Source organism: Bradyrhizobium sp. 164 (assembly GCF_023073715.1).
Classification (GTDB): domain Bacteria; phylum Pseudomonadota; class Alphaproteobacteria; order Rhizobiales; family Xanthobacteraceae; genus Bradyrhizobium.
This window is the reverse complement of sequence record NZ_JADPKA010000017.1, coordinates 1-55,675: the sequence shown is the minus strand read 5'-3', so window position 1 is coordinate 55,675 and position 55,675 is coordinate 1. Positions and strand designations below refer to the sequence as shown.

General features: G+C 65.0%; 54 protein-coding genes, 1 tRNA gene and 2 pseudogenes (1 of these 57 cut by a window edge). 27 read left to right on the top strand and 30 right to left on the bottom strand.

Annotated features, from left to right (window positions below; all coding sequences use genetic code 11):
• The 7 genes from IVB01_RS06005 to rsmI form a co-directional block, all read right to left on the bottom strand.
• Positions 1–1,264 carry the 5' portion of an AAA family ATPase gene (locus IVB01_RS06005; RefSeq protein ID WP_247276586.1) on the bottom strand. It extends 26 nt beyond the left edge of the window, so the window shows 1,264 of its 1,290 coding nt (coding positions 1–1,264); the start codon lies at positions 1,262–1,264; its stop codon lies off the left edge, out of view.
• Positions 1,261–1,995 (bottom strand): CpaD family pilus assembly protein, encoded by a 735-nt coding sequence (locus tag IVB01_RS06000; protein WP_247276585.1) that lies wholly within the window; start codon positions 1,993–1,995, stop codon positions 1,261–1,263. Before IVB01_RS06000 ends, IVB01_RS06005 begins: the two co-directional genes overlap by 4 nt.
• A 57-nt stretch (positions 1,996–2,052) precedes the next feature.
• Positions 2,053–3,570, bottom strand: a complete 1,518-nt coding sequence (locus tag IVB01_RS05995; protein WP_247276584.1) for a type II and III secretion system protein family protein — start codon at positions 3,568–3,570, stop codon at positions 2,053–2,055.
• Between the two features lie 13 nt (positions 3,571–3,583).
• A complete protein-coding gene (cpaB, locus tag IVB01_RS05990) occupies positions 3,584–4,396 on the bottom strand; it encodes a Flp pilus assembly protein CpaB (RefSeq protein ID WP_247276583.1) in 813 nt (270 codons plus the stop codon).
• A gap of 364 nt (positions 4,397–4,760) precedes the next feature.
• Positions 4,761–5,705: a glutathione synthase gene (gene gshB / locus IVB01_RS05985; RefSeq protein WP_247276582.1), complete on the bottom strand. Its 945-nt coding sequence runs from the start codon at positions 5,703–5,705 to the stop codon at positions 4,761–4,763.
• Positions 5,706–5,715: 10 nt separating this feature from the next.
• On the bottom strand, positions 5,716–6,117 hold the full coding sequence (locus tag IVB01_RS05980; RefSeq protein ID WP_247276581.1) for a YraN family protein: 402 nt from the start codon (positions 6,115–6,117) through the stop codon (positions 5,716–5,718).
• Positions 6,104–7,054, bottom strand: a complete 951-nt coding sequence (gene rsmI, locus IVB01_RS05975; RefSeq protein WP_247276580.1) for a 16S rRNA (cytidine(1402)-2'-O)-methyltransferase — start codon at positions 7,052–7,054, stop codon at positions 6,104–6,106. The genes IVB01_RS05980 and rsmI overlap by 14 nt, the downstream gene beginning before the upstream one ends.
• A 338-nt stretch (positions 7,055–7,392) precedes the next feature.
• Between rsmI and IVB01_RS05970 the strand changes: the two genes are divergently transcribed.
• Entirely contained in the window at positions 7,393–8,613 is a 1,221-nt protein-coding gene (locus tag IVB01_RS05970; protein WP_247276579.1) for a penicillin-binding protein activator, read from the top strand.
• A gap of 3 nt (positions 8,614–8,616) precedes the next feature.
• Here IVB01_RS05970 and hemW read toward each other — a convergent pair whose 3' ends face one another.
• Genes hemW through rph form a run of 3 tightly spaced genes read right to left on the bottom strand, consistent with a single transcriptional unit; the run spans position 8,617 to position 11,117 of the window.
• A complete protein-coding gene (hemW, locus tag IVB01_RS05965; protein ID WP_247276578.1) occupies positions 8,617–9,771 on the bottom strand; it encodes a radical SAM family heme chaperone HemW in 1,155 nt (384 codons plus the stop codon).
• The gene (rdgB, locus tag IVB01_RS05960; protein WP_247276577.1) at positions 9,758–10,393 is read right to left on the bottom strand and encodes an RdgB/HAM1 family non-canonical purine NTP pyrophosphatase; all 636 of its coding nucleotides are present in this window, start codon (positions 10,391–10,393) and stop codon (positions 9,758–9,760) included. The genes hemW and rdgB overlap by 14 nt, the downstream gene beginning before the upstream one ends.
• Before the next feature lie 10 nt (positions 10,394–10,403).
• Entirely contained in the window at positions 10,404–11,117 is a 714-nt protein-coding gene (rph, locus tag IVB01_RS05955) for a ribonuclease PH (RefSeq protein ID WP_247276576.1), read from the bottom strand.
• Positions 11,118–11,284: 167 nt separating this feature from the next.
• Between rph and hrcA the strand changes: the two genes are divergently transcribed.
• Together hrcA and grpE are read left to right on the top strand one after the other, a co-directional pair.
• Positions 11,285–12,373 (top strand): heat-inducible transcriptional repressor HrcA, encoded by a 1,089-nt coding sequence (gene hrcA / locus IVB01_RS05950; protein ID WP_247276575.1) that lies wholly within the window; start codon positions 11,285–11,287, stop codon positions 12,371–12,373.
• Between the two features lie 93 nt (positions 12,374–12,466).
• Entirely contained in the window at positions 12,467–13,084 is a 618-nt protein-coding gene (gene grpE / locus IVB01_RS05945; RefSeq protein WP_247276574.1) for a nucleotide exchange factor GrpE, read from the top strand.
• A gap of 60 nt (positions 13,085–13,144) precedes the next feature.
• Here grpE and pncA read toward each other — a convergent pair whose 3' ends face one another.
• Both pncA and IVB01_RS05935 read right to left on the bottom strand, forming a co-directional pair.
• Positions 13,145–13,867: a bifunctional nicotinamidase/pyrazinamidase gene (gene pncA, locus IVB01_RS05940; protein ID WP_247276573.1), complete on the bottom strand. Its 723-nt coding sequence runs from the start codon at positions 13,865–13,867 to the stop codon at positions 13,145–13,147.
• Between the two features lie 143 nt (positions 13,868–14,010).
• A complete protein-coding gene (locus tag IVB01_RS05935) occupies positions 14,011–14,952 on the bottom strand; it encodes a hypothetical protein (RefSeq protein WP_247276572.1) in 942 nt (313 codons plus the stop codon).
• A 395-nt stretch (positions 14,953–15,347) separates the two neighbouring features.
• Here IVB01_RS05935 and dnaK point away from each other — a divergent pair, with 395 nt between their 5' ends.
• The 8 genes from dnaK to IVB01_RS05895 all read left to right on the top strand — a co-directional run bounded on the left by dnaK (position 15,348) and on the right by IVB01_RS05895 (position 22,646).
• Positions 15,348–17,249 (top strand): molecular chaperone DnaK, encoded by a 1,902-nt coding sequence (gene dnaK / locus IVB01_RS05930; protein ID WP_247276571.1) that lies wholly within the window; start codon positions 15,348–15,350, stop codon positions 17,247–17,249.
• A 245-nt stretch (positions 17,250–17,494) separates the two neighbouring features.
• Positions 17,495–18,634 carry a molecular chaperone DnaJ gene (gene dnaJ / locus IVB01_RS05925; RefSeq protein WP_247276570.1) on the top strand — a complete coding sequence of 380 codons (1,140 nt, stop codon included), beginning with the start codon at positions 17,495–17,497 and terminating at the stop codon, positions 18,632–18,634.
• 87 nt (positions 18,635–18,721) lie between these two features.
• Positions 18,722–19,321 (top strand): rRNA adenine N-6-methyltransferase family protein, encoded by a 600-nt coding sequence (locus tag IVB01_RS05920; RefSeq protein ID WP_247276569.1) that lies wholly within the window; start codon positions 18,722–18,724, stop codon positions 19,319–19,321.
• Between the two features lie 57 nt (positions 19,322–19,378).
• Positions 19,379–19,957, top strand: coding sequence for an NAD(P)H-dependent oxidoreductase (locus IVB01_RS05915; RefSeq protein ID WP_247276568.1), 579 nt, complete (start codon positions 19,379–19,381; stop codon positions 19,955–19,957).
• 6 nt (positions 19,958–19,963) lie between these two features.
• The gene (gene pyrF, locus IVB01_RS05910; RefSeq protein WP_247276567.1) at positions 19,964–20,674 is read left to right on the top strand and encodes an orotidine-5'-phosphate decarboxylase; all 711 of its coding nucleotides are present in this window, start codon (positions 19,964–19,966) and stop codon (positions 20,672–20,674) included.
• Positions 20,675–20,695: 21 nt separating this feature from the next.
• Positions 20,696–21,007 (top strand): DUF1330 domain-containing protein, encoded by a 312-nt coding sequence (locus IVB01_RS05905; protein WP_247276566.1) that lies wholly within the window; start codon positions 20,696–20,698, stop codon positions 21,005–21,007.
• A 180-nt stretch (positions 21,008–21,187) separates the two neighbouring features.
• On the top strand, positions 21,188–22,003 hold the full coding sequence (gene dapB, locus IVB01_RS05900; RefSeq protein WP_247276565.1) for a 4-hydroxy-tetrahydrodipicolinate reductase: 816 nt from the start codon (positions 21,188–21,190) through the stop codon (positions 22,001–22,003).
• 19 nt (positions 22,004–22,022) lie between these two features.
• Complete coding sequence (locus IVB01_RS05895; RefSeq protein WP_247276564.1) at positions 22,023–22,646, top strand: 2,3-bisphosphoglycerate-dependent phosphoglycerate mutase; 624 nt, start codon at positions 22,023–22,025, stop codon at positions 22,644–22,646.
• A gap of 93 nt (positions 22,647–22,739) precedes the next feature.
• On the opposite strand, the gene IVB01_RS05890 is transcribed toward IVB01_RS05895, so the two are convergent.
• Both IVB01_RS05890 and IVB01_RS05885 read right to left on the bottom strand, forming a co-directional pair.
• The gene (locus IVB01_RS05890) at positions 22,740–23,636 is read right to left on the bottom strand and encodes a bifunctional helix-turn-helix domain-containing protein/methylated-DNA--[protein]-cysteine S-methyltransferase (RefSeq protein ID WP_247276563.1); all 897 of its coding nucleotides are present in this window, start codon (positions 23,634–23,636) and stop codon (positions 22,740–22,742) included.
• 54 nt (positions 23,637–23,690) lie between these two features.
• On the bottom strand, positions 23,691–24,224 hold the full coding sequence (locus IVB01_RS05885) for a DUF2244 domain-containing protein (protein ID WP_247276562.1): 534 nt from the start codon (positions 24,222–24,224) through the stop codon (positions 23,691–23,693).
• 22 nt (positions 24,225–24,246) lie between these two features.
• Here IVB01_RS05885 and nth point away from each other — a divergent pair, with 22 nt between their 5' ends.
• Positions 24,247–24,999, top strand: a complete 753-nt coding sequence (gene nth, locus IVB01_RS05880) for an endonuclease III (protein WP_247276561.1) — start codon at positions 24,247–24,249, stop codon at positions 24,997–24,999.
• A gap of 17 nt (positions 25,000–25,016) precedes the next feature.
• On the opposite strand, the gene IVB01_RS05875 is transcribed toward nth, so the two are convergent.
• The 3 genes from IVB01_RS05875 to IVB01_RS05865 all read right to left on the bottom strand — a co-directional run bounded on the left by IVB01_RS05875 (position 25,017) and on the right by IVB01_RS05865 (position 28,986).
• On the bottom strand, positions 25,017–25,757 hold the full coding sequence (locus tag IVB01_RS05875; RefSeq protein ID WP_247276560.1) for a sulfate transporter family protein: 741 nt from the start codon (positions 25,755–25,757) through the stop codon (positions 25,017–25,019).
• Positions 25,758–26,003: 246 nt separating this feature from the next.
• The gene (gene nikR, locus IVB01_RS05870; protein WP_247276559.1) at positions 26,004–26,456 is read right to left on the bottom strand and encodes a nickel-responsive transcriptional regulator NikR; all 453 of its coding nucleotides are present in this window, start codon (positions 26,454–26,456) and stop codon (positions 26,004–26,006) included.
• 70 nt (positions 26,457–26,526) lie between these two features.
• Complete coding sequence (locus IVB01_RS05865) at positions 26,527–28,986, bottom strand: heavy metal translocating P-type ATPase (RefSeq protein WP_247494314.1); 2,460 nt, start codon at positions 28,984–28,986, stop codon at positions 26,527–26,529.
• Positions 28,987–29,036: 50 nt separating this feature from the next.
• Here IVB01_RS05865 and IVB01_RS05860 point away from each other — a divergent pair, with 50 nt between their 5' ends.
• Positions 29,037–29,312 (top strand): metal-sensitive transcriptional regulator, encoded by a 276-nt coding sequence (locus tag IVB01_RS05860; protein ID WP_247276557.1) that lies wholly within the window; start codon positions 29,037–29,039, stop codon positions 29,310–29,312.
• 309 nt (positions 29,313–29,621) lie between these two features.
• Here the strand turns inward: IVB01_RS05860 and IVB01_RS05855 are convergent, their stop codons facing one another.
• Complete coding sequence (locus tag IVB01_RS05855) at positions 29,622–30,599, bottom strand: YiiX/YebB-like N1pC/P60 family cysteine hydrolase (RefSeq protein ID WP_247276556.1); 978 nt, start codon at positions 30,597–30,599, stop codon at positions 29,622–29,624.
• A 192-nt stretch (positions 30,600–30,791) separates the two neighbouring features.
• Between IVB01_RS05855 and IVB01_RS05850 the strand changes: the two genes are divergently transcribed.
• Entirely contained in the window at positions 30,792–32,180 is a 1,389-nt protein-coding gene (locus tag IVB01_RS05850) for an NAD(P)/FAD-dependent oxidoreductase (protein ID WP_247421446.1), read from the top strand.
• Positions 32,181–32,358: 178 nt separating this feature from the next.
• On the opposite strand, the gene IVB01_RS05845 is transcribed toward IVB01_RS05850, so the two are convergent.
• The 6 genes from IVB01_RS05845 to rpmI form a co-directional block, all read right to left on the bottom strand.
• Positions 32,359–33,129, bottom strand: a complete 771-nt coding sequence (locus IVB01_RS05845; protein WP_247276554.1) for a sulfite exporter TauE/SafE family protein — start codon at positions 33,127–33,129, stop codon at positions 32,359–32,361.
• Complete coding sequence (gene pheT, locus IVB01_RS05840) at positions 33,126–35,534, bottom strand: phenylalanine--tRNA ligase subunit beta (RefSeq protein ID WP_247494313.1); 2,409 nt, start codon at positions 35,532–35,534, stop codon at positions 33,126–33,128. Before pheT ends, IVB01_RS05845 begins: the two co-directional genes overlap by 4 nt.
• Entirely contained in the window at positions 35,531–36,001 is a 471-nt protein-coding gene (locus tag IVB01_RS05835) for an endonuclease domain-containing protein (protein ID WP_247421450.1), read from the bottom strand. The genes pheT and IVB01_RS05835 overlap by 4 nt, the downstream gene beginning before the upstream one ends.
• A gap of 86 nt (positions 36,002–36,087) precedes the next feature.
• Positions 36,088–37,170 carry a phenylalanine--tRNA ligase subunit alpha gene (gene pheS / locus IVB01_RS05830; RefSeq protein WP_247276551.1) on the bottom strand — a complete coding sequence of 361 codons (1,083 nt, stop codon included), beginning with the start codon at positions 37,168–37,170 and terminating at the stop codon, positions 36,088–36,090.
• 215 nt (positions 37,171–37,385) lie between these two features.
• A complete protein-coding gene (gene rplT / locus IVB01_RS05825; protein ID WP_247276550.1) occupies positions 37,386–37,745 on the bottom strand; it encodes a 50S ribosomal protein L20 in 360 nt (119 codons plus the stop codon).
• Positions 37,746–37,825: 80 nt separating this feature from the next.
• Complete coding sequence (gene rpmI / locus IVB01_RS05820; protein WP_008539890.1) at positions 37,826–38,026, bottom strand: 50S ribosomal protein L35; 201 nt, start codon at positions 38,024–38,026, stop codon at positions 37,826–37,828.
• A gap of 273 nt (positions 38,027–38,299) precedes the next feature.
• Between rpmI and IVB01_RS05815 the strand changes: the two genes are divergently transcribed.
• A complete protein-coding gene (locus IVB01_RS05815) occupies positions 38,300–38,704 on the top strand; it encodes a hypothetical protein (protein ID WP_247276549.1) in 405 nt (134 codons plus the stop codon).
• Positions 38,705–38,768: 64 nt separating this feature from the next.
• Here the strand turns inward: IVB01_RS05815 and infC are convergent, their stop codons facing one another.
• Positions 38,769–39,308: a translation initiation factor IF-3 gene (infC, locus tag IVB01_RS05810; protein ID WP_247276617.1), complete on the bottom strand. Its 540-nt coding sequence runs from the start codon at positions 39,306–39,308 to the stop codon at positions 38,769–38,771.
• Between the two features lie 250 nt (positions 39,309–39,558).
• On the opposite strand from infC, the gene IVB01_RS05805 reads away from it, so the two are divergent.
• Both IVB01_RS05805 and IVB01_RS05800 read left to right on the top strand, forming a co-directional pair.
• Entirely contained in the window at positions 39,559–40,359 is an 801-nt protein-coding gene (locus tag IVB01_RS05805) for an alpha/beta hydrolase (protein ID WP_247276548.1), read from the top strand.
• Positions 40,360–40,507: 148 nt separating this feature from the next.
• Complete coding sequence (locus IVB01_RS05800; RefSeq protein ID WP_247421607.1) at positions 40,508–40,975, top strand: nuclear transport factor 2 family protein; 468 nt, start codon at positions 40,508–40,510, stop codon at positions 40,973–40,975.
• A 67-nt stretch (positions 40,976–41,042) separates the two neighbouring features.
• Here IVB01_RS05800 and IVB01_RS05795 read toward each other — a convergent pair whose 3' ends face one another.
• The 3 genes from IVB01_RS05795 to IVB01_RS05785 all read right to left on the bottom strand — a co-directional run bounded on the left by IVB01_RS05795 (position 41,043) and on the right by IVB01_RS05785 (position 43,817).
• A complete protein-coding gene (locus tag IVB01_RS05795; protein ID WP_247276547.1) occupies positions 41,043–41,840 on the bottom strand; it encodes an acyl-CoA thioesterase domain-containing protein in 798 nt (265 codons plus the stop codon).
• Between the two features lie 142 nt (positions 41,841–41,982).
• Positions 41,983–43,176, bottom strand: coding sequence for a tRNA epoxyqueuosine(34) reductase QueG (queG, locus tag IVB01_RS05790; protein ID WP_247276546.1), 1,194 nt, complete (start codon positions 43,174–43,176; stop codon positions 41,983–41,985).
• Positions 43,125–43,817 carry a glutathione S-transferase family protein gene (locus tag IVB01_RS05785; protein WP_247276545.1) on the bottom strand — a complete coding sequence of 231 codons (693 nt, stop codon included), beginning with the start codon at positions 43,815–43,817 and terminating at the stop codon, positions 43,125–43,127. Before IVB01_RS05785 ends, queG begins: the two co-directional genes overlap by 52 nt.
• 168 nt (positions 43,818–43,985) lie before the next feature.
• On the opposite strand from IVB01_RS05785, the gene IVB01_RS05780 reads away from it, so the two are divergent.
• The 3 genes from IVB01_RS05780 (at position 43,986) to IVB01_RS05770 (ending at position 47,038) form a co-directional block, all read left to right on the top strand.
• Entirely contained in the window at positions 43,986–44,792 is an 807-nt protein-coding gene (locus tag IVB01_RS05780) for an undecaprenyl-diphosphate phosphatase (RefSeq protein ID WP_247276544.1), read from the top strand.
• Positions 44,793–44,968: 176 nt separating this feature from the next.
• Positions 44,969–46,294, top strand: coding sequence for an FAD-binding oxidoreductase (locus IVB01_RS05775; RefSeq protein ID WP_247276543.1), 1,326 nt, complete (start codon positions 44,969–44,971; stop codon positions 46,292–46,294).
• Positions 46,295–46,297: 3 nt separating this feature from the next.
• Positions 46,298–47,038, top strand: coding sequence for an SDR family oxidoreductase (locus IVB01_RS05770; protein WP_247276542.1), 741 nt, complete (start codon positions 46,298–46,300; stop codon positions 47,036–47,038).
• Positions 47,039–47,220: 182 nt separating this feature from the next.
• On the opposite strand, the gene IVB01_RS05765 is transcribed toward IVB01_RS05770, so the two are convergent.
• A complete protein-coding gene (locus IVB01_RS05765) occupies positions 47,221–48,186 on the bottom strand; it encodes a complex I NDUFA9 subunit family protein (RefSeq protein WP_247276541.1) in 966 nt (321 codons plus the stop codon).
• A 150-nt stretch (positions 48,187–48,336) separates the two neighbouring features.
• Between IVB01_RS05765 and IVB01_RS05760 the strand changes: the two genes are divergently transcribed.
• Positions 48,337–48,423 (top strand) — tRNA-Leu (locus IVB01_RS05760).
• Positions 48,424–48,537: 114 nt separating this feature from the next.
• Here IVB01_RS05760 and IVB01_RS05755 read toward each other — a convergent pair.
• A pseudogene (locus IVB01_RS05755) lies at positions 48,538–49,808 on the bottom strand (MFS transporter).
• Between the two features lie 350 nt (positions 49,809–50,158).
• On the opposite strand from IVB01_RS05755, the gene IVB01_RS05745 reads away from it, so the two are divergent.
• From IVB01_RS05745 to IVB01_RS05720, 6 genes and pseudogenes are all read left to right on the top strand, one after another.
• Positions 50,159–51,409 (top strand): UbiA family prenyltransferase, encoded by a 1,251-nt coding sequence (locus IVB01_RS05745; protein WP_247276538.1) that lies wholly within the window; start codon positions 50,159–50,161, stop codon positions 51,407–51,409.
• Between the two features lie 111 nt (positions 51,410–51,520).
• Positions 51,521–52,135: a ribonuclease D gene (locus IVB01_RS05740; RefSeq protein ID WP_247276537.1), complete on the top strand. Its 615-nt coding sequence runs from the start codon at positions 51,521–51,523 to the stop codon at positions 52,133–52,135.
• 157 nt (positions 52,136–52,292) lie between these two features.
• Complete coding sequence (gene lptC, locus IVB01_RS05735) at positions 52,293–53,030, top strand: LPS export ABC transporter periplasmic protein LptC (RefSeq protein ID WP_247276536.1); 738 nt, start codon at positions 52,293–52,295, stop codon at positions 53,028–53,030.
• Between the two features lie 5 nt (positions 53,031–53,035).
• Entirely contained in the window at positions 53,036–53,749 is a 714-nt protein-coding gene (locus IVB01_RS05730; protein ID WP_247276535.1) for an LptA/OstA family protein, read from the top strand.
• Between the two features lie 247 nt (positions 53,750–53,996).
• On the top strand, positions 53,997–55,016 hold the full coding sequence (gene lptB / locus IVB01_RS05725) for an LPS export ABC transporter ATP-binding protein (protein WP_247276534.1): 1,020 nt from the start codon (positions 53,997–53,999) through the stop codon (positions 55,014–55,016).
• Positions 55,017–55,105: 89 nt separating this feature from the next.
• Positions 55,106–55,675, top strand: a pseudogene (locus IVB01_RS05720) (RNA polymerase sigma-54 factor); the annotation flags it as partial.

Here is a 55,675-nt window from a genome sequence, read left to right as displayed (position 1 = left end):
ATCCGCGGCCCGACCTGCCCTTCAGCTTCTTCAGCAGCGGGCCGAGCAGCGAGCGCTTCGGCTTCTTCACCTCGCCGCGGCCGGCGAGGCGGTTGGCCATGTTCTGGAACAGAAGGGTGGTGCGGTGGCTCTTGGAGACCTCCGCGATCATCTGGCCGTTGTTGGCGGCGGTCGAGAACAGCTTCGAATCGAACGGGATCACCGCGAGCGGCTGGCTCTCCATGGTCTTGGCGAAAGCTTTGACCTCGATCTCCGCGCGCTTGTGCATGCCGACCTGGTTGAGACAATACAGCGGCGGCCGGTCGTTCGGGCGCGCCGCCTTGAGCACGCTCAGCATGTTCTTGGTGTTGCGCAAATTGGCGAGATCGGGCTCGGCCACGATCACGATGTCGTCGGCGTTGACCAGCGCCCGCCGCGTCCAGCCCGACCATTGGTGGGGTACGTCGAGCACGATGCAGGGCGTGGTCATGCGCAGCGTGTCGAACACCGCATCAAAAGCTTCGGCGCCGAAATCGTAGACGCGGTCGAGCGTCGCGGGGGCGGCCAGCAGGCTGAGGCGCTCGGTGCATTTGGCAAGCAGGCGCTCCATCAGCGCCGTGTCCGGCCGGTCCTGCGATAGCACCGCGTTGGCGATGCCCTGCAGCGGATCCTGATTGTAGTCGAGGCTCGCAGTACCGAAGGCGAGGTCGAGATCGATCACGACGGAATCGAGCGCGAGGTCGCGGGCGATGGTCCAGGCCACATTGTGCGCGACGGTGGACGCGCCGACGCCGCCCTTGGCGCCGACCACCGCGATGACGCGGCCGGTGATGATGGCTTCGGATGCCGAGAACAGGCTACAGATCGAGCGGACGACGTCGAGGGTTTCGACTGGCCCGACCACGTAGTCGTTGACGCCGCGGCGGACCAGCTCGCGATAGGGCGCGGTGTCGTTGGGATTGCCGATCACCACGACGCGGGTGCCGGGGTCGCAGACGCCGGCGAGGTCGTCGAGCCCCTCCAGGATGTCACGCGTGCCGTCGGATTCGATCACGATCACGTTCGGCGTCGGCATCGTTTCATAGACTTCGATTGCCGCAGCGAGACCACCGTCCCTGGCAGTGAGATGCGCCTTGGCGAGCCGCCGATCCTCCCCCGCCGCGGTCACCGCGGCGAGCGTCTGCTCGGTCTCGCAAAAAGCCTGCACCGAGATGCGAGGAACCGGTGCAATGTGTTCGTCGGGGTGCCGCGGATCGTCCGCTTCTTCGTCGTGGATGCCAGTCATTTGCCGGTGTCGCTGAGTTTGGCCTTGTCGGCCTCGGGATAGGAGGTCGCGGTCGTCGAGCCCTTGCGATAGCGGTCGAAGGCGATGTCGCGCCGTGCGGTGTAGGCGGGCGTCTCGGCGCGCGGCTGCTCGAGGTCGGCCGGATTGTCGATCATGGCCGCGAGGTTGCGCTGGCTGGCGCAGCCCAGATTGAAATACGGCCGGTTCTCATTGTAGCCGGGGTCGAGGATGTTCGGACCAACGTCTTCCGGCCACAACCCGCAGGGTCCGGCCACTGCGCTGAGTTTGGAATAGCTCAGCCGGATCGTCGGCAGGAGGCCGGGGTCTTCGGGACGATAGGGATGCTGGAGGATGGCGCGCGAGGGCACGTCGCCGGATGCGAGCACGGAACGGATTTCTCGATAAGTCGCCGCCGCGGCACGCGAATTCGCGGTGTCGACGGGCACGTCGACGACGACGGAGCCGGTGCCTTCGCGCATCCAGTCCCGGGCAATGCCTGCGACATCCGCGTGCTGCGCGGCCGAGAGGCCGCCGCGCGCCTTGCCGACGAAGATCACGATCGAGCGCCTACCCTCCTGCACCGCGATCGGGTGGCGCTGGCGATAGTCGGTCGGCACTGTCTGAGTGACGATTTCACCGGTGGTGTTGCACGCGCCCAGCATGACGGACAGCCCCGTCAGCACCAGCGCGACGCTCAAAGGGCGGCGTCGGTCGGCTATCGTCCTCGTCATCGCTTGATTCCCCTCTTGCCCCGTTTCTGCTCCGGTCCCCAGGCCGTCCGCTCGTCGTCAATCGATGATGAAGCCGAAATCGCCGGGCGTGCCGTTGATGGGATCGACGCGGCGCGTGATGCCATAAAGGCGGTTCATGCGGCCGAGCAGCGCCGTCTGCGCGTCGGAGGCCGGCGCGAAACCGTCGTCGGGCCGCGACAATTCCTTCTGGGCGACGGCGCGCACCACATAGGGCGTCACGATCACCATCAACTCGGTTTCGTTGTTGACGAAGTCCTGGCTGCGGAACAGCGCGCCGATGATCGGCACCTGGTCGACGCCGGGCAGGCCGTTGATCGCCTGCTTGGTCTGCTGCTGGATCAGGCCGGCCATCGCCATCGAGCCGCCGGAGGGAATTTCCAGTGTCGTTTCGGCTCGGCGGGTCTGAACCGAGGGGATGGTGATCGAGTTGCTCGAGGTCGAGGACACCGCCTGCGTCAGTGTGATCGCGTTCGTATTCGACAGCTCCGAGACCTCGGTCATGACGCGCAGGCTGATGCGGCCTTCGCTGAGCACGACCGGCGTGAAGTTCAGGGAGATGCCGAACTTCTTGTAGGTGACCTGGGTGGTACAGACGTGGGTGACCGGATCGCAGGAATAGCCGGCCGGAATCGGGAATTCGCCGCCGGCGATGAAGGTGGCGGATTCGCCCGAGATCGCGGTCAGGCTCGGCTCGGCGAGCGTACGCATGACGCCGGCGCTTTCCATCGCACGCATCGTGGCGCTGACGGTGGCGACGCCCTTGGCGAGACCGGCGACTCCAAGTCCGTTGCTCGCGACGATCGGTCCGCCAGACACCGAGAACGGGTTGGAATTGTTGAAATTCACCACCGCGGTGCCGGCGTTCAGGCTGGCGCTGAGATCCACGCCCAGCTGCTTGACGATATCGCGGCGCACTTCGCCGACCACGACCTTGAGCATCACCTGGTCGCGGCCGCGAACGACGATGTTGTTGACGACCTTGTCCGAGCCGCCGACGAGCTTTGCGGCGACGTCGCCCGCCTGCTGTGCCTCGACCGGGCTCGAGACCGAGCCGGTCAGCATCACGCTGTCGCCGATGCCTTCGATCTGCACGCCCGGCAGCGACTGGCGCAGCGCGGCGCGCATGCCGTTGAGGTCGCGCTTCACCGCGATGTCGTAGGAGGCGACCTGCTGGCCGTCGGCGGTGAAGAACACCACGTTGGTCTGGCCGACTTGGCCGCCGATGATATAGGCGCGCTGCGCCGAGCGGATTATGGCATTGGCGATCTTGGGATCGGCCACCAGCACGTCCTTGACCTCGCGCGGCAGGTCGATGACGACGGACTTGCCGACGCCGAGCGACAGAAAGCGCGTCCGCGCCGGCGCGATCGTCGCGACCGAGGACACACCGAGATCAGGCGCCTGCATCGGTGCCTGATCGCCGACCGGGGCATCCGCGGCACTGAGCCGGTCGGAGGCTGCGAGCAGCCCCAGCAGCAGCATCGTCCCCGCCAAGACCGAGCGCGCGCGCTTCCCCCGAATGCGCAGGCCCGTCCGATCATCCCCGTAGTTCATACTGTCCCCATCATCACTTCTGTGACGTCAGTTGGCGCGCCTGCACGCCATAACGAATTACGTTCACGCCACCGGGACGCTTGACCGCCTGGTCCTCGGGCGACCCGTCGACTGCGTTGGCATCGACGATGCTCCGCAGCGCGAGCTGGAGCGTGCCGCCCTGGCGCGCAGCCGACAGCGTGGCGACCTGGTCGGGCTTGAGCTCGAGCGTGACGGTCTTGCCGATCACGGCGGTCTGGCCGTCCTTTTCCTTCGGCGCCTGGTCGATCGCGAGCACGCGGATGTTGGTCAGAATGACCTCGGACACGATGAGGTCGTTGCCGCCGGTCGATGCGTTGGTATCGGGATTCTTCAGGCGGCGGGTCAGCACGATGTCGACGCGGTCGTTCGGCAGGATGAAGCCGCCGGCGCCGGTCTCGGCTGAAATTTCGGTGGACACGGCCCGCATGCCGGAGGGCAGGATGGCAGCCATGAAGCCGGAGCCTTCGGCCCTGACCAGCTTCTGCTCGCGGATCGGCTCGCCCTGCATCAACGGCACGCGCGCGATCGAGCCGGCGATCTGGGTCTGCGCCTCGGGCCTGCTGTCGCGGCGAATGAACGCGTTGCTTGCCGTCGCCGCCGGCCAGACCTGCCATTGCAGATCCTCGGGCTTCACGGCCTGGCCGAGCCCGATGTCGGTTTTCGCGACGAGAACCTCGACGGTCGGCAGTTTCTCGGTGACGGGCAGAACGGGCGCGGGCCCATTCTGATAGCCGCTCGCCAGATACGCAGCGACGCCCCCGGCGGCGAGCGCGATGACGAGAACGACAAGGCGTGCGGTATTCATACGCTTCTACTCATACGCGGGGCACTCGAACCGCACGTGGCGGGTCCCCCGTGTCGATGAGTAGGGAGGAAAAGTATAAGGGGTGTTGCGAGGCCGGATGTGATGGCCAGTGACGGTGGTGGTTTTCGGCTGATGGTGAACGCGGCGTTATTCAACCGGCCAACGGCCCCGTAGATTTACGCAAGCCAGCCTATTCGTTCGCATGACAGGCGCGGCGTCATGGTGAACGGGTGGTTAGTGATGTGGGGGCGTGCAGCGGCGGGGCTGCCTACGAGATGGGCCGCGCACAACACCAAAGGATGTCGTCCGTCCTTCCGGGACGAGCTGGGAGAGATTGCGCGTCCTCTAAATTTCCGCAGCGCCCTTACTTCGCCCGCTTCTGCTCGATCGCGTCCCAGATCTTCGCCGCCACGTCGGGCCCGCCGAGCCGCGCGATGGCGCGGATGCCGGTCGGCGAGGTGACGTTGATCTCGGTGAGATTGCCGTTGATGACGTCGATGCCGACGAACAGGAGGCCGCGCTCGCGCAGCGCCGGGCCGACGGCGGCGCAGATCTCGCGCTCGCGCGGGGTGAGCTCGGTCTCCTGCGCCGCGCCGCCGCGTACCATGTTGGAGCGGAGGTCGTCCGCGGCCGGCACCCGGTTTACGGCGGCGGCGAACTCGCCGTTGACGAGGATGATGCGCTTGTCGCCGTGCTTCACCTCGGGAATGAACTGCTGGATCACCCAGGGCTCTTTGAACGTCACCGAGAACATGTCGAACAGCGAGCCGAAATTCATGTCCTGCGGCATCACGCGGAACACCGCGGCGCCGCCATGGCCGTGCAGCGGCTTCATCACGACGGCGCCGTGCCTGTCGCGAAAGGCGTTGATCTCATCTAATTCGCGCGAGATCAGGGTCGGCGGCATCAGCTGCGGAAAGTTCATCACGAACAGCTTTTCCGGCGCGTTCCGTACCGAGGCGGGATCGTTGACCACCAGCGTCTTCGGATGAATGCGCTCCAAAAAATGCGTCGAGGTGATGTAGGCGAGATCGAACGGCGGGTCCTGGCGGAGCAGCACCACGTCAAAGCCGTTGAGCGCTTCGCGCCTGGGCTCGCCGAGCGTGAAATGGTCACCCGGCTCGTCGCGCACGGTGAGGAGCTGAACCGGAGCGACGATCTCGTCGCCGACCATCGAGAGCTTGTCGGGGGTGTAATAGGACAGGCCGTGGCCGCGCTTCTGTGCCTCCAGGAGCAGCGCAAAGGTGGAATCGCCCTTGATGTTGATGCGGGCGATGGGGTCCATCTGGACGGCGACGTTGAGTTTCATGGTCTGCCTTTCAGGTCGAGGCGTCGAATGCCGCCAACACATGGCGTGGAAGTGATCGCGGCGCAATCAGCATGGCGTCGAATCGCAATTCGAATTCGGCATGCTCGGGATGCGCCACGAGCCAGCCTTGCGCGGCGTCGATGATGCGCTGCTGCTGGCGCGGCGTCACCGCGAAGGCGGCGTCATCCAGCGTCGCCCGCGCCTTGACCTCGACGAAGGCGATCAAATTGCGGCGGCGCGCCACGATGTCGATTTCGCCATGCGGGGTGCGATAACGTTTGGCGAGGATGCGGTAGCCCTTGGCCATCAGATAGGCGGCGGCGCGGCTCTCGGCGGAGATGCCGGTCCGGAACGCGGCGATGCGCTCGGGCGAGGCGACTTTCGGTTCCGCCGGGACCTCAGTCTTCGCCATCGCCGCCCCGCAGGTCTTTTGCGAGCTCGAGCGCGCGGGCATAGACCTCGCGCCGCGGGCGGCCCGAGAGTGCGACCGCATGTGCCACGGCATCCTTGACGCTGCGCGCGGCCAGCTGCTCGCGCAGGAGCTGGTCTAGCGCATCCGACGTCAGCACCTCGGCGTCGGCCGCAGGTGGGGCGATCACCAGCACGAACTCGCCGCGCGTCTCCAGCGTATCCGCCTCGCGAGCCAGCTCGCTCAATGTTGCGCGCGAGATCTCCTCATGAAGTTTGGTCAGCTCGCGGCAGATCGCGGCGTCGCGCGTCCCCATGATCTCGGCGAGATCGGCGAGCGCGTCCTGCACGCGGTTGCCGGATTCGAACATCACCAGTGTCGCATCGATGCGAGCCAGCTCAACAAGGCGCGACCTGCGCGCCGCCGATTTCGACGGCAAGAAGCCCTCGAAGAAAAAGCGGTCGGTCGGCAGCGCTGCGACCGATAGCGCCGCCAGCACCGAGGAGGGGCCGGGCAGCGCATAGACCGCATGGCCGGCGGCGCAGACCTCGCGCACCAGCTTGAAGCCGGGATCGGAGATCAGCGGCGTCCCGGCATCCGACACCAGCGCGACCGAGCCGCCTGCCGCAAGCGCCTCCAGGATCTTCGGACGCGCGGCTTCCGCGTTGTGCTCATGATATTGCTTGAGCTGCGCTGCGATGGCGTAACGCTCGGTCAGGCGCCGCGTGATGCGGGTGTCCTCGCAGGCGATGACGTCGACGCCGGCGAGCGTCTGAAGCGCACGCAGGGTGATGTCGCCGAGATTGCCGATGGGGGTCGCGACCAGATGCAGGCCCGGCGCGGCCTTCGCCACCGCAAGCCGATGGGCGTCGATGGAGAAGCCGCGCAAGGTGGCGTCTTGAGCTTCAGGCGTATTTATCGGGGCCGGCTTTGCGCGCATAATGAAGTCAACTTAGGCACGATCCGCAGGGCTGGGAACCAGCTCTTCGAAAAAGATCGGGCCGAGGTGAGGGGCGAGGAACGGACGGGAATGTGATCGATGCGGGGTCACGTTGCGCGGGAGCAAGGCCCTCGCGCCATATTCGCGACGGAAACCTCCCTTGATGCTGCGTAAGTGACGGCCAGCGGTGGGCCAGGATAGGAGGGTGGTCGCGTTAAGTGGCGATTATCCTTTTGTTTTGGTTAACTGTTTGCCGACAATATGCCTGAATCCGCGGCTTGCGTCGTGGAGCAATGTGGTGACCGGCTGGGCGACGGCCGGTCGGAAGAGAATCTGCGATGGTGGGCCCGTCTAGTTCGAAGTCTTCCGGTCCGGCGCCCCGATGGCCCGGGGCAACCCGCCGGAGCGCGCTTGGCCTGTTGCTCGGCGCCCCCTTGCTGTCGGCCTGCGCCGGCGTGCAGCAGAGTCTCAGCCAGTTCTCCAGCTCCGCGCCACCGGCGCAGCCGGCTGGTCCGCCCCAACAGGGCACGACCGCTGGCACCGGTGGGGTCAAGGTCGCCGTGATCCTGCCGCTGTCGGCGGCTGGCAATGCAGGCCTCGCGGCGCAATCCATGCGCAACGCCGCCGAGATGGCGCTGGCCGAGTTCCAAAACCCGAACATCCAGCTCCTGATCAAGGACGACAATGGCAGCCCGCAAGGCGCGCAAGCTGGTGCGCAGCAGGCGGTCGACGAGGGCGCCGAAATCATCCTGGGACCACTGTTCGCACAATCGGTGCCGGCGGTGGCGCAGGTCGCGCGCACGCGCGGCATCTCGGTGATGGCATTCTCGACCGATTCCAGCATCGCCGGACGCGGCGTCTATCTGCTCAGCTTCCTGCCGGAGTCCGACGTCAACCGCATCGTCGAATATTCCGCCAGCATCGGAAAGCGCTCCGTTGCCGTGCTCGTGCCCGACAACGCCTATGGCAACGTGGTCGAAGCCGCCGTGAAGGCGGCAGTGCCGCGGCGTGGTGGGCGCATCGTCGCGTTCGAGAAATACGGCGCCGACCGCGCCACCCCAGCTCGAACCGTGGCGCAGCAGCTCGGCAGTGCGGACGCGCTGTTCATTGCCGACGACGGCGATGCCGTGGTTTCAGTGGCGGATGCGATGACTGCGGCGGGTGCGAATTTGCGCAACATCCAGCTGCTCGGCACCGGCCTGTGGGACAATCCGCGCGTCTATGCCAGCGCAGCGTTGCAAGGCGGCCTCTATGCCGCGCCGGATCCGGCCGGCTTCCGCGCCTTCTCCGGCCGTTACCGCACCAAATATGGCGCCGAGCCGGTGCGCACTGCGACGCTCGCCTATGACGCAGTCGCCCTCGTCGCCGCACTGGCGCGCACGCAAGGCACGACGCGCTTCTCGCCCGACGTGCTGACCAACCCCTCAGGCTTTGCCGGCATCGACGGCCTGTTTCGCTTCCGCCCCGACGGCACCAACGAGCGAGGACTTGCGGTGATGAAGGTGACGACCGGCGGCGGGGTTGCGGTGGCAGGCTCGCCGAAGAGTTTTGGGGCGTAGCGCTTACGCCGCCAGATCCGCAACCACCGCATCCAGCACGGGGAAGCCACTGCTCGTCACGCGCAGCCGGCCCGTGGCGTCCACCGTGATCGCGCCTTCCTCGCGCAGCAGCGCAATGCGGCGGGGGTCGAGCGGGCGGCCCGAGAGGGCTTTGTAGCGCTCAGGGTCGATTCCCTCGGCGAGCCGCAATCCCATCAGCAAAAATTCGTCGGCGCGCTCCTCGCTGTTGAGGAGCTCGTCGGTGACGACGCCGTCGCCGTTGGTCTCGACCCGCATCAGCCAGGCTTCGGGGCGCTTTTCGGTGGCGGTGGCGTGCCTGATACCATCGATGTCGAGGCGGCCATGCGCGCCGGGACCGATGCCGGCATATTCCTCGCCGCGCCAATAGACCAGATTGTGCCGGCACTCGGCGCCGCGCCGCGCGTGATTTGAAATCTCGTAGGCGGGCAGGCCGAGCTTGTCGCAGGTCTCCTGCGTCACGTCGTAGAGCGCGCGCGCGACGGCTTCGTCCGGCGTCTTCAATTTGCCGGCCTGGTGCAGGCCGAAGAACGGCGTGCCTTCCTCGATCGTCAATTGATAGAGCGACAGATGCTCGGCCGCTTCATCGATCGCGAGACGCAGCTCGTCCGCCCACATCGCCGGCGTCTGGTCGGGTCGGGCGTAGATCAGGTCGAACGAATAACGGTCGAACGAACGGCGCGCGATGGCGACGGCATCGAGGGCCTCGCGCGCACTGTGCATACGGCCGAGCGCCTTCAAGGAGGCATCGTCGAGCGCCTGGACGCCGAGCGAGACGCGGTTGACGCCGGCGGTGCGATAACCGGCAAAGCGTGTGGCTTCGACGCTGGTCGGGTTTGCCTCCAGCGTCACTTCGACGTCGCCTGCAACATGCCAGTGCTTGCCGATCGCATCGAGCACCGCGCCGACGGTTGCGGGCTGCATCAGCGATGGCGTGCCGCCGCCGAGGAAGATCGAGGTCACTTCACGGCCGGGTGCGCGCTCAGCCGTGGTTGCGATCTCGCGGGCGAAGGCGGATGCAAAGCGCGCCTCGTCGATCGCGGCGTGGCGGACATGGCTGTTGAAGTCGCAATAGGGGCATTTCGACAGGCAGAACGGCCAATGCACGTAGACGCCGAAGGCTTCCTTAGCGCGGCTCAAGGCAGATCTCCGCCAGTTTTACGAAGGCGCGGGCGCGATGCGACAGGCCGAGGCCGAGGGGCGGCAGGCCGTGCTTCTCGATGCTCTCCATCTCGCCGAAGGTGCGGCTATGGCCATCGGGCAGAAACATCGGATCGTAGCCGAAGCCGGCGGTGCCGCGCGGCGGCCAGACCAGCGTGCCGTCGACGCGCGCCTCGACCTCTTCGCGATGATCGTCGGGCCAGGCGACGCAGAGCGCCGAAACGAAATGGGCCTTGCGCTTGTCGGGCGTGGTCGCGCCGCGCTCCTGGAGCAGGCGCTCGATCTGCGCCATCGCCGCTGCGAAGTCTTTGTTCGGCCCGGCCCAGCGCGCGGAGAAAATGCCGGGCGCGCCGTCGAGCGCGTCGACCACGATGCCAGAATCGTCGGCGAAAGCGGCAAGCTTGGTCGCCTGCGCCGCCGCGATCGCCTTGATCGCGGCGTTGCTGCGGAAATCGTTGCCGGTCTCTTCGGGCTCGGCCAAGCCGAGCTCACCAGCCGACACCGCCTCGATGCCGTACGGCGCAAGCAGCTCCCGCATCTCGGCGAGCTTGCCGGGATTGTGGGTGGCGATGACGAGCTTGTCCGTGATTCGGCGGTGCATGGCCTATTGACTACGCCACAGCCAGTTTCTGCAAGTCCGCCAGACGCGCGACGCCCTTGCGGGCCAGCGCCATCAGCGCCAGGAACTCGGTTTCGGTGAACGGCTCGCGTTCCGCGGTGCCCTGCACCTCGATGATGCGCCCATCGCCGGTCATGACGAAATTGGCGTCGGTTTGGGCTTCCGAATCCTCGGCATAGTCGAGATCGAGCACCGGCGTGCCATTATAGATGCCGCAGGAGATCGCGGCGACGTTGTCGCGCAGCACATTGGCCTTGATCATGTTGCGCGCCTTCATCCAGTTGATGCAATCGGCAAGTGCGACCCAAGCGCCGGTGATCGCAGCCGTGCGGGTGCCGCCGTCGGCCTGGAGCACGTCGCAATCGACCGTGATCTGCCGCTCGCCGAGCGCTTCGAGATCGACGATGGTACGGAGGCTGCGGCCGATCAGGCGCTGGATCTCGACGGTACGGCCGCTCTGCTTGCCGGCGGAGGCCTCGCGGCGGGTGCGTTCTGAGGTCGCGCGCGGCAGCATGCCGTATTCGGCGGTGACCCAGCCGCGCCCCTGGCCCTTCAGCCACGGCGGCAGGCGGTCTTCCAGCGTGGCGGTGACCAGCACATGAGTATCGCCGAATTTCACCAGGCACGAGCCTTCCGCATATTTGACCACGCCGCGCTCCAGCGTCACGGGGCGCAATTCGTCGGGCGCACGGCGGCTTGGCCGCATGGGAAGTCCTCCAAAAACTCACGGGAAAGGCTATTCGCGGTGCTTGTAGGTGGGGTGAGGGTGGGCGGCAAGGTTTTTTCACCCCTGATTTCGGGCCCGCAAACGCCACGCTTGTCAGAAGCGTCCGGGATGGACAAATTATGAGTATCTGAGAGGAGTTACCGTCTGTGGCCCATCACGATCCGATGCATCTGATCGCGCCGCGCGCAGGCCTTGCCCAGCTCAACGAGCGTTCCCGCGACATCTTTCGTCAAATTGTCGAAAGCTATCTCGCGACCGGTGAGCCGGTGGGCTCGCGCAATATCTCGCGCCTGATCGCGATGCCGCTGTCGCCGGCCTCGGTCCGCAACGTCATGGCCGACCTGGAACAGCTCGGCCTGATCTATGCGCCCCATACGTCCGCCGGCCGGCTACCGACGGAACTCGGACTGCGCTTCTTCGTAGACGCCCTGATGCAGGTCGGCGACCTCACCGAGGCCGAACGGCAATCCATCCAGAGTCAGCTTTCGTCGGTCGGCCAGGCGCAATCGGTCGAGGCGGCGCTGGACCAGGCCTTGATGCGGCTGTCGGGCCTGACCCGTGCCGCCGCGGTCGTGCTGACGCCAAAATCCAACGCCCGGCTCAAGCACATCGAGTTCGTTCGTCTGGAACCGGAGAAAGCGCTGGTGATCCTGGTCGGCGAGGATGGCCAGGTCGAAAACCGCGTGCTGACGCTGCCGCCCGGAGTTCCCTCCTCGGCGCTGACCGAAGCCGGCAATTTCCTCAATGCACGGATTCGTGGCCGCACGCTGGCCGAAGCGCGGCTCGAGCTTGAGACCGCACTCGGCGAGGCCCGGGCCGAGCTCGATCAGCTGACGCAAAAGGTGATCGCGGCCGGCATCGCGAGCTGGTCCGGAGGCGAGAACGAGGACCGCCAGCTCATCGTCCGAGGCCACGCCAATCTGCTGGAAGATCTGCACGCGCTGGAGGACCTCGAGCGGGTGCGCCTGTTGTTCGACGATCTCGAGACCAAGCGCGGCGTGATCGACCTGCTCGGCCGGGCCGAGACCGCGGAAGGCGTGCGAATTTTCATCGGGAGTGAGAACAAGCTGTTTTCGCTGTCGGGCTCCTCCACGATCATCTCGCCCTATCGGGATGCCGCCGGCCATATCGTCGGCGTTCTCGGCGTGATCGGCCCGACGCGGCTGAATTATGCCCGTGTGATCCCGACGGTGGACTACGCCGCCCGCATCGTCAGTCGGCTTTTGGGGGGCTGACCGGCGTTCCCGATCACGGGCGCTTGATTTTCGTACGCTTAGGCACGATATCCGGGCCAACAATCCCTGGAAACGAGTTCGAGATTAGAGCCGATGACCGATCAAGACCGGCAACCCGAAGACACGACCGCGCCGACCGGCGAGCCGGTAGTGTCGAAGCCTTACATCATGCCCGACGATCCCGAGCCGGGCTCGGTCGAGACGTTGCAGAAGGAAGCGGCCGAGGCGCGTGACCGCATGCTGCGGACGCTGGCCGAGATGGAGAATTTGCGCAAGCGCACCAGCAAGGAGGTCGCCGACGCCCGTCTCTACGGCATTACCGGCTTTGCCCGCGACGTGTTGGACATCGCCGACAACCTCCAGCGCGCGCTCGATGCCGTACCGGCCGAGGCGCGTGCCGCGGCCGATCCCGGCCTGATCTCGCTGATCGAAGGCGTCGAACTCACCGAGCGCTCGCTGCTCAACGCGCTGGAAAAGCACGGCGTCAAGAAGTTCGATCCGCAGGGCCAGAAGTTCGATCCTAATTTCCAGCAGGCGATGTTCGAAGTCCCCGATGCGTCGGTGCCATCGGGCACCGTGGTGCAGGTCGTGCAGGCCGGCTACACCATCGGCGAGCGCGTGCTGCGTCCCGCCCTGGTCGGTGTCGCCAAAGGCGGCGCGAAGGCCGCGCCCGCGGCCAACACCAACGAGCCGAACAGCGCGGCAAACTGAACCTTGGCCTCATTCCGGGTTCGGCTCTTCGCGCCGCCCCGGAATGACTGCGCGAAATTATTACGCGGTCACCGCGATATCCGCAGACTGAATCCGCTTCACGCCGGCCTTGGCCATATCAGCCCAGGCCTTTGCCAGCGAACCCTGCGTGTCGATGCCGCGGCAGGCGTCCTCCACCACATAGACCTCGAAGCCCGCCTTGCGCGCATCGAGCGCGGTCCAGGCGACGCAGAAATCCGTGGCGAGACCGGCGACGAAGACGCGCTTGATCTTGCGGCCCTTGAGATAGCCGGCAAGGCCCGTCGAGGTCTTGCCGTCGGCTTCGAGAAAGGCCGAGTAGCTGTCCACCTCCTTGTGAAAACCCTTGCGGATGATCAGTTCAGCGTGCGGGATCGCAAGATCCTTTGACAGCGCGGCGCCGTCGGTGCCCTGCACGCAATGGTCCGGCCACAGCACCTGCTTGCCGTAGGGAAGATCGACGGTCTCGAACGGATTCTTGCCGGAATGCACCGAAGCGAACGAGATGTGCCCGGGCGTATGCCAGTCCTGCGTCATCACCACGTTCGCAAACGCTTTTGCGATCTTGTTGATGACGGGCACCACCTGCTCGCCTTCCTTCACCGCGAGGCTGCCGCCGGGCAGGAAGCAATTCTGCACGTCGATCACGAGCAGCGCGGAGGCTTCGTCAGGCTTGATTGACGCGGCCGCAAACAGCGCGGTTGGTGCGAGGCCCGCGAGCGCCGTGGTCGCAAGCGCCGCCAAGATGTGTCGCCGATCCAGCATCGTTCGTCTCCCCTCCAGGAATGAACCCAATGGAGGCCAAGCCTAGTTCCGCTTGTGTGCGAACAGAAGCCCGAAAATGCAGTCGGTCTTGGCGAGGGGTTGGGCTTGGGTCGGCGGATCCTCACCGCTCCCGCGTACGGGAGCTAGCCCTTCGGCTGAATGCCGTCGCGCACGGCGCGGAAGCGGGTGAAGGCGCTTGGCCATTGGTCGCGCGGGGCGCTGGCGATGATGCGCAGCGAGGTGCCGCCGCTTGAAAAGCGGATCCACTGCACCACCGTCACCGGAACCTTGTCCTTGCCGCTGACGCCGTCGATCCGGGTCTCGAAACCCTGCTGGCCGTTGATGCGGATCGGCTCGGACATGGTGACGCGCGACTCGCGCACGCCGGGGATCTGGAGCGCCGCTTCCTGGGCGAAGCGGGCGCGGTCGTCGGTCTGCTGGGGGGTGGCGCCAATCAGGCCGAGGATCATGAACGGCTTCGATTCATAGCCCGTGCTCTCGTCGCCGTCGGCCAGGATGATGCTCGAGCCCGGCGCCAGCGTACGGATGTCCTTGAAGTCGGCGAGATCGGTGATCTTGAACGGCATCAGCGCGATCTGCTCTTCGGCCGAGACCTGCTTGCGGGTGACGGCGGTCGCAAACATCTGGCGCACCGCTTCATCGCTGTAGATCTTGGTCGCATTCTCCGGAATCTGCACCGCGACATAGCCGGAGAAGCCGGCGCCCGGCACAATCATCGAATAGCGCCTCACCGGGGTATCGCCGGCCTTGCCGCTTTCGGTGGTGAAATAGGCAAGGCCCGCGGGGGTTTCGATCTTGTCCTGCTTGACGCCGTTCGCACCGGCCGGATTGGAATTGAAGGCGCTCACGACCTCGCCATAGGCCGCCGGCGGCAGCTCGGTGATCAGCACCTTGACATTGCCGTCCTCGCTCTCGAAGCCCGGAAAGGTCTTGGCCGTGCTCAGCCCGATCAGCGGCACCATGCCGAGGCGCAAGCCAGGCGGGTAAACGGCGTCGGCGGCAAGGGCCGGAAGCGCCGAGGCAATGAGGATGGCGAGCGCGGCGAGGGGACGGGTCAGCTTCATGGGCACTCTGATTGGTTCACATTGAGGCCGTTCGATGGTCGGCCACCGGGCCGCATTGTCGCGCGGAGCAGCTGTGCTGCGGCTGCCCGGCCGGTCCGCCTTTTAGCGGGTTTGGCCTTGTCGTAACAGGGTGGGGCAGATTGCGCTGGCGGGGCTTGCTGAGACCCGAACCTGTTAATATTTCCTCACCCGCAAGGGCGGTTGAGCCCGGATATGATCTTCCAAAACCCAATGTTTTCACGGCCGAAACTTGCGTTCGGTCCTTGCGGGCCCCTCCCCCCCTCCTATATGAGCCTCAATCATCGCAATATCGCGGATGTTTGATCTTAGGGGGTTTGGATCGGGTGCCTTCTGGGCCCAAACCAACCTGCCGCAAAAAGAAGGATATCAGGACCATGGGAAAGGTCATTGGGATCGATCTCGGCACCACGAACTCGTGCGTCGCCGTGATGGATGGCAAGAACGCCAAAGTCATCGAGAATTCCGAAGGCATGCGCACGACGCCTTCGATCGTCGCCGTCACGGATGACGGCGAGCGCCTCGTCGGGCAGCCGGCCAAGCGCCAGGCCGTCACCAATCCCGAGCGCACCTTCTTCGCAGTGAAGCGCCTCATTGGCCGCCGCTACGACGATCCGATGGTCGAGAAGGACAAGAAGCTCGTTCCGTACAAGATCGTGAAGGCTTCCAACGGCGACGCCTGGGTCGAGGCCGACGGCCAGACCTACTCGCCCTCGCAGGTTTCGGCGTTCATCTTGCAGAAGATGAAGGAGACCGCGGAAGCCCATCTCGGCCAGAAGGTCGATCAGGCCGTCATCACCGTTCCCGCCTACTTCAACGACGCCCAGCGCCAGGCAACCAAGGACGCCGGCAAGATCGCGGGCCTCGAAGTGCTGCGCATCATCAACGAGCCGACTGCGGCCGCGCTCGCTTATGGCCTCGACAAGACCAAGGCCGGCACCATCGCGGTGTACGACCTCGGCGGCGGCACCTTCGATATCTCCATTCTCGAAATCGGCGACGGCGTGTTCGAGGTGAAGTCGACCAACGGCGACACCTTCCTCGGCGGCGAAGATTTCGACATGCGCCTCGTGGGTTATTTGGCCGACGAGTTCCAGAAGGAGCAGGGCATCAATCTGCGCAACGACAAGCTCGCTTTGCAGCGCCTGAAAGAAGCCGCTGAAAAGGCCAAGATCGAGCTGTCCTCGACGACGCAGACCGAGATCAACCTGCCCTTCATCACCGCGGACCAGACCGGGCCGAAGCATTTGACGATGAAGCTCACCCGCGCCAAGTTCGAGGCGCTGGTTGACGACCTCGTGCAGAAGACCATCGAGCCCTGCCGCAAAGCGCTGAAGGACGCCGGCATCACCGCCGGTGAGATCGGCGAAGTCGTGCTGGTCGGCGGCATGACCCGCATGCCGAAGGTCCAGGAGGTCGTGAAGCAGCTGTTCGGCAAGGAGCCGCACAAGGGCGTCAACCCGGACGAGGTCGTGGCGATCGGTGCTGCGATCCAGGCCGGCGTGCTCCAGGGCGACGTCAAGGACGTGCTGCTGCTCGACGTCACCCCGCTGTCGCTGGGCATCGAGACGCTGGGTGGCGTGTTCACCCGCATCATCGACCGCAACACCACGATCCCGACCAAGAAGAGCCAGGTGTTCTCGACCGCCGAGGACAACCAGAACGCGGTCACCATCCGCGTCTTCCAGGGCGAGCGCGAAATGGCGGCCGACAACAAGATGCTCGGCCAGTTCGACCTGATGGGCATTCCGCCGGCGCCGCGCGGCATGCCGCAGATCGAGGTGACCTTCGACATCGACGCCAACGGCATCGTCAACGTCTCGGCCAAGGACAAGGCCACCGGCAAGGAGCAGCAGATCCGCATCCAGGCCTCGGGCGGCCTGTCGGAAGCCGACATCGAGAAGATGGTCAAGGACGCCGAGGCCAATGCCGAGGCGGACAAGAAGCGCCGCGAGGCGGTGACCGCCAAGAACGAGGCGGATGGCCTGGTGCATTCGACCGAGAAGGCGCTGGCCGAGCACGGTTCGAAGGTCGCCGAGAGCGAGCGCCGCGCCATCGAGGATGCCGTCAGCGACCTCAAGGAAGCGCTGAAGGGCGACGATGCCGAGGCGATCAAGGCCAAGACCCAAACGCTGGCCCAGGTGTCGATGAAGCTCGGCGAGGCCATGTACAAGCAACAGGCCGAGGCCGACGCCAAGAAGGATGCGGCCAAGGACGACGTTGTCGATGCGGAATTCACCGAGGTCGACGACGACAAGAACAACAAGAAGTCCGCCTGAACCCCGAGAGGGTAACGATGCGGACGGCTTGGACCCCACACGCGCTACCGACCTCCCCCCTCGCGGGGGAGGCCGCCGCGTCGGGACGGGCGGGCAAGGCGCCCGTTACGATCGATCAATTCTCAGCCGTTATGCTGAACGCCGCTGTGCCGTCTTCCGCCGTAAGGCGGAGGGACGCTCATGTCGTCGCGCAGCGGCGTCGTTTCGCTCCGACTTGATACGCGATTGGATAGACCGAGCTCATCATGTCCACGTCCACCAAGCGCTGCTACTACGAGACCCTGGAGGTCGATCGCGACGCCGACGAATCCAAGCTGAAATCGTCGTTTCGCAAGCTGGCGATGAAATTCCATCCCGATCGCAATCCGGGGGATCAAACCAGCGAGGTCAAGTTCAAGGAAATCAACGAGGCCTACGAGATCCTCAAGGACAAGGACAAGCGTGCCGCGTACGATCGCTACGGCCATGCCGCGTTCGAGCAGGGCGGCGGTTTCGGCGGCGGCGGTGCCGGTTTCGGCGCGGGCTTCGCCTCCTCCTTCTCTGACATTTTCGAAGACCTGTTCGGCATGGCTGGACAGCGCGGCCGCGGCGGTCGCGAGCGTGGCGCCGACCTGCGCTACAACATGGAGATCACGCTCGAGGAAGCCTTTGGCGGCAAGAACGCGCAGATCGAGATTCCGGTCTCGGTCACCTGCGAGGCCTGCTCGGGCATCGGCGCCAAGGCCGGGACCAAGCCGAAGACCTGCTCGACCTGCGGCGGCGCCGGGCGCGTGCGGCAGTCGCAGGGATTCTTCACCCTCGAGCGCACCTGTCCCGGCTGTCAGGGCCGCGGCCAGATGATCGAGGATGCCTGCCCGTCCTGCTCGGGACAGGGCCGGGTCACCCGCGAGCGCACGCTGTCAGTCAACATTCCGCAAGGCGTCGAGGACGGCACGAGGATCAGGCTCGCCGGCGAGGGCGAGGCCGGGGTCCGCGGCGGCCCGCCCGGCGACCTCTACATCTTCCTGTCGCTGGCCCAGCACCAGTTCTTCCAGCGCGACGGCGCCGATCTGCATTGCCGCGTGCCGATCTCGATGGTGACAGCCGCCCTTGGCGGCGAGTTCGAGGTGCCGACGATCGAGAAGAGCAAGGCCAAGGTGAAGGTGCCCGCCGGAACCCAGTCGGGCCGCCGCTTCCGCATCGCATCAAAGGGCATGCCGGTGCTGCGCTCGCGCCAGATGGGCGACATGTACGTCCAGGTCGTGGTCGAGACCCCGCAGAACCTCACCAGGAAGCAGCAGGAATTGCTGGCCGAGTTCGAAAAGCTGTCCTCCGGCAATACGCAGCCGGAATCAGAGGGCTTCTTCGCCAAGGTCAAGGATTTCTTCGGTAATCGGGCGAGTTGACGCGTCTTGACCGTGCCGCCTTCGGCCTATACGTCTTTATGACCATTTTCTGACACGCCGCGTCCTGCGGTCCCGTCCGGTCCAGACATGCCATTGCCATCGTCCGCGCGTGCGTTGAAGAAGCCTCGTCTCGATGATGAGGTACGCTTTCTCAGATCGTGGATCGAAAAGCCGCTGCACATGGGCGCGGTGATGCCGTCGGGCAAGCTGCTGGCTCGGACCATGGCCCATTACGTCGATATCGACTCCGACGCTCCGGTAGTCGAGCTCGGGCCCGGCACGGGTGCCATCACCTCGGCTTTGATCGAGCGCGGCATCGACCAGAAGCGTCTCGTCCTCGTCGAATACAATCCTGGCTTCTGTGCGCTGCTGCGCGACCGCTACCCGCAGGCCAAGGTGGTGCAGGGCGATGCCTATCGCTTGCGCGATACGCTCTGGAACGTCTTGAGCGAGCCGGCCTCCGCGGTCGTCTCCGGCCTGCCGCTCGTCACAAAACCGATGCTGACGCGGCTGCGGCTCGTCCGCGACGCCTTCACGGCGCTGGCGCCCGGTGCGCCCTTCATCCAGTTCACCTATGCGGTGGTGCCGCCGATCCCGAAATCACTGCCCGGCGTGTCCACAGAGGCCTCTGAACGGATCTGGATGAACCTTCCGCCGGCCCGCGTCTGGGTGTATCGCAAGGATTAATTCCGCCGGCTCCTCGTTTTGCGCGGCGGGCTCTTTTCGCCGAACGCATTGGATTGGATGTCAGCTCCCAAGATCCTGATCATTCCCGGCTCGCTGCGCACCGGCTCGCATAACGCGAAGCTGGCGGCGGTCGCGGCGTATGAATTCGCCCAGGCCGGCGTCGAAATCACCCGCATCTCGCTCGCTGATTTTCCGCTGCCGATCTATGACGGCGACCTCCAGGCCAAATCCGGCGTGCCCAAGCACGCAATCAATCTCAAGCGCATGATCGGCGCGCATCACGGCGTGCTGATCGTCACGCCCGAATATAATGCTTCGGTGCCGCCGCTGCTGAAGAACGCGATCGACTGGGTCAGCCGCGTACACGATCTGCACGAGGCGCGCGGCGACGTGTTCCGCAATCGCGTCTTCGCGCTCGCCGGCGCCTCACAGAGCCGGCTGGGCGCGGCCCGTGCGCTGCAGGCGTTGCGGCTGATCCTGACCTCCTGCCATGCCAATGTGATTGCCAACCAGCTCACGCTTGCCTTTGCCGACCAGGCCTATGACGATATGGACAGGCTGAAGAACGAGGGCGATATCGCCGCGTTGCAGGCACTGGTGCGGCAGTTGATCGACATTTCCCAACGCATGATGTGAGGTGACATGACGCCAGCCGAGATCGCCCCGAAGGACCGCTTGATCGTTGCGCTCGATGTGCCGAGCGTCGATATCGCGGAAGCGATGGTCAACAGGCTCGGCGATAGCGTCAATTTCTACAAGATTGGATACCGGCTCGCCTATGCCGATGGCTTGCCGCTGGTCGGCCGGCTCGCCGACAAGGGCAAGAAGGTCTTTCTCGATCTCAAGCTGCACGACATCGGCAACACCGTGACGCAAGGCGTCGAGAGCATCACCAAGCTCGGCGCAACCTTCCTCACCGTGCACGCCTATCCACAGACCATGAAGGGCGCTGTCGAAGGCCGCGCCAATTCGAACCTGAAGATCCTCGCCGTCACCGTGCTGACGTCCTACAATGAGGATGATCTGCACGCGGCCGGCTATCGGCTCGGCGTCTCCGAACTGGTCGAAGCGCGCGCGCAGCAGGCGCAGGTGCTCGGCGTCGATGGTCTCGTCTGCTCGCCGGAAGAGGTGGGTGCCTTGCGCAAGATTGTTGGCCATCAGATGAGCCTCGTCACGCCCGGCATCCGCCCGGCGGGTTCGGCAAGCGGCGACCAGAAGCGCATCATGGCGCCCGGCCGCGCCATCGTTGCCGGCGCCGACTACCTCGTCGTCGGGCGGCCGGTGGTGGAAGCCACCGAGCCCAAGGCAATCGCGGAAGCCATTCAAGCCGAGATCGCGCAGGCGCTCGGCTGATTAACAAGAGGGAGAACAACAATGGCAAAAGGCTACTGGATCGGGCGCGTCGATGTGAGCAATGACGAGGGCTACAAGCCCTATGCCGTCGCCAACGGTCCGATCTTCAAGAAATGGGGTGGCCGCTTCGTCGTTCGCGCCGGCAAGTTCACCGCCGTCGAAGGCGCCAGCCGCAACCGCAACGTCGTGATCGAATTCCCGGACTACGAGACCGCGCTCGCCTGCTACAACTCGCCGGAATACCAAGCCAACATCAAGGTGCGCCAGCCGCACTCCATCGCCGATCTCATTATCATCGAGGGCTATGACGGCCCGCAGCCGTCGGACGGCTGAAGCACGCCGTCATTCCGGGATGGTCCGAAGGCCCAGGCCTCAGGTGCGCAATTGCGCACCGGGGAATCTCGAGATTCCGGGTTCGATGCTGCGCATCGCCCCGGAATGACGATGGTGTCAGGCCCCTCGGTTGCCGGAACTGTCTGCCCCCGCTACAACGGCAGCGGAGAGGATCACACCATGTCCGACATGCGCTTGATTGTTGCTGGGGCCGGCGGCCGGATGGGCCGCGCGCTGACGCGGGCGATTGCCGAGAGCAAAGGCGCAGTGCTGGCCGGCGCGCTGGAGGCGCCGGGCTCGGAGCTGCTCGGCAAGGATGCCGGCGTGCTCGCAGGCCTCCCGGCCAACGGCATCAAGCTCTCTGCCGACCTATGGGCGATGTCCAAGGATGCCGACGGCATCCTCGATTTTACCGTGCCGGCCGCGACCATCGCCAATGTCGCGATCGCCGCCGAGCGCGGCCTCGTCCACGTCATCGGCACGACCGGGCTGTCGGGCTCGGATAACGCCGTGATCAAGAGCGTGACCAACCGCGCTGTCGTGGTGCAATCCGGCAATATGAGTCTCGGCGTCAACCTGCTCGCGGCCGTGGTCAAGCGCGTCGCCAAAGCGCTCGACCCGAGTTTTGACATCGAGATCGTCGAGACCCATCATCGCATGAAGGTCGACGCGCCCTCGGGCACGGCACTGATGCTGGGCCAGGCGGCCGCGAGCGGCCGCGGCATACCGCTCGATGAGCACGCCGCGCGCGGCCGGGACGGCCTCACCGGCACGCGCCGCCCGGGCGACATCGGGTTTGCCTCGCTGCGGGGCGGCACCGCGGCCGGCGATCACAGTGTTAGCTTCCTCGGCCCGTTCGAGCGCCTGACGCTGTCGCATCACGCCGAGGACCGCATGCTGTTCGCCCATGGCGCGCTCAAGGCGGCGCTGTGGGCGCATGGCAAGAAGCCGGGGCATTACTCCATGGCCGACGTGCTCGGCCTGTCTGACATCTGAACGAAACGGAAAGCAGTGAATGAGCGAACGTCTTCTCGTGCTCGTACGCCACGGCCAGAGCGAATGGAATCTGAAGAACCTGTTCACAGGCTGGAAGGACCCTGATCTCACCGAGCTAGGCGTGACTGAAGCGAAGGAAGCCGGCCGTAAGCTGAAGGCGCAGGGCCTGGTGTTCGACGTCGCCTACACCTCGGTGCTGACGCGCGCGCAGCACACGCTCGACCTCATCCTCGGTGAACTCGGGCAGGAAGGCCTGCCGACTTCGAAGAACCTCGCGCTGAACGAACGCGACTATGGCGATCTCTCCGGCCTCAACAAGGATGACGCCCGCAAGAAATGGGGCGAGGACCAGGTGCTGATCTGGCGCCGCTCCTACGACGTGCCGCCGCCCGGCGGCGAAAGCCTGAAGGACACCCTCGCGCGGGCGCTGCCGTACTACGTGCAGGAGATTCTGCCCAGCGTGCTCAATGGCAAGCGCACGCTGGTCGCCGCCCACGGCAACTCGCTGCGCGCGCTGATCATGGTGCTGGAAAAGCTTTCACCTGAAGGCATTTTGAAGCGCGAGCTCGCGACCGGCGTGCCGATCATCTACCGCCTCAATGCGGATTCAACCGTGGCGTCGAAACTGGATCTGGCGGGGTAGGCCGCGATCGTGCGAGGTGCGGTGAGACCGCGCCCTCACATTCGGTGTCGTCCCGACCTTGCGCGATTGCCGACCAGGCCGGGATGACAATAGCTACTGCATTCCCAGCCGCCCCGCCTCCCAGCCCAGCATCGCCTGCTTGCGGGTGATGCCCCAGTGGTAGCCGGTGAGCGTGCCGCTCTTGCCGAGGGCGCGGTGGCAGGGCACCACGAACGAGACCGGGTTCTTGCCGACCGCGGCCCCGACGGCGCGCGAGGCCTTCGGGCTGTTGATGTTGCAGGCGATGTCGGAATAGGACACCGCGCGTCCCATCGGAATCTTCAGCAGGGTCTCCCACACCCGCACCTCGAAATCAGTGCCGATCAGGACCACGCGTAGCGGCTGGTCCGGCCGCCACAGCTTCGTGTCGAAGATGCGCTGCGCCAACGGCGCGGTGCCTTCGTGATCTTCCACATAAGTCGCTTTTGGCCAGCGTCGCGTCATGTCGGCGAGCGCGATCTTCTCCTCGCCATGGTCGGCGAAGGCCAGCCCCGACAAGCCGCGGTCGGTCGCGATCACGATCGCGGTGCCGAATGGCGAGGGATGGAAGCCGTAGCGCAGCGTCAATCCCACGCCGCCGTTCTTCCATTCGCCCGGCGACATCGCTTCGTGGGTGACGAAGAGATCGTGCAGGCGGCCGGGGCCTGACAGGCCGGAGTCGAGCGCCGCATCGAGGACGCTCGCAGAATCCCGCAGGAGCCCCTTGGCATGGTCGAGGGTGAGCGCCTGCATGAATGCCTTCGGCGTGATCGAGGCCCAGCGGCGGAACAGATGGTGCAGCTCATCGGGCGTGACGCCGGCCGCATCTGCCATCGCCTCGATGGTCGGCTGCGTCCGCCAGTTTTCGGAGATGAACGCGATCGCCCGGCGCACGGAATCATAGTCGCGCAGCGCGGCGTTCTGGGGGCCCGGCTTGGCCAGGCGCTGGTCATGTATGGCGAGTGTCATCATGACCGAAATGTAGGAGAGGGAAGGGTGCGAAACCACCCGATTTCCGATCTGGAATCAGCTGACCGGGTTGTAGGTCGGGCCGCGCTTGGCGGCGTTCAATGCCTCAAACAAGCCTTTGTAAAAGCTTGCCTTTTCGTCCGGCCCGAGGAAGCGGGCGATCTGGATCTGGTGGCCGCGCGAGATGAGGTAGAGATGCTCGATGCCAAAGTCCTCGTCGATTTCCATGTCGAGCCGGACCCAGAGCGGATTGAACGTCCATTCGGCGACCTGGCCGCGATCGCTGACGCGACGCACGCGCAATTCGGAAGGGGTGACCATGATCTCCTCGCTGGCCCGCGCGGCGCGGAAATTGGCCTTGAAGGCCCACCAGATCACGAGGACGTCGAGCCCGAAGAAGCCGAACACCGGCCAGGCGCCCATCATCAGAAAGGCGAGCCCCGTGACGAAGCTGACCACGCTCAGGAACAGCATCACGGCGAGGAAGCCGGTGCGATTCAGCGAGCGATGTGGCGTCAGCAGCGCGGAGAAGATCTGCACTTCGCGCGGATCTTCAGAAGGCTTGCGCTCAATTTCGTTGCCTGTGCTCATCGTCGCTCAGTATATCCCAATCATGGCGAAAATCACCCGCAAGCCGGTCCCGCGCAAAACTCCCGGGCTGAAGAAAAAGCCAAAGCCGGCCGTTGCGAAGCCGAGGGCTCCCGCGAAGAAATCGCTCAAAGCGACAAAACCCTGGACGCCCGCCGAAATTCACGAGGCCTTCAGCCGTTTCCGCAAGGCCAATCCGGAGCCGAAGGGCGAGCTCGAGCACGTCAACCCGTTCACGCTGCTGGTCGCCGTGGTGCTGTCGGCGCAGGCCACCGACGCCGGCGTGAACAAGGCGACGCGCGCGTTGTTCGAGGTGGCCGACACCCCGCAGAAGATGCTCGATCTCGGCGAGGAGCGCCTACGCGAGTACATCAAGACCATCGGCCTCTATCGCACCAAGGCGAAAAACGTCATTGCGCTGTCGGCAAAGGTGCTCAGCGAATTCGGTGGCGAGGTGCCGCGGACGCGCGCGGGGATCGAGTCGCTGCCCGGCGCGGGACGCAAGACCGCGAATGTCGTGCTCAACATGGCCTTTGGCGAGCACACCATGGCGGTCGACACGCATGTCTTCCGCGTCGGCAACCGCACCGGGCTTGCGCCCGGCAAGACGCCGCTCGAGGTCGAGCTCGGTCTCGAAAAGGTGATCCCCGCCGAGTTCATGCTGCACGCCCATCATTGGCTGATTCTGCACGGCCGCTACACCTGTCTCGCGCGCAAGCCGCGCTGCGAGGTTTGCCTGATCAACGATCTCTGCCGCTGGCCGGAGAAGACGGTCTGAGTGCCGCGCCGGGCGCGTCACCGCATCTGCCGCGCCGGCTCGATCAGTTCGGGCCGCGGACCGGATAGCCGCTTGTGCATGTGGACCATGAAGGCCATGCCGAAGATCGGCGTCGCCAAATTCACGATCGGAATCGAGACGAAGGCGGCGATGAAGAGACCGGCGGTGAAGATGGTTGCGGCGTTGTCGCGCCGCATCGCCTTGGCTTGCTCCGGCGGGCGGAAGCGCATGGCCGCGAGCTCGAAATATTCTCGGCCGAGCAGCCAGGCGGCAGCGAGGAAGAAGATCAGGAAGCCGGCGCCGGCGAAGAGTACCAGCGGCAACGCGATCAGATAAACCACAATCGTCAGCAGCGCGGTCTTGATGCCCTCGAGGATTGCCTGGCCGAATGGCAGCGCAACGCCCGGCCGCTCGGCGGGATAATGCTCACGCTCGACGACGTCGGCGACGTCGTCGACGAACAGGCTCGCCACCAGCGAGGTGATCGCGGGCATCAGGAAGACGCCGCCGAACACGACGCCGAGGCCCGCTGCGATCGAGACGATCCACGAGAGGACTTCAAGCGAGGAATGCCAGCCGGGCCCGAGCAGGCCCTCCAGCCAGACCTCGCCAGAGGTCGCAAACCAGCTGAGGAGCCGCTGCAGGCCGATCGCCAGGATGGTGATCAGCACCAGCGCAAGCCCGATCGATCGCCACAGGATCGAGCGCATCGGCGGCGAGATCATTTGCGACAACGCCTTCACGGCGGCATCCAGCATGGGGACCCTCTGAAATAAGCAACACGCGAGAGGTAGACACCCAATGTGGCATCGGCAAGGGCGGCTTCATTCTTACCTTCTCCCCTTGTGGGAGAAGGTGGCGCGAAGCGCCGGATGAGGGGTTGTTTCGCATTCAAATGAGAGTTGGATGTGCGGAGACATACCCCTCACCCGTCTCACCGCTCCGCGGTGAGCCACCCTCTCCCGCAAGGGGAGAGGGGTCGGCACCGCGTGTGCGGCTAGTTGCTACTCATGCCGATGGCCCTGCCTGTGCTTGCGCGCCTTTACGTGCTTGGCTTCGCCGGTCGGGATCATCACCACGCGACCGTAGCGCACGCCGCGTTCGGCGATGATGTGATCGGCGAAATGCTTGACCTCGGAGGCGGCGCCGCGCAGCGCCGTCATCTCCATGCAATTGTCGTCGTCGAGATGGACGTGCAGGGTCGCCAGCGCGAGGTCGTGATGGCCATGGAATTCCTGCACCAAGCGTTTTGAGAGATCTCGGGCGGCGTGGTCATAGACGTAGACGAGCCCCGCGACGCAGGAGCCGGTCTGCGTGGTATCCTCGCTGCTCTTCTGCAGGCCGGCGCGGGCGAGATCGCGGATGATCTCGCTGCGGTTCTGGTAACCGCGCGCTTCCGCCGCCGCGTCGATCTCCGCCAGCAGATCATCCTCGATCGTGATCGTAATTCGCTGCATCAGATATCTCTCCTCGCGTGTCGCTTGGCCTGTCCGGGCTACCTATATCTTGCCTGGCCGCGCAAGCGATTCACAACCTGGTCGCACGCAGCCGTAGCGCATTCCCGACCACGCTCACCGAGGACAGCGCCATCGCCGCCGCAGCGATGATCGGCGAGAGCAGCAGGCCGAACGCCGGATAGAGGATGCCGGCTGCGATCGGGATGCCCGCGGCGTTGTAGATGAAGGCGAAGAACAGGTTCTGGCGGATGTTGCTCATCGTCGCCTGCGACAGTCTTCGCGCGCGCACGATGCCGACGAGATCGCCCTTGAGCAGGGTCACGCCAGCGCTCTCCATTGCCACATCGGTGCCGGTGCCCATTGCGATGCCGACTTCGGCGGCCGCCAGCGCTGGCGCGTCGTTGACGCCGTCGCCGGCCATCGCGACGCTGCGGCCGGCCTTTTGCAGCTTGGCGACCACCGCGCTCTTCTGGTCCGGCAGCACCTCGGCCTCGACCTCGGCGATGCCGAGCCGGCGCGCCACCGCTTGCGCCGTGGTGCGGTTGTCGCCGGTCAGCATGATGACCTTGATGCCTTCGGCCGCGAGTGCCTTCAGCGCCTCCGGGGTCGACGCCTTGACCGGATCGGCGATCGCGAACAGGCCGGCGAGCCGGCCGTCCACGGCCATGTTGATCACCGTCGCACCGTCGCCGCGCAGCCGCTCGGCTTCGGCGTCGAGCAGCTTGGTGTCGATTCCGATCGACGACAAATATCTGGCATTGCCGAGCACGATGCTCTTGCCCTCGACCTTGCCGGTCGCGCCCTTGCCGGTCGGCGAGTCAAAATGCTCGACTTGCTCAAGAGTGAGCTGCTTCTCCTTTGTCGCGCGCACGATCGCGTCGGCCAGGGGATGCTCGCTGGCACGCTCGACGCTGGCGGCGAGGCGAAGGACGTCATTCTCGGCAAAGCCGGCAGCCGGCACGATCGCCACCACCTTGGGCTTGCCCTCGGTCAGCGTGCCGGTCTTGTCGACCACCAGCGTGTCGATCTTCTCCATTCGCTCCAGCGCCTCGGCGTTCTTGATCAGCACGCCTCCTTGTGCACCGCGGCCCACACCGACCATGATCGACATCGGAGTCGCAAGCCCGAGCGCACAGGGGCAGGCGATGATCAGCACGCTGACGGCTGCGACGAGACCGAAGGCGAGACGCGGCTCTGGTCCAAACCAAGCCCAGGCAGCGAAGGCCGCGAGCGCGACAACGATCACGGCCGGCACGAACCAGCCGGCGACCTGGTCGGCCAAGCGCTGGATCGGCGCGCGCGAGCGCTGTGCGTCGGCGACCATCTGCACGATCTGCGACAGCAGCGTCTCGCGCCCGACCTTGTCGGCACGCATGATGAAGCTGCCGGACTGATTCAGCGTGCCGGCGATCACCTTGGCTCCGCTCTCCTTGGTGACCGGCATGGATTCGCCCGTGACGAGTGATTCGTCGAGCGAAGAGCGGCCTTCGAGAAGGATGCCGTCGACCGGCACCTTCTCGCCGGGGCGGACGCGCAGACGGTCGCCAGCATGCAGCGTATCGATCTCGACCTCGTGCTCGCTGCCATCAGGCTCGACGCGTCGTGCGGTCTTCGGCGCGAGCTGGAGCAGCGCCTTGATCGCGCCCGAGGTCGCATCACGTGCGCGCAGCTCCAGCACCTGGCCGAGCAGCACCAGCACCGTGATCACGGCAGCTGCCTCGAAATAAACGGCGACCGCACCCTCATGGCCACGGAAGGTATCAGGGAATATTTGCGGCGCGACGGTGCCGAGGACGCTGTAGACATAGGCCACCCCTGTGCCCATCGCGATCAGCGTGAACATGTTGAGGTTGCGCGTCCGCAGCGACTGCCAGCCGCGGACGAAGAATGGCCAGCCGGCCCACAGCACCACCGGCGTGGCGAAGAAGAGCTGGAGCCAGTTCGACAATGTCGGATCGATCCAGCTGTGCGGGCCGGCGAGGTGGCCGCCCATCTCCAGCACCACGGCCGGCAGTGCCAGCGCCCCGCCGATCCAGAACCGCCGTGTCATGTCGGCGAGCTCGGGATTGGGACCGGCCTCCAGACTCGCGACTTCCGGCTCCAAGGCCATGCCGCAGATCGGGCAGCTACCGGGGCCGACTTGGCGGATCTCGGGGTGCATCGGGCAGGTGTAGATCGTGCCCGCGGGCATCTCGGGCTCGGGCGCCTTGTCCTTGGCGAGGTACTTGGCGGGATCGGTGGCGAACTTGGTGTGGCAGCCGGCCGAGCAGAAATGGAACGTCTCGCCGTGATGTGTGAGGTGGTGCTTCGAGGTCGTGGGATCGACCGTCATGCCGCAGACGGGATCGAGGACCTTCGTCGCGACACCGCCATGGTCATGCCCGTGATGATGATCGGAGTGGCCGGCATGATCGCCGTGGCCGCCGCAGCAGGAGGATGCCGGCTTTGCGGCCGGCGCGGCTTTCCTGGAACAGCCGCATCCGGCATGTGTTTCCTGCTTGTGATGGTCCCCGTGGTCGGCGTCGTTCATGGCGAGGCTCCGCCCTTGCAATTGATACCCTAGGGGGGTATATAGGCCCCATGCGCATGGACATCAAGACATCTGTCGGAAAACGTCTCGGCCGGATCGAGGGTCAGGTTCGCGGCCTCTCGAAAATGGTGGAGGAAGATCGCTACTGCATCGACATCGTCACGCAAATCTCGGCGGTGCGCGCCGCGCTGCGCCGGGTCGAGGAGGAGATCCTGAAGGATCACGTCGCCCATTGCGTCGAGCACGCCATCGCCAGTGGCGACAAGGCCGATCAGCGCGAGAAGATCGCGGAGCTGATGGCAGTGATCGGACGGGCGGAGCGGTAGGTTCCTACTTTCGCGATTGCAAGCCAACGGTCCGCGCGAAGCGCGGCCCGATGACAGGCTCCGCGAAGCAATCCAGAATCTCACCGCGGCGGCAGTCTGGATTGCTTCGCTGCGCTCGCAATGACTGTAGAATGACTTTGCAAAGGGACGCGCGAGATACGCCCCAGCGTCGTCCTGGCGAAAGCCAGGACCCATACCGCGGAATCTCTCGGCTGCGCGCGGTAATCGTACCCAACGCGGAGCCTTCGTCAAACTGCACTCTGGGGTAACGGGTCCTGGCTTTCGCCAGGACGACAGCGGGGAGGCGGTCTACGCCACCCTCTCCCTTGCCCGTCCCCGCCGCCGCGGGCGGTACATCGCCAATCTCTTTAGCAGCGGGAAATGCTCCGACATTCGTTCGGCCATCTCGGCAGGTTGCTTGCTCACTTCTTCAGCCGAAATTTCAGCCGGCGTCGCTTCGTCAGACGCCTCAGGAACGAGCGGCGGCGCACGGAGCGTTTCTGGAAACACACTGAATGTGCCCGCCACCTCCTCGAGCGGCTTCTGCTTGTCGGCCCAGTGCAAGGCTGTGTAGTCGAAGCCGTGCACGATGGTGGGTTTCACGACTTCGAAATAGGGCGAGATGTCGAAGTCGCGGGGCATGTAGAGCGAGGAATCGCGGATGTGCAGAATTTCGCGGCGAGCGGCGCGGCTGCCGGCCTTGGTGATCTTCGGCAGGATCGGGTAGCGCACGGCGTCGAACGCCTGCGCGATCAGCGCCGAGCAGATGATCTTGGTGGGATCGCCCGATCCCAGCGCGATCATGCGCCGCCGCCAGCGCTGTGGTATCGGCAGCGGGAACAGGAAGCGCATGAGGTCGACGATGTTTTTGGTGTCGTAGCCGAAGCCGATGCGGTTGATCGCATAACGGCAGACGGTGGTACGGTCCTCATAGGACAGCCCGACCGGGCGGCAGAGGCGGGTGTGATAGGGAAAATATTTCGACAAAGGCGCAGAGGTGACGCCCTCGCCGATATTGGCCTCGATCAGCACATGCGGCTCGCCGTCAGCCTCCTCCGCGCCCTCGATCGGACCGACATAGAGCGCAGCGTGCGACCAGGTCGACTGCGTCAGATATTTGATGATACCGGAGATGCGGTTGTTGCCTTCGACCAGCAGCACGTCGCCAGGCTCGATGACGCCGCGCAGGTGCTCCGGGTCGCTCGGCGTGAACGGCTCGTAGCCCGGCACCTCCTTCGAGAGGTACGCGGCAATCAGCTTGCCGACCGAGTCCAGGACCGTCCCCATCTCAAACTCCCCCCAGGGCCTTTTCCGGCCGTCTTTTTCCCTTCTCTATCATGGTCCAAACGTGTTGCAATTCGGTTCATCACTCTGTGAGATCAAGTACGATTGATTCACCATGATGGTTGCTGCGCAACATCAGATACGGCAAGGTTCGCGGGCTGTTCCCATACGTCGCAAGTCCCCGGAAACCATGACATGACTATCACGCGCCGCGGCTTCCTTTCGGCGTCGGCGGGCCTTGCCGCGATGCCTGTGCTGCGCGCGACCGCCGCGACCCCGCCGCGGGAGGCCGATGTCGTCGTGATTGGCGCGGGGGCTGCGGGGATTGCCGCAGCGCGGCGCATCATGGCCGCCAACCGCAGGGTTGTGGTGGTGGAAGCGGCGGCCCAGATCGGCGGCCGTTGCATCACGGATAGCACGATTTTCGGCACGCCGTTCGACCGCGGCGCGCGCTGGATGCACAATCCCGACACCAATCCGATGATCCGGCTGGCGCGCAGCGCCGGGCTCGACGTGCTGCCGGCGCCATCGGGCCAGAAAATGCGCATCGGCCGCCGCAATGCGCGCGCCGGCGAAACCGAGGAGTTCCTGGCCGCGCTGGTCCGCACCAACCGTGCCATCGACGACGCCGCGCGCGGCAAGCTGGACACCTCTTGCGCCTCCGTGCTGCCGAAGGATCTCGGCGACTGGGCTGGCGCGACCGAGTTCATGCTGGGCGCGGGCTTCGCGGGCAAGGATCTGAAGGAGCTTTCGGCCATCGACAAGGCCCGCGCGCAGGACCGCAATGGCGCGATCGCCTGCCGCCAGGGTCTGGGGACGCTGATCGCGAAACTCGGCGAGCAGGCGCCGGTGGTGCTGTCGACGCCGGTGAGCCGGATCGTCTGGAGCAATCGCGATGTCGGAGTGGAGACCCCAAGCGGCAAGATCGCGGCCCGCGCCGCCATCATCACCGTCTCGACCAACGTACTGACCTCTGGCGCGATCAAGTTCGGACCCGACATTCCGAAACGCACGCTGGACGCGGCATCGAAGCTCACCCTCGGCAGCTACGATCGCATCGTGCTGCAACTGCCGGGCAACCCGCTCGGACTGTCGCGCGACGACACCCTGATCGAGCAGAGCAATTCGACGCGTACGGCGCTGTTGTTCGCCAATATCGGCGGCTCCGTGCTGTGCTCAATCGACGTCGGCGGCTCGTTCGGCCGCGATCTCTCCGGACAGGGCGAGCAGGCGATGACGGCTTTCGCGAAGGAGTGGATCACCAAACTGTTCGGCAGCGAAGCTGCGGCCGCCGTGCAGAAGACCAGCGCGACGCGCTGGAATGCCTCGCCTTATGTCATGGGCGCGATGTCGGCGGCCGCGCCCGGCGGTCACCTCTCGCGAAAGGTTTTGACGGAGCCGATCGGCAACATGTTCCTTGCCGGCGAAGCCACGCATGAGACGCTGTGGGGCACCGTCGACGGCGCCTGGGAAAGCGGCGAACGCGCCGCGGACGCCGCGCTGCGCAAGATCGGCGCGCTCAAAGACGAGCCGGCGGATGTCCCGACGCAGTCGACCAAGAAGCGACGCGTGCCGCGGCAGTGAGGCAATCAGTCCCCAAACACTCCGCTGTCGTCCCTGCGAACGCAGGGACCCACAAACCACAGGGAGAGCTTGGCGAAGACCAGCAGATAAAAGATCTTCGTCGGGGCGGTCACTCGTGCCTAATCGATAGATCACGCGGTATGGTTCCCCTGCATTCGCAGGGGACGACAGCATTGGTTTACCGCAATATCCCATCCAGCACCGGCAGCCCGGCAATCACCGCCAGCGCGATCAACGCGTAGCAGATGCCGCGAAACACCTTCTCACTCGCGCGGCCGAACAGTGATGCACCGAACGCGACGCCGATCGCATAGACCGGGCCGACGATCAGCGAAAGCGCGAGCGACTCGCGCGAGATCAGGCCCGTGCTCGCGTAACTCACCATCGAGAAGAAATCCGACGCGCCGAAGAACAGCACGATGTTGGCGCGCGCGACGATCGGCGCAATCGGACGGCCGAGCCAATACCCGACGATCGGTGGACCGCCGGTCTGCGCCAGCCCGCTACAGAAGCCGGAAAGGCCGCCGATGCCGACCGAGAGCCAGGTGTGGTCCTTGCCGCGATAGCGCCAGCCCGACAGCAGCAGGAGCAGCAGCGCGGCGACGAAGCAGGAGATGATCCAGCGCGTGGTGACGGGCTCGAGTACGCTGAGGAAATAGGTCCCAAGGGGCACGCCGATCAGCGCGCCCAGCACGATCACGGCCGTGGCCTTGCAGTCCGCCTTGCGCCAGGCGTCGGGCAGGAGCGGCGCGGCCGCGACGAAATCGATCACGAGCAGCAAGGCAGCCACGAGCCGCGGCGCAGCGATGCTGCTCGCCAGCGGCATGAAGATCAGCGCCGAACCGAACCCGGAGAAGCCGCGGGCGGTGCCCGAAACGAACGCGACAGCGCAGAGCGCCATCGCAATGGTGAGGCTGACGTCCTTCGGCAGAAAGTCCGTCAGGCTCATCCGCGAAGAGTGCCGCCGGTCTTCTTCGTCACCTCGGCCACGACCTTCGCGGCCACAGCCTCGATCTCCTGGTCAGTCAGCGTCTTCTCGCGCGGCTGGATCGTGACCGCGATCGCGATCGACTTCTTGCCGTCATCGATGCCCTTGCCCTCGTAGACGTCGAAGACGCTGACCCCCGTGATCAGCTTCTTGTCGACGCCTTGCGCCGCGCGCACGATGTCGCCGGCCTTGACTGTGCGATCGACGATAAAGGCGAAGTCGCGCATAACAGGCTGGAACGCCGACAGCTCGATCGCAGGCTTGGCGCAGGTCGGCTTCTTCTTCGCCTCCGGAATGCGGTCGAGGATCACCTCGAACACGATCAGCGGGCCGTCGGCCCCGAGCGCCTCGAGCGCGCGCGGGTGCATCTCGCCGAAATAGCCAAGCACGTTCTGCGGACCGATCTGGATCGTGCCCGAACGCCCCGGATGCAGCCAGCCGGGGCCACCGGCGACGATCTGAAGCGCCTGCATCGGCGCGCCGGCAGCGGCGAGCACCGCCAGCGCATCGGCTTTGGCGTCGAACACATCAGCCTGCGCCGAGCCGGACCAGTGCCGGCCGAGACCTTCCGAGGACGCAAAGCCGCGGCGTACGCCGCTCGCCGCCATGAACTGATCTTGCGGGCGGTCTCCCCTGAACAGCTGCCCCACCTCGAACAGCGCGACGTCGCCAAAGCCGCGATCGGCATTGGCCTGCGCCGCCGCGAGCAGGCCCGCGAGTAGCGTCGGGCGCATGTCGGAAAGGTCGGATGCGATCGGGTTCGCCACCTCGAGCTCGCGCTGGCCGCCGCCGAACAATTTTGCCGCGGGTTTTGCGATAAACGACCACGTCACGGCCTCGACCATGCCGCGGCTCGCCAGCGCGCGCCGCGCGCGCCGGGTGCGCAGCTGAAGCGGGGTCAGCACAGGCTTGCGTGCGTCTTCGCCGCGCTCGAACGGCGTCATCGGCACTTTGTCGACACCGAAGATGCGCACGATCTCTTCGACGATGTCGGCCTTGCCGTGCACGTCGGTGCGCCAGGAGGGGACTGCGACCTTCACCACCGGACCTGGGCCCGCCATCATGAAGCCGAGATGGGTCAGGATGCGCTTCATCTCCGGCTGGGGCACCTCGATGCCGGACAGACGCTTGACTTCGGTGACCGGGAAATCGATCACGCGGTCGTCGCCGAAGGCCTTGCCGACCACGGCGGTCTCGGACGGCGTGCCGCCGCACAACTCCATCACCAGCTTGGTCGCGAGCTCGAGCCCCGGCACCATGAAGGCCGGATCGACGCCACGCTCGAAGCGGTAGCGCGCATCCGAATTCACACCGAGCTTGCGGCCGGTCTGGGCGATGTTGATCTCGTTCCACAGCGCCGATTCGATCAGAACGTCGGTGGTGTTCTCGTCGCAGCCCGAGGCCTCGCCGCCCATGATGCCGGCAAGCGATTCGACGCCGTGCTCATCCGCGATCACGCAGATATTGGGATCGAGATTGTAGGTGCGGCCGTCGAGCGCCAGCAGGCTCTCGCCCTCGCGGGCGCGCCGTACGACGAGATTGCCGCTCACTTTCTTGGCGTCGAACACATGTAGCGGCCGTGCGCGATCGAACGTCATGAAATTGGTGATATCGACCAGCGCGTTGATCGGGCGCAGCCCGATCGCGGTCAGCCGCTTCTGGAGCCATTCCGGCGACGGGCCGTTCTTGACGTCGCGCACGAGGCGCAGCGCGAAGCCCGGGCACAGCGTGGCGTCTTCGACCGTCACTTTCACCGGGCAGGGGAATTCGCCCTTGATCGGCTTGATCGTGGGGTCCTTGAACTTGCCCATGTCGGCAGCGGCAAGATCGCGCGCGATTCCGTGCACGCCTGTGCAGTCCTGCCGGTTCGGGGTCAGGTTGATCTCGATCACGGGATCGCCAAGCGCGGCCCATTCGGCGTAGCCGGCGCCGATCGGCGCGTCCGCAGGCAATTCCATGATGCCGTCATGGTCGTTGGATATCTGCAGCTCGGCCGCCGAGCACAGCATGCCGCGGCTCTCGACGCCGCGGATGGTGCCGACCCCGAGCGTGATGTCCTTGCCGGGAATGTAGGTGCCGGGCGGCGAGAACACGCTGACGAGCCCGGCCCGCGCATTCGGCGCGCCGCACACGACCTGCACCGGCGCGCCACCGTCACCGGTGTCGACCATGCAGACCCGCAGGCGATCCGCATTCGGATGCTGCTCGGCCGAGATCACCTTCGCAATGGTGAAGGGCTTCAGCGCCTTCGCCTTGTCCTCGATGTTCTCGACCTCGAGCCCGATCATGGTGAGCTTGTCGGCGAGCCTTTCCAGGGGCTCGTCGGTGTCGAGATGATCCTTCAGCCAGGAGAGGGTGAATTTCATGGCTGTGTGCCTCGGTTCTTGTCGGTGTTTACGAATTGATCTTGGTCGGTGCCAGTGTTCCCTCCCCCCTTGTGGGGGAGGGGCAGGGAGGGGGGTAAGCCGCGCGCTCTGACGGAAGCTGCCTGGCGGATTGCCTCGACAACTCCCTCAAGGTTTGACATCACCTGCTCATTCGTGAAACGCAGAACCTGAAATCCTTCCGCGACGAAGAACGCATCACGACGCTGATCTGCCTTCTGCCGTTCCTCGAAATTGTGAGATTCTCCATCGAGCTCGATAATTAGCTTCGATGAGAAGCACACGAAATCGGCGATGTAACTCCCGATCGGTGTCTGACGTCGGACGCCCAGGCCATCCATGCGATTAGCTTTCAGATATCGCCATAGCAGTGTCTCAGCGCGCGTCATCGTGCGGCGAAGTTGCTTCGCTCGGCTGCGCTGACGGTCGCTCACCACTGTGTGCGGCATCTGCGGCTACCCCCCTCCCTGACCCTCCCCCACAAGGGGGGAGGGAACGGAAAGGGTCTTTGTGGAATTGCTCCCAGCGCTGACCATCACGAGCTCAGCCCCCCAGCCAGCGTCGGTACCTCCAGCGGCTTGAAGCCGTAATGGGACAGCCAGCGGACGTCGCTGTCGAACAGCTGGCGCAGATCGGCGATGCCGTATTTCAGCATGGCAATGCGGTCGATGCCCATGCCCCAGGCAAAGCCCTGGTACTCGTCGGGATCGATGCCGCAGGCGCGCAGCACGTTCGGATGCACCATGCCGCAGCCGAGAATCTCCAGCCAGTCCTCGCCCTCGCCGAAGCGGATCTCGCCCTTGTCGCGACGGCACTGGATGTCGACTTCAAGCGAGGGCTCGGTGAACGGGAAGAACGAGGGACGGAAGCGCATGTTGATGTGGTCGACCTCGAAGAACGCCTTGCAGAACTCGTGCAGGATCCATTTGAGGTGGCCGAGATGCGAGTGCTTGTCGATGACGAGGCCTTCGACCTGGTGGAATTGCGGCGTGTGGGTCGCGTCCGAATCGATGCGGTAAGTGCGACCCGGGCAGATCACGCGAATGGGCGGCTTCTGGCTCAGCATGGTGCGCACCTGCACCGGCGAGGTGTGGGTCCGCAGCAGCATGCGCGAGCCGTCTTCCTTCGGATGAAAGAAGAAGGTGTCGTGCATCTCGCGCGCGGGATGGCCTTCCGGAAAATTCAGCTTGGTGAAGTTGTAATCATCCGTCTCGATATCGGGGCCTTCGGCGACCGAGAATCCCATGTCGGCGAAGATCGTGGTCAACTCGTCCCAGACCTGGCTCAGCGGGTGGATTCGGCCGGCCTCGGCCGCGGCATCGCGCAAGGGCAGCGTGACATCGATGGTCTCGGCGGCCAGCCGGGCATCGAGCGCCGCCGACTTCAAGACGTCGCGCTTTGCTGCGAGCGCCTCGGTGACCTTGTCCTTGGCCTGGTTGATCGCGGCGCCTTGCGTCTTGCGCTCGTCCGGCGACATCTTGCCGAGCGTTGCGAGCAGTGCGGAGATCGAGCCCTTCTTGCCAAGGGCTGCGACACGCACGGCTTCGAGCGCCGCCTCGTCCGCCGCGGCGGTGATGTCGGTGATGATCTGGGCTTCGAGCTGGGCAAGATCGGTCATGGCAATCCCTTTTGGCCAGGATGCTGAGCCGATGATCCTAGCCCGTCACACCCGGCGCGCTGCCGGGCATCCACGTCTGAGAAGTATGCTTGCGCAAGAGATGACGGCCGGGGCAGTAAGGCGGCAAGACGCGCCTCTGCCCGGGCCATCACAAGCTGAACGCTGTGCAGAGCACAGTGGAGGACGGCTACGCCGCCAGCGCGGCGTCGGCCCTGTTACGCCGCAAGCGCGGCCTTGGCCTTCTCGGCGATCGCCTGGAACGAGGCGGGCTCGTTGATCGCGAGATCCGACAGCACCTTGCGGTCCACGGTGACGCCAGATTTGGCGAGGCCGTCGATAAATCGGCTGTAGGTCAGGCCGAACGGACGGACTGCGGCGTTGAGGCGCTGGATCCAGAGCGCGCGGAATGTCCGCTTTTTGCGCTTGCGGTCACGGAAGGCATATTGCATGGCCTTCTCGACCGCCGGCTTGGCGGCGCGGATGGTGTTCTTGCGGCGGCCATAGAAGCCCTTGGCGGCCTTGTAGACTTTCTTGTGCTTGGCGTGGGCGGTCACACCGCGTTTGACGCGAGACATGACAAAAATCCTTCAGAGATGACTTCGGTTTCGGATCGCCGCGCGAACGCGGCGCGAGGTGGCAGTGATCGTGGACGCGATCAGGCGTTCGGCAAGAAGTACTTCTTGACGTTGTCGCCGTCGGTCTTGAACAGCACGCGGGTGCCGCGCAGCTGACGGATCTGCTTCTTCGTCCGCTTGATCATGCCGTGACGCTTGCCGCGCTGGGCGTGCATCACTTTGCCGGTGGCAGTCACCTTGAAGCGCTTTTTAGCGCCCGATTTGGTCTTCAGCTTGGGCATTTGGCTCTCCTATGGCCGCAACAGAAATCCGCCCGTGAAGGCGGCTGGCCGTCTAAAATGCTCGTTAGAGCGTTGATTGTGCTCAGGTTTTGCGAACGAGCGCGAAACCCGCACGAAACACCGCCACGGCAGCCCTTAATCAGCCGGGCGATGAAGGCTGGGCTTATGACAGAGCGGGAGCCAAATGGCAACGATGAACCGCCGGAACCTAGCCGCCGACTATTTGGGGTTGCTACCCCCAATGTCCACGCCTCATGTCCGGAGCAGGACCCAATGGCCCATTTCCCGCGATCGATTTCCTCTTTCTCCAGCTTTGCGCGCCCGCGCCGCCTGGGGCTGCTCGCCGTGCTGGCCGCTGCCATGGCGCCTTCAACTGCCGATGCCCGGGTCAGCGGCTATGACGGCATCTGGAATGTCACCTTCGCCACCACACGGGGCAATTGCAGCTCCGGCTACAGCGTCCCCTTCACCATCACCGGCAGCCGGGTGTCGTCCGCCGGCGGCGGCCGGGTGTCCGGCAAAGTCAATCGCGGCGGCGCTGTGGCGGTCCAGGTCTGGGTCGGCGCCACCCACGCCAGCGGCGGCGGCCGGCTCGCCGGCATGAACGGCGCCGGCTCGTGGAACGGCATCATTTCCGGCGACCGCTGTAGCGGCACCTGGCAGGCGACGAGAACCTGACAAACAAAACGGCCCGCCGGAGATCCGGACGGGCCGTTGAATTCTCAGTCCCAAAGAGCCGGCGTCAGCGCGGCGCCAGAACCATCACGACCTGGCGACCCTCGAACCTTGCGTCCTGCTCGACCTTGGCGAGCTCGGCGACGTCGGTTTTGATCTTGTCCAGAAGCTTGGTGCCGATCTCCTGGTGCGCCATTTCGCGACCACGATAGCGCAGCGTGATCTTGACCTTGTCGCCCTCTTCGAAGAACCGCTGCATCGCGCGCATCTTCACGTCGTAATCGTGATCGTCGATCATCGGACGGAGCTTGATCTCCTTGATCTCGACGGTCTTCTGCCGCTTGCGGGCTTCGGCGGCTTTCTTCTGAGCGGAATACTTGTACTTCCCGTAGTCCATGATCTTGCAGACGGGAGGGCTGGTATTCGGCGAAATCTCGACCAGATCCATGCCGGCTTCCTGAGCCATCTTGATGGCCAGGACCGTCTCGACCGTGCCTTTGTTGTCACCGGTTTGATCGATCAGCTGGATTTGCGCATTGCGGATATCATCATTGATGCGCGGCCCGTCTTTGCTGGCAGCGGGCGGAGCTTTATTAGGACGGCGAATGGGTGGTTCTCCAAAGTTGTGAAGGAAGCGGCTATCTTGAAGGAAGATGCGTTTGCCGGCAAGCAAGTCGCTCGTGCGAGAGGCGAAAAACCCTCAAATGCGAGGCATTTTGGCCACGCCCGTTGGCACGCAGACGACATAGACACCTTGGTTCTGTTCCGCAAGCGTCCCAAACGGCCAATGCCGAGGTCGGATTGTGCTGGCGGACGTGTCCAAACAGCTCAAACAGCACAGCCAGAGTAAACGTTCCATGACCGATGCAATTTCCGATACCGTGCTCGACTTCATCACCGTGGGCGAAGGCCCGTTGGCGCGCAGAATTGCGGTGCGCCGCCGCGCCGGAAAAGGCCCCGGGCTGGTCTGGCTCGGCGGATTCAAATCGGACATGCAGGGCAGCAAGGCCATGGCGCTGGATGCCTGGGCCGGGGAGCACGGCCGCGCAATGGTCCGATTCGACTATTCCGGTCACGGCGAATCCTGCGGCGATTTCGCCGATGGAACCATCGGACGCTGGCTGGAGGAGAGCGTAGCAGTGTTCGAGCGCTTCTGCGCCGGCCCGCAAATCCTGATCGGCTCGTCCATGGGCGGCTGGATGGCACTGCTGCTCGCGCGCGAGATCAAGAAGCGCCAGGAGACGCAACAGGCCGTGGCCTCGCTGTCCGGTCTCGTCCTGATCGCGCCGGCGCCCGACTTCACCGAGGAGCTGATGTGGAAGAACTTTTCGCCGGCGGTGAAGAAAGAGATCGAGACCAAGGGCCTCTGGCTGCGGCCGTCGGACTATGGCGACGGCTCGCCCTATCCGATTACGCGAAATCTGATCGAGGAGGGACGCAATCACCTGGTGCTCGGCAGCGCCATCGATCTCGGCTGCCCCATCCGCATCCTGCAGGGCGCGAAAGATCCCGACGTGCCATGGCAGCACGCCTTCGCGCTGACACATCGCCTGCCGGCTGACGACGTCGTGCTGACCATGATCCAGGACGGCGATCACCGCCTCTCCCGCCCGCAGGACATCGCGCGCATTCTTGCCGCCGTGGCGGAGATCGGGTGAAACTGCCGCTCAGCACTCGATGTCATCGTCCGACTTGAGCGGACGATCCGGTATTCCAGAGGCCGTCATACCTAAGCCGAGAAGCCGCGGCGTACTGGATGCGCCGGCAAGCCGGGGCATGACAGAGAACGGGGAGGGAGAAATGCCAATGACCACCGTCGCCATGCTGCGTGCGTTCTGCGACGCGGTCGAGCAGCGCAACGGCAAAGCGTTCGCCGCCCTCTTCACTGAGGACGGCATCTACCACGACGTCTTCTACGGTGTCTTCACCGGTCGCGAGAAGATCGCCGAGCTGATCGACGACTGGTTCTATCGCACGGCGACCGATTTCCGCTGGGACATGCACGATCCCGTCACCGACGGCACCACGCTCTATGCGCGCTACACCTTCAGCTATCGTTCGACCCTGCTGGACGCGAATGGCGCGCGGGCGATGTTCGAGGGCGTGGCGATAATGACGCTGCGTGAGGGCAAGATTGCCAGCTATCACGAAGTTGCCAACACTGCGCCGGCGTTCGTCGACCTGAAGTTTGCGCCGGAGCGGATCGCGAAGATCGTGGCCAAGCAGGGCGCCGAGCTGAAGGCGCGCCCGGAAATGCAGCGGCATTTGGCGTAACTGTCTCCACTCGTCATTCCGGGGCGCGGCCCTTGGCGCGAGCCCGGAACGACGAGTAGAGAGAGCGCTACCGCTTCGACGGATTCGCCATCGGCTTGCGCTGCGCCAGTGCGGCGACCGTGGCGGTCCCGATCGGTCCCTGTTCATCATAGAGCCAGCATTCGCCGATCGCGACGCCATCAGTGGCGTGATGGTTCACCACCTCGAATCCGATCCAGTTTGTGATCGGCAGGCGATGCAGATAGATGGTGACGTCGCTGTTGATGTAGCCGAGCCCCCTGTCGCCGGCATTGGCAAACGGGCTGGCGAAATCGGCGCCGGTGGCGACACGGACGAACGGCGTCATCGCCACGCCCGCGACGAGCTCGCGCACCTCGCTCATCCAGAGCCGGCGCGGGCCGAGCGAGCCCATATGGCCGACGATCGGGCGCGTCGTCCATTTGCCGTTCATGCCGAGCCTGGGATCGGTGGGCTTGGGAATGTCGGCCGGCTTCGGCACGTCCCAGTTCGGCGGTGACCAGACATTGCCTTCGGGATTTTGCGTCTTGCGCAGCAGCTGGCAAGACGCCCGCGCCATGCTGACGCCACCGGAGACAAACTCCGCCTCGACCACGCGGATGCGCAGGCCGTCGCGCACCAGGCGCGTCGTCACTTCAATCGGCTTGTCGATGGTCGGTAGCCGAAACATATCGACGGTGAGCCGCGCCGGCACCAATTCGGGGCCGGAATGACGCTCCTCGATGACGAAGCCGAGCAGGCCGATGATGACGCGTCCGTGCAGCGATTTCGGATCCCAGGGACCGTTGGCGACTTCCGTCGGATGGAATGTGTCGCCGTCGCGGGTAAAGAAAGGCATGTTTGTCATGAGGCGCGAGATTGAAGAAAGGCGCGGGGAAATCAAGGCCCTCAACCCTCATGGTGAGGAGGCGCGAAGCGCCGTCTCGAACCATGCAGGCTCCGCTGCGGCAGCTCGGCCTCGATCCTTCGAGATGCCGCTGCGCGGCTCCTCAGGATGAGGAGCTAACCGTGAATTCTGCGCGCCACTCCTCACGAACACTCTCGTCGGGCTCGCGATCGAGAACCTGCAGCCTCACCTCGGCAAACGCCTCGCGCTCCACCAATTGCCCCAGCGCCCACACCGCCGCCCCACGCACCAGTGGGCTTGCATCGTCGAGCAATCGCCGCGCCTCCGCAGCCAGCGCTAGCTCCCCGGAGTTGCCAATCGCGATCAGCACGTTCCGTACGAAGCGATTGCGGCCGATGCGCTTCAGCGGCGACTTCGTGAACAGCGTGCGGAATGAAGCATCGTCGAGCCGGGCCAGCGCCGCGAGCGCAGGCGCGCGCAGCTCGTCACGCGCCGCGAGCTTGGCCTCGCGACCCTCCTGCGCGAACTTGTTCCAGGGGCAGGCGGCAAGACAATCATCGCAGCCATAGATCCGATTGCCCATGGCCTTGCGAAATTCGCGCGGGATCGGACCCTTGTTCTCGATGGTGAGGTACGAGATGCAGCGCCGCGCATCGAGCTTGTAGGGCGCAGGGAACGCCGCGGTCGGGCAGATGTCGAGACAGGCCCGGCACGAGCCGCAATGGTCGATCTCTGCGTCGTCACGCGGCAGCTCGAGCGTGGTGTAGATCGCGCCGAGGAACAGCCAGGAGCCGAACTCGCGCGAGACGAGATTGGTGTGCTTGCCCTGCCAGCCCAGATGCGCGGCTTGCGCCAAGGGCTTCTCCATCACGGCCGCGGTGTCGACGAACACCTTTACGTCCGACGGCGCGGTCGCAATTAGCCAGCGCGCCAGCGCCTTCAGCCGCTTCTTGATCAGATCGTGATAATCGTCGCCTTGCGCATAGACCGAGATCGCCGCATGCGTGCGCTGCTTGAGGATCGCGAGCGGATCCTGGTCGGGGCCGTAATTGACGCCGAGCATGATCACCGAGCGCACATCCTGCCACAGTCCGCGCGGATCGACGCGGCGCTCAGGGCTCGCGGCCAGCCAATCCATGTCGCCATGGCCGCCGGAGGCGATGAATTCAAGGAAGTATTTTCCGGCGCTCTCGATCGTGCCGGGTGCAGTGATGCCGATGCAGTCGAAGCCGAGCGCGCGTGCTTCGTGCGCCAGCTGTGTCTTCAGTTCAGTCGGATCGCAATTCAGAAATCCAGGTCCACGTAAGTCCGCGACGCCGGCACCCCGGCCAGCCATTCGCTGAGGAGCGGACGGAACGACGGGCGGGATTTCACCCGCGCGTACCACGCCTTTGCTGCATCGTCCTCGCTCCATGGCACGTCGCCCAGATAGTCGATCGCCGAGAGATGCGCCGCGGCGGCGAGATCCGCGTAGGTGAGTCGGTCGCCCGCGAGGAAGTTACGCGTCTGCGCCAGCCAGCCGATATAGGCCAGATGATAGCGCACGTTTGCCTTGGCCGCGCGCATCACGTCGGCCGAAGGCGGGCCGCCACCGTCCTCCTCGCTCATGAACCGCTTGTAGATGCGCTCGGTGACGAGAGGGTGCGAGACCTCCTCGAAGAATTTTTCGTTGAACCAGGCCATCAGCCGGCGCACCTCGACGCGCTCGGTGATGGTTTCCGGCATCAGGCGCTTGGGGCCCATCGCGGCGCCATAGGCCTCGTCGACATATTCGGCAATGATCGCCGCGCCCGGTATGGGCGGCTGCTCGTCGTCCACCAGAACTGGTGTCGTGCCGGCCGCATTGAGCAGCAGAAACGCCTCGCGCCGCTCCCAGCTGCGCTCTTCGACCAGCTTCAGGTCGAGCCCGTATTCGCCCACGATCAAGCGAATGAAGCGCGAGTGCGGACAGAACGGATGATGAAACAGCGTAAACATGAAGCCTTTGACTATTTGATGGTGCTTAAGAATCCATCAATATTTGTGCGGCGCCACACTAGTCCTTCAAAACCGCGAAGCAAGGGCGTGACGTCGCATTTTGCGATTGCGGCATGGGGGCGAATAGGCGAGAAGAGCCCCGCTTTTCCAGCCGAAATGGACCGTAATATGTCAGACGCAATACGGGCAGTGATCCTCGGCATCATCGAGGGGGTGACCGAGTTCCTTCCCGTGTCCTCGACCGGCCACCTCTTGCTCGCGGAGCGCTTCTTCCAGCTTGGTGAAGGTGCCTTCTGGGATTCGTTTACGGTTCTGATCCAGCTGGGTGCGATCCTCGCGATCGTCGGGCTCTATTTCAGGAAGCTGTGGGACGTCGCGATTGGCCTGTTCACGGGCGATGCCTATGCGCGCCGCTTCGTGATCGGCGTGCTGGTCGCCTTCCTGCCGGCCGTGATCGTCGGCCTCCTCGCCGGCAAGTACATCAAGAGCATGCTGTTCAATCCGTGGGTCGTCTGCTTCACGCTGATCGTCGGCGGCGCCATCCTGCTCTGGGTCGACAAGCTCGAGCTCAAGCCGCGCGAGCATGAAGCCACCAAGTTTCCACTCTTGATGTATCTCTATATCGGCATCGCGCAGTGCGTGGCGATGATCCCGGGCGTGTCGCGCTCCGGCGCCAGCATCGTGGCCGCCATGCTGCTCGGTGCGGACAAGCGAGCGGCGGCGGAGTTCTCGTTCTTCCTCGCCATCCCCACCATGATCGGCGCGTTCGCCTACGACTTCTACAAGAACCGCGCCGAGATGACGATGGACCATATGAACATCGTCGCGATCGGCTTCGTGGTGTCGTTCATCACCGCGATCATCGTGGTCAAGACGTTCTTGACCTACGTCACCCGACACGGTTTCGTGGTGTTCGCCTGGTGGCGCGTCATCGTCGGCACGCTCGGCCTGATCGCGCTGGCGCTGGGGCGGTAAAGCCAGAAACCCTCGATCCAAATCAGCTCGCGCTGAAGTGCTCCGACGCACCTCTCCCCGCTGGGGAGAGGTGGGCATCGAGACACCCGGTTGCTGGTGTTTTCAACGCAAAATAAGCTTTTGATCGCTAATCAGTCTCCAGCCCAGGGCGGCGTGCCCGGCACAGGAGCTGAACCATGACCCTCGTCAGCGGCTGGGGGCGTTTTCCGGTCGTCGATAGCAACGTGCTGCGGCCGCGCTCGTTCGCGGCCGTCGGCGAGGCTGTCTCGGCCGGCACCGTCGCGCGCGGCAATGGCCGCGCCTATGGCGATGCCGCGATCGGCGCCGCCAGGACCGTCGCGATGACGGGGTTCGACCGGGTCAGGTGGTTCGATCCGGCGAGCGGGCGCATCCGCCTCGAGGCCGGCATGCTGCTGTCGGACCTGATCGAGACATTCGGCCCACGCGGCTTCCTGCCCTTCGTCGTGCCCGGCACGCGCTTCGTGTCGATCGGCGGTGCAATCGCTGCCGACGTGCACGGCAAGAACCATCATGGCGAGGGCGGCTTCGGTCGCTACCTCGACAGCATTTTGCTGCGCACCGGGCAGGGCGAGGTGATCGAAACCTCGCGCGAGCAGAATTCCGATGCCTTTTTCGCGACCGTCGGCGGCATGGGCCTGACCGGAATCATCCTCGAGGCGACGATGCGGTTGCGGCCGGTCGAAACCGGATGGATCCGCGAGCGGGTGATCTCTGCGTCCGATCTCGATGCCGCGATGCGAGCGCTCGACGCGGGCGATGCTGCGACCTATTCGGTGGCCTGGCTCGATTGCGCGGCGCGAGGACGCGATCTCGGCCGCGCGCTGATCTATCTCGGCGAACACGCCGGCAGAGACGAACTCGCCGCTGGCGCCGCTGCGTTTCCCGTCGGCAAAGATCCCGGCCTCGGCGTCCCCGTCGATCTGCCCTCGATCACGCTGAACCGCCTCAGCATTCGCGCCTTCAACGAGCTGTACTACCGCGTGGGCGCGCGGCGCGCCGGCGGCAGCCAAGTGGTCTCGCTCTATCCGTATTTCTTTCCGCTCGACGGCCTCAAAGACTGGAATCGCATCTATGGCAAGCGCGGCTTCCTTCAGCATCAATGCGTGATTCCGGAGCAGGGCGCGCGCGAGGTGCTCGGCGATATCCTCCAGCGCGTCGCGCATCGCGGCGATGCCTCCTTCCTCGCCGTGCTCAAGAAGCTCGGCCAGGGCGACGGCATCCTGTCGTTTCCGCTGCCCGGCTACACGCTGGCGCTGGATTTCCCGCTGAAGGGCGACATCCTGAATTTCCTCGACGAGATCGATCGCCTGGTCGTCGCTGCCGGCGGGCGGCTGTACCTCGCCAAGGATGCGCGCCAGTCGCGCGCGACGTTCGCGGCCGGCTATCCCGCCTTGCAGCGGTTCAACGCGATCCGCAGATCGCTTGATCCCACAGGCAACATCCGCTCGAAGCTTTCACAACGCCTGTTTGATGAGGTCTAGCCCGTGACGTCACGCAAGTCCGCAATTGTGCTGGGTGGCTCCTCCGATATCGGCCGCGCCGCCGCGCGCGCCTTCGCCAAGGCGGGATACGACGTCGCCCTCGCCGGCCGCGACGTCGCCACGCTGGAGCGGGATGCCGCCGATCTGCGCGCGCGTTACAATATCGAGGTCGGTCTTCACAAATTCGATGTGCTCCACACCGCGTCATTCGAGAGCTTTGTCGGCGGCCTGCCGGCGTTGCCTGATGTCGTGGTCTCGATCGTCGGCCTTTTGGGCGTGCAGGAGAACGCGCAATCCGATCTCGCCCACGCCACCACGATCATGCGCTCCAACTACGAAGGCCCGTCGCTGATCCTCGGCCTGTTCGCCGAAAAATTCTTGGGCCGCGGCACTGGCACGATCGTCGGCGTGTCCTCCGTTGCCGGCGATCGCGGCCGCGCCTCGAACTATGTCTACGGCTCGGCCAAAGCGGGCTTCTCCGCCTTCCTGTCCGGCCTGCGTGCCCGCGCCAGCCGCGGCGGCGTGCATGTCGTCACCGTCAAGCCCGGCTTCGTCCGCACCAAGATGACGGAAGGCATGAAGCTGATCGGCCCGCTCACGGTGGAGGCGCCGGTGGTCGGCGATGCGATCCTTCAGGCGGTCGAGAGGAAAATCGACGTCGTCTATGTCAGCGGCAAATGGCGCCTCGTGATGCTGATCATCAAGACGCTGCCGGAAGCGGTGTTCAAGAAGCTGAAGTTTTGACGTCTCGCCGCGCTGACGGTGCGTCCTCTGGCCCTGCTCGTCCTCCAAACTCGTCATGCCCGGGCTTGACCCGGGCATCCACGTCTTGCTGCGACCGCTGATCTGAGTGGATGGCCTCGCATAGTCGAGCAGAGCGACGCCGTTCTCCGAACGGCCCGGCCATGACGACGGAGAGAGAGTCTTTAGGCGCTCTTGCGCTGGAACTGGCCGGCCGCGCGGAAACGCCAGAGATATTGCGGGGCGATCGCCTCCAGCGAATCCGGCGTGATGCCGAGCCCTTCCAGCGTCAGGCCAGCGGCCTTCGCCGCATCCGACACGACATTGTCGCGTTCGAGCATCGTGACCTGGTCCGGCGTCAGCTTCAGTGCACCCGGCGCGAATTGCAGGAAGGCGGCCTTGAAGCGGGCGAGCCCAAACGGCAGCGGGATCAGCATTCGCTCGCGGTCCGTGATCTCGAGGATGGTCTCGATGATCTCGCGCATGGTCAGCACCTCCGGCCCGCCGAGCTCATAGGTCGCGCCGGCCTTGGCCTTGCCGTCGACGGCATCAGCGATCGCGGTGGCGACGTCGCCGACATAGACCGGCTGCATCCTGGTCTCGCCGCCGATCAGCGGCAGCACCGGCAACATTCGCCCCAGCGCGGCAAAGCGGTTGGTGAACTGGTCCTCGGGCCCGAACATCACGGAAGGGCGGAAGATCGTCGCCGACGGTACGGCGGCCAAGACCGCGGCTTCGCCGGCCGCCTTGGCCTTGGCATAGCGCGAGGGCGATTCCGCGTCGGCGCCGATCGCGGAGACATGCACCAGGCTGGCGCCGGCGGCGGCCGCCGCCTTGGCGACGGTCTCGGCGCCCTTGGCCTGGACGGCGTCAAAGGTCTGCTCGCCGCTCTCGGTGAGGACGCCCACGAGGTTGATCACGACATGCGAATCGCGCAGCGCCGCCTCGACCGAGGCCGGATAGCGCAAATTGGCCTGCACGGTGTGGACCTGCCCGACCTTGCCGGAGGGCTGGAGATATCCGGCGAGTTCCGGCCGCCGCACCGCGACCCGGATGCGGTAATCGCGCTTGCACAGGGCGCGGACGACGTTCCGGCCCAAAAACCCAGATCCGCCGAAAACCGTGACGAGCGTGTCCAGATTCGATGCCATGGGGTCGGTTCCTGCAGGTGGGTAAGGGGTTGTCAGGCTTGTATCGGGCCGGTTTGCGATGCGCAATCGGCATCCCGCAACAGGCTTCACGCATGAATTGACAACGGCGTCACCGAACCGTAGTAACCGCCTCCGTGCCCCAAACGGCATGCCCAGGTGGTGGAATTGGTAGACGCGCTGGCTTCAGGTGCCAGTGGCTTAACGGCCGTGAAGGTTCGAGTCCTTTCCTGGGCACCATTTGCAAGATTTGACGCAAAATGGGGCTGCTTCCGATCAGTCGCGATGGTAGCCGACGATCCAAGCACCGAGGTGGCATGGGTCCCTTGATGGGACAGATCAGCCCGTCCGCTCTCACACCACCCGCTTTCCCGCCCGCTCCGCCACCGCCTTCTGCACAAAGTACATCGCGCCCAGCGCGACGATCGTCGTCGCGACCACGACGTAGCCGAGCCGGTCGAAATGGATCAGCGAGCCGTCCGCCGCTTGGGCGATGATGGCGGCGGCGAGCACTGAGCCGAGTCCTCCGGAGAGCTGCTGAAGCGAGGCGCTGACCGCGCTGAACGAGCCGCGCTGGCTCGGATCGGGGATCGCCGACATCAGCGCCTGCGACGGGATCATGCGCGAGAAAATGCCGACGAACATCAAGACGTTGACGAGGATCGCGGTCGCGAGCGAGACGTGGCCGAGACGGGTGTAGACCAGCACCATGATCACCGACACGACGCTGCCGAACGCGAAGGTCGGGTATTTGCCGAACGCGTCGCTCGCCCTGCCGACCAGAGGCCCCGTGACGATGCTGAACAGGCCGGAGACGAGATAGATCGTCGGCAGATGCGCAATGTCGATGCCGAGATTGTGCACGGTGAAGGCGCTGGAGAACGGCATCAGCATGTACCCGCCGGTCGCCAGCAGCGTCGTGACGGCGAAGGCCAGCGTATAGCGCTTCTGCCCGACGGTCGCGATCAAGTGCCGGAACGGGTTTCTGTCCTGCTTCAATTTCAGATGCGCATCGACCGGCTCCATGGTGAAAGCGATGACCGCGATCGCTGCGATTGACACCACGACGATCGCGGCGAAGCAGACATGCCAGCTCCAGTGATTGGCGAGGAACAGCCCGGCGGGAATGCCGAGCACCTGGCTTGCGGCAAACGCCGTCTGGATGAAGCCCATCACGCGGCCGCGCAGGTGCAGCGGGAACAGATCGGTGATGATGGCGAGCACAACCGAGCCGATCACGCCACCGAACAATCCGGTCACGATCCTGCCGAGCAGCAGCACATGGTAGTTCTGCGCGGCGGCGCAGAGCATGGTCCCGAGCGTGAAGCCGACATAGAAGAACAGCAGCAGGCGCTTGCGACGAACCGATCGGCAAAGCCGGCGGCCAGGATGCCCGAGATCCCCGCGCTGAACGCGTAGGCCGAGACCGCGACGCCGAACTGCCCGGCCGTGATGTCGAGCGCAGGCATCAGGATGGCGCCGAGCGGCGACATGATGATGAAGTCGAGGATGATCGTGAATTGCGTGAACGCGAGCAGCGCGATGAGCAGCGCCTGATAGCGCGAAAAGCCGCGTTGGCGCTCCTGTGGGTCGTCGACGGCCGCGGCGAGCGTCTGTTCGGTCATGGCACCTGATTCAGGGTAAGCGCGGCGGGGCGCGCGAAACTGGCAGATAGGGTGGACGGCGACGATGTCCACCGGCGGCAAGGTAAAAGCTCTGCCGCAACAGGAAGCGCGGGGCGGGTTGTGGGATCCGGGCAACAGGGCGCCCGCGCGAACCCGCTCCTGTCCGGGGGAATTAAGCCGCCCTTAGCGAATGCCCTCTAGGCTCGCGACCATCCCTTTCCCCTGCTCCCCGGCCTTTGGGCCGGTCATTTTGCGTCAAGTAAGAGTGTTTCCGGATGGAGCAGCCTGCCTGGCAACATGATTCTGGCGCCCCCGCACCGTCGGCAATTGCGGCGGCTGGGCGGACGCTTGTGATCGATCTGGAAGGCGCGCTGCTGCGTTCCGAACTGCTGATGGAAGCGCTGTTCAGTGCGCCCGGCCGCATGCTGGCCCGCTTCGGCGCCGGCGGACGCCCGGGTATGGCCGCGCTCACGGATATCCTGGCGCGGGCCGAGATCGACTATGCCCATCTGCCCTATGATTCCGATGTGCTGAATCAGGCGCTGGCGGCGCGGGCGCAGGGCGCGAAGATATATCTTGTCGCCGGACGTTTCGCCGATCATGCGGCGGGCATTGCCGCACATCTTGGCTTTGACGGCGTCGTGACGCCGGCCGATCTTGCCGCGGGCCATACGCTGCCGTTCGATCGCGGCGCGATCGAGCGCATCGAGAGCCGCGGCCACAGCCACGTCAGCTGGAAAACCTGGGCCAAGGCCCTGCGCGTCTATCAATACGCCAAGAACACGCTGGTGTTCGTGCCGGCGCTCACCGCGCATCAGATGAACCTTCCAACGCTCGGCTATGCATTGCTGGCGTTCATGGCGTTTTCCGCCTGCGCGTCGGGCGCCTATCTGATGAACGATCTCCTGGATCTTTCGGCCGACCGGCAGCATCCGACCAAGCGCCATCGCCCGCTCGCGGCCGGCGATCTGCCGATCTCCGCGGCGCTAGCAGCGATTCCTGCGCTGTGGCTGTTCGCGCTTGTCGCCAGCCTCTGCATCTCGCCTCTCTTCCTGGGCGTGCTCGGCGCCTATCTCGTCACCACGATCGCTTATTCGCTCGCGCTCAAGCGCAAGATGCTGGTCGACGTCGTGACGCTGTCTGGTCTCTACAGCTTGCGCATCATCGCCGGCGCCGTCGGCGTCGGCGTGGTGCTGTCGGAATGGCTTTTGATCTTCTCGCTGTTCGTGTTCACCTCGCTGGCGCTGATCAAGCGTTTCAGCGAGCTCAGCATGCGCGAGAGCGCGGGCCTCGCCGATCCCTCCAACCGCGATTACAGGATCACTGATCTGCATGTCATCGCCGCGATGGCGGCGGCGAGCGCGATGAACGCGGCAACGGTGTTCTCGCTCTACGTCTCCTCCTCCGCGGTGACGCCGCTCTACAGCCGTCCCTGGATGCTGTGGCTGCTCAACCCGCTGCTGCTCTACTGGTTCGGCCGCGCCCTGATGATGGCGCACCGCCGCGAGATGCCTGACGATCCGATCATCTACGCTTTCCGCGACGGCCCCAGCCGCATCACGGTGGCCGCGATGATCTGCATCATGCTGGCGGCGATCTGACCGGACCCGTAAGGTCACGGCCGGCGCTTGCGCGGCCCGCCGTGAGTGGATACATCGCGGGGAATCCCGATTAGCCTATTCTGCCGACACCATTCGAGGTTTTGAAACGCCATGACCGTGCGCCTGCATCGCGGCGACCTGCCCGACCTGTCCCGCTACACCGCAGCGGTGGCGATCGACACCGAGACCATGGGCCTGAACCCGCACCGCGACCGGCTCTGCGTGGTGCAGCTCTCGCCCGGCGACGGCAGCGCCGACGTGGTGCAGATCCCCAAGGGGCACACCGACGCGCCGAATTTGAAGGCGCTGCTGGCCGATCCCGCCATCACGAAGATCTTCCACTTCGCGCGGTTCGATATCGCGGTGCTGTACCAGACCTTCGGCGTCATGACCGGGCCGATCTACTGCACCAAGATCGCCTCCCGCCTGACCCGCACCTATACCGACCGCCACGGTCTGAAGGACCTGGTGCGCGAGGTGCTCAACATCGACCTCTCCAAGCAGCAGCAGTCCAGCGACTGGGGCTCCGACAGCCTGAGCGAGCCGCAGCTCGCCTATGCCGCCTCCGATGTGCTGCATCTGCACGGCCTGCGCGAGCGGCTCGATGCCATGCTGGTGCGGGAAGGCCGCTCCGCGCTGGCGCAGGCCTGTTTCGACTTCCTGCCGACCCGCGCCCTGCTCGACCTCCAGGGCTGGGCGGAAGAGGACATTTTCGCGCATTCCTGATGCCGCTCGTGGCCGCTAGGGTCAGGGCTGCCGCCCCGTTTCGGACACTTTCGTAACGGCCTGTCGCCGGCTGCATATTTTGGCGGCGCCGGGTACAATGGGGCGTCCTTCCACCGGACAAGGCGAGCGCCACTTCAGGAGTGAATCAGGAGTCCAGGTGAATTCGGCCCAGAATCCCACCTACGACGCCGCGCTTGCGGCGAAGTTTGCCAGCGCGGCGCGCCACAGCCGCCTGGTGCGGATTCTGCGTGTCGCGGTGCCGGGCGCGGTGCTGCTCTCCATGGCCGCCATCGTCGGCGTGTCGGTCTTCAATCCGTTCCGCATGCTGATGCCGAAACTGCCGCTCGATTCCGGAAACCTGGTGGTGTCGGGCACTAAGATCACCATGGAAACGCCGCACCTCGCCGGCTTCACGCCTGACCAGCGGCCCTACGAGCTCTGGGCCAAGACCGCGACGCAGGACATCACCGACCCCGATCATGTCGATCTTTCGGATCTGCGTGCAAAGGTGCTGATGGAGGATCAATCCACCCTGTTCCTCGACGCCCGCACCGGCCGTTTCGACAACAAGCAGCAGCAGCTCGATCTGCACAAGGACATCTTGCTGCGCACCTCGACCGGCTACGAAGCGCGGCTGAACTCGGCCTTCGTCGACATGAACAAGGGCACGGTCACCTCCGACGAGCGCGTCGACGTCAAGCTGACCAACGGCACGCTGACCGCGGACCGGCTGCGGATCACCGAGGGCGGCGATCTCATCCGCTTCGAAGGCAATGTGGTGATGCACCTGGACAAGCTGGACGACCCCGCCGCCGCACAGCCTGCGCCCCCGGCCGAGCCTGCGCCACCTGCAAAGACGCGTACGCCTCAGAACAAGTCTGCCAATTCAAAGTGATTTCCATGATCAGTTTTTTTTCGCGCAGCGACTACATGCGGAGTGCCGTCCTCGGCACAGCCGTGCTTGTCGCCGCCGTCGTTGCGGTGGTCGCTGGCGGGGCCGCCATTGCACAGAGCACGATGCAAGGCGTGCCCAACGCGATGCAGGGCTTTTCGCAAAACCGCGACCAGCCGATCCAGATCGAGGCCGCCTCGCTCGAAATGCGCGACAAGAAGAAGGAGGCGACCTTCGCCGGCAATGTGAAGGTCGTGCAGGGCGACACCACCATGACCTCGAAGACGCTGGTGGTGTTTTATGAATCGGGCGGCGGCGACAAGCCGGCCGTGCCGCAGCCGGCGGCCAAGGGCGCGAAGGCGGCACCGATGCAGTCGACAACGCCCGGCCCGGGCGGCAGCTCCGCGATCAAGCGGCTGGAGGCGCGCGGCAATGTCGTGGTCACTCAGAAGGACCAGGTGGTAACGGGCGAGACCGCCGTGTTCGACACCAAGACCAACCTCATCACCATGCTCGGCGGCGTGGTCTTGACGCAGTGCAAGAACGTGCTGCGCGGCGACCGCCTGATGGTCGACATGACCACGGGCGTGTCGCGGGTGGAATCCGAGAGCGGCCGGGTCCAGGCCCTGCTGCCGCAGGGCGGCAGCAATGATTGCGGGCAAGGCGCCAAACCCGGCACAGCACCGCCTCTGCAGTTGCCCGGCGCAAGTAAACAAAAGTAAATTCAATAACTTGCTTTGGTTGCTCCCGATCCGAGGTTGAAGCTTGCCCGGCAAGACTGTATCTAGCGCGAAGGGCTTTCGAAGCGGGGTTCGCCGCTTTTCGGGCGTGTTTCACTGGGCATGAGACATCCCTCACTCAGGCTGCACCGGCGGATCGCAAAGACCGGGGCGGCAGATCGCGGGATCACGCGCGGACCATCGTGCAGGATTGTCGTGCAGGATCGTCGTGAAAGGCTAGAAGGCGGGGATGGTCGATCTCTTCAGCATGTTCCGTCGGCGACCCGCCAAACGCGGCCGGCCAGGATTTGCGCGTCAGGACATCAGCGCGCTCGGTGACGATGTCGGCGGTCTCGTCACCAGCCCGGTGCGGGATGCGCCGCCGACCGCCCGGAGCCAGCCGGTGCGTGCGCCCGACCAGTTCCAAGGAGACCATCACGCCGACTATCAGGCGGACTATCGAGCCGAGCCGCCGCGTCCGCAGGCGGTTCACCCGGTCAGGGCCGGCAGCAGATCCAATGGTACAGGCGGGCAGCTGCTGCGGCGGCCCGGCTTCCTGGCTGTGCACAGTGTGGAAAAGGCCTTTGGCAGTCGTCAGGTGGTGCGCGGCGTCAGCATCTACGTGCGCCGCGGCGAAGCGGTCGGTCTGCTCGGCCCGAACGGCGCCGGCAAGACCACCGTGTTCTACATGATCACCGGCCTGATCAAGGCCGATCGCGGCGCGATCGAGCTTGACGGGCACGATGTCACCAAGCTGCCGATGTATCAGCGCGCACGGCTCGGCATCGGCTATCTGCCGCAGGAGGCCTCGATCTTCCGCGGCCTCACCGTCGAGCAGAACATCCGCGCGGTGCTCGAAGTGGTCGAGCCCTCGCGCAAGAAACGCGAGCACCAGCTCGATTCGCTGCTCGACGAGTTCAACATCACGCGCCTCAGGAAATCGCCGTCGATCGCGCTATCAGGTGGGGAGCGCCGCCGCGTCGAGATTGCGCGCGCGTTGGCGACACGGCCGAACTACATGCTGCTCGACGAGCCCTTCGCCGGCATCGATCCGATCGCGGTCGGCGACATCCAGGACCTCGTCCGCCATCTGACCAATCGCGGCATCGGGGTCTTGATCACCGACCACAATGTGCGCGAAACGCTCGGCCTCACCGATCGTGCCTACATCGTCTATGCCGGTGAAATCCTGACCGAGGGTACCCCGGATGAGATCGTCGCCGATCCGGACGTGCGCCGGCTTTACCTTGGCGAGGAATTCCGCCTCTAGCCTGTTTTTGCGCGGCGTCAAGGCGTGTACATCGGGCCCGGACTAGGATAAGCAAAAATCGGACCAATTTTGGGAACGGTTCTTGCTTCATGGCGCTTACGCAGAGATTAGAGTTCCGGCAATCGCAGTCGCTGGTCATGACGCCGCAGCTGATGCAGGCGATCAAGCTGCTGCAATTGTCCAATCTCGATCTCACGACTTTCGTGGAGGAGGAACTCGAGCGTAATCCCCTGCTGGAGCGGGCCAATGACGAGGCCGGCGGCGCTGAAGCGACCGCGGAGGCCAGCCAGTTCGGTGATGGTGACGAAGGCGGCCACGGTGATGGGGTTGGTGACGACGGCTTTGGCGGCAGCGCCGAGGCGTTCGAGCCCGGACAGGAAGAATGGATGAGCAAGGATCTCGGCACCCGCGCCGAGATCGAGCAGACCCTGGACACCGGCCTCGACAACGTCTTCTCCGAGGAGCCGGCCGAGGCGGCCGCGCGCAATGCCCAGGACGCCGCGCCGACCACTTACACCGAGTGGGGCGGTGGTGCCTCCGGCGATGAACCCTACAATCTCGAAGCCTTCGTCGCGGCAGAGAGGACCCTGTCGGACCATCTTGCCGAGCAGCTCTCGGTTGCCTTCACCGCGCCGGCGCAGCGCATGATCGGCCAGTAC

Coding starts and splice junctions, on each gene's coding strand:
- IVB01_RS06000 (WP_247276585.1), bottom strand. CDS start 1,995: ATGACGAGGACGATAGCCGACCGACGCCGCCCTTTGAGCGTCGCGCTG.
- IVB01_RS05995 (WP_247276584.1), bottom strand. CDS start 3,570: ATGAACTACGGGGATGATCGGACGGGCCTGCGCATTCGGGGGAAGCGC.
- cpaB (WP_247276583.1), bottom strand. CDS start 4,396: ATGAATACCGCACGCCTTGTCGTTCTCGTCATCGCGCTCGCCGCCGGG.
- gshB (WP_247276582.1), bottom strand. CDS start 5,705: ATGAAACTCAACGTCGCCGTCCAGATGGACCCCATCGCCCGCATCAAC.
- IVB01_RS05980 (WP_247276581.1), bottom strand. CDS start 6,117: ATGGCGAAGACTGAGGTCCCGGCGGAACCGAAAGTCGCCTCGCCCGAG.
- rsmI (WP_247276580.1), bottom strand. CDS start 7,054: ATGCGCGCAAAGCCGGCCCCGATAAATACGCCTGAAGCTCAAGACGCC.
- IVB01_RS05970 (WP_247276579.1), top strand. CDS start 7,393: ATGGTGGGCCCGTCTAGTTCGAAGTCTTCCGGTCCGGCGCCCCGATGG.
- rdgB (WP_247276577.1), bottom strand. CDS start 10,393: ATGCACCGCCGAATCACGGACAAGCTCGTCATCGCCACCCACAATCCC.
- rph (WP_247276576.1), bottom strand. CDS start 11,117: ATGCGGCCAAGCCGCCGTGCGCCCGACGAATTGCGCCCCGTGACGCTG.
- grpE (WP_247276574.1), top strand. CDS start 12,467: ATGACCGATCAAGACCGGCAACCCGAAGACACGACCGCGCCGACCGGC.
- pncA (WP_247276573.1), bottom strand. CDS start 13,867: ATGCTGGATCGGCGACACATCTTGGCGGCGCTTGCGACCACGGCGCTC.
- IVB01_RS05935 (WP_247276572.1), bottom strand. CDS start 14,952: ATGAAGCTGACCCGTCCCCTCGCCGCGCTCGCCATCCTCATTGCCTCG.
- dnaK (WP_247276571.1), top strand. CDS start 15,348: ATGGGAAAGGTCATTGGGATCGATCTCGGCACCACGAACTCGTGCGTC.
- dnaJ (WP_247276570.1), top strand. CDS start 17,495: ATGTCCACGTCCACCAAGCGCTGCTACTACGAGACCCTGGAGGTCGAT.
- IVB01_RS05920 (WP_247276569.1), top strand. CDS start 18,722: ATGCCATTGCCATCGTCCGCGCGTGCGTTGAAGAAGCCTCGTCTCGAT.
- IVB01_RS05915 (WP_247276568.1), top strand. CDS start 19,379: ATGTCAGCTCCCAAGATCCTGATCATTCCCGGCTCGCTGCGCACCGGC.
- pyrF (WP_247276567.1), top strand. CDS start 19,964: ATGACGCCAGCCGAGATCGCCCCGAAGGACCGCTTGATCGTTGCGCTC.
- IVB01_RS05905 (WP_247276566.1), top strand. CDS start 20,696: ATGGCAAAAGGCTACTGGATCGGGCGCGTCGATGTGAGCAATGACGAG.
- dapB (WP_247276565.1), top strand. CDS start 21,188: ATGTCCGACATGCGCTTGATTGTTGCTGGGGCCGGCGGCCGGATGGGC.
- IVB01_RS05895 (WP_247276564.1), top strand. CDS start 22,023: ATGAGCGAACGTCTTCTCGTGCTCGTACGCCACGGCCAGAGCGAATGG.
- IVB01_RS05890 (WP_247276563.1), bottom strand. CDS start 23,636: ATGATGACACTCGCCATACATGACCAGCGCCTGGCCAAGCCGGGCCCC.
- IVB01_RS05885 (WP_247276562.1), bottom strand. CDS start 24,224: ATGAGCACAGGCAACGAAATTGAGCGCAAGCCTTCTGAAGATCCGCGC.
- nth (WP_247276561.1), top strand. CDS start 24,247: ATGGCGAAAATCACCCGCAAGCCGGTCCCGCGCAAAACTCCCGGGCTG.
- IVB01_RS05875 (WP_247276560.1), bottom strand. CDS start 25,757: ATGCTGGATGCCGCCGTGAAGGCGTTGTCGCAAATGATCTCGCCGCCG.
- nikR (WP_247276559.1), bottom strand. CDS start 26,456: ATGCAGCGAATTACGATCACGATCGAGGATGATCTGCTGGCGGAGATC.
- IVB01_RS05865 (WP_247494314.1), bottom strand. CDS start 28,986: ATGAACGACGCCGACCACGGGGACCATCACAAGCAGGAAACACATGCC.
- IVB01_RS05860 (WP_247276557.1), top strand. CDS start 29,037: ATGCGCATGGACATCAAGACATCTGTCGGAAAACGTCTCGGCCGGATC.
- IVB01_RS05855 (WP_247276556.1), bottom strand. CDS start 30,599: ATGGGGACGGTCCTGGACTCGGTCGGCAAGCTGATTGCCGCGTACCTC.
- IVB01_RS05850 (WP_247421446.1), top strand. CDS start 30,792: ATGACTATCACGCGCCGCGGCTTCCTTTCGGCGTCGGCGGGCCTTGCC.
- IVB01_RS05845 (WP_247276554.1), bottom strand. CDS start 33,129: ATGAGCCTGACGGACTTTCTGCCGAAGGACGTCAGCCTCACCATTGCG.
- pheT (WP_247494313.1), bottom strand. CDS start 35,534: ATGAAATTCACCCTCTCCTGGCTGAAGGATCATCTCGACACCGACGAG.
- IVB01_RS05835 (WP_247421450.1), bottom strand. CDS start 36,001: ATGCCGCACACAGTGGTGAGCGACCGTCAGCGCAGCCGAGCGAAGCAA.
- pheS (WP_247276551.1), bottom strand. CDS start 37,170: ATGACCGATCTTGCCCAGCTCGAAGCCCAGATCATCACCGACATCACC.
- rplT (WP_247276550.1), bottom strand. CDS start 37,745: ATGTCTCGCGTCAAACGCGGTGTGACCGCCCACGCCAAGCACAAGAAA.
- rpmI (WP_008539890.1), bottom strand. CDS start 38,026: ATGCCCAAGCTGAAGACCAAATCGGGCGCTAAAAAGCGCTTCAAGGTG.
- IVB01_RS05815 (WP_247276549.1), top strand. CDS start 38,300: ATGGCCCATTTCCCGCGATCGATTTCCTCTTTCTCCAGCTTTGCGCGC.
- IVB01_RS05805 (WP_247276548.1), top strand. CDS start 39,559: ATGACCGATGCAATTTCCGATACCGTGCTCGACTTCATCACCGTGGGC.
- IVB01_RS05800 (WP_247421607.1), top strand. CDS start 40,508: ATGACCACCGTCGCCATGCTGCGTGCGTTCTGCGACGCGGTCGAGCAG.
- IVB01_RS05795 (WP_247276547.1), bottom strand. CDS start 41,840: ATGACAAACATGCCTTTCTTTACCCGCGACGGCGACACATTCCATCCG.
- queG (WP_247276546.1), bottom strand. CDS start 43,176: ATGGCTGGCCGGGGTGCCGGCGTCGCGGACTTACGTGGACCTGGATTT.
- IVB01_RS05785 (WP_247276545.1), bottom strand. CDS start 43,817: ATGTTTACGCTGTTTCATCATCCGTTCTGTCCGCACTCGCGCTTCATT.
- IVB01_RS05780 (WP_247276544.1), top strand. CDS start 43,986: ATGTCAGACGCAATACGGGCAGTGATCCTCGGCATCATCGAGGGGGTG.
- IVB01_RS05775 (WP_247276543.1), top strand. CDS start 44,969: ATGACCCTCGTCAGCGGCTGGGGGCGTTTTCCGGTCGTCGATAGCAAC.
- IVB01_RS05765 (WP_247276541.1), bottom strand. CDS start 48,186: ATGGCATCGAATCTGGACACGCTCGTCACGGTTTTCGGCGGATCTGGG.
- IVB01_RS05740 (WP_247276537.1), top strand. CDS start 51,521: ATGACCGTGCGCCTGCATCGCGGCGACCTGCCCGACCTGTCCCGCTAC.
- IVB01_RS05730 (WP_247276535.1), top strand. CDS start 53,036: ATGATCAGTTTTTTTTCGCGCAGCGACTACATGCGGAGTGCCGTCCTC.
- lptB (WP_247276534.1), top strand. CDS start 53,997: ATGGTCGATCTCTTCAGCATGTTCCGTCGGCGACCCGCCAAACGCGGC.